This window comes from Marinilabilia sp. (assembly GCF_016278715.1).
Lineage (GTDB): Bacteria > Bacteroidota > Bacteroidia > Bacteroidales > Marinilabiliaceae > Marinilabilia.
In genome coordinates this window covers 1-45,274 of record NZ_JADQBH010000167.1, presented here as the reverse complement: position 1 = coordinate 45,274, position 45,274 = coordinate 1, and the positions used below count along the sequence as shown (strand labels likewise).

32 protein-coding genes are annotated in these 45,274 nt (G+C 44.1%); 19 read left to right on the top strand and 13 right to left on the bottom strand.

The genetic code is table 11. The features are described from left to right. The 6 genes from QZZ43_RS10835 to QZZ43_RS10810 form a co-directional block, all read right to left on the bottom strand. Positions 1-1,238: DUF58 domain-containing protein (locus QZZ43_RS10835; RefSeq protein WP_291858938.1), on the bottom strand; the 1,238-nt coding region annotated here is incomplete at its 3' end. Between the two features lie 12 nt (positions 1,239-1,250). Beyond that, the gene (locus tag QZZ43_RS10830; RefSeq protein WP_291858936.1) at positions 1,251-2,255 is read right to left on the bottom strand and encodes a MoxR family ATPase; all 1,005 of its coding nucleotides are present in this window, start codon (positions 2,253-2,255) and stop codon (positions 1,251-1,253) included. Between the two features lie 2 nt (positions 2,256-2,257). After that, positions 2,258-3,460 carry a DUF4350 domain-containing protein gene (locus QZZ43_RS10825; RefSeq protein WP_291858934.1) on the bottom strand — a complete coding sequence of 401 codons (1,203 nt, stop codon included), beginning with the start codon at positions 3,458-3,460 and terminating at the stop codon, positions 2,258-2,260. Continuing rightward, positions 3,457-4,188, bottom strand: a complete 732-nt coding sequence (locus QZZ43_RS10820; protein ID WP_291858932.1) for a hypothetical protein — start codon at positions 4,186-4,188, stop codon at positions 3,457-3,459. The genes QZZ43_RS10825 and QZZ43_RS10820 overlap by 4 nt, the downstream gene beginning before the upstream one ends. After that, entirely contained in the window at positions 4,188-5,048 is an 861-nt protein-coding gene (locus QZZ43_RS10815; protein ID WP_291858930.1) for a hypothetical protein, read from the bottom strand. Before QZZ43_RS10815 ends, QZZ43_RS10820 begins: the two co-directional genes overlap by 1 nt. Continuing rightward, positions 5,029-6,021: a stage II sporulation protein M gene (locus tag QZZ43_RS10810; RefSeq protein WP_291858928.1), complete on the bottom strand. Its 993-nt coding sequence runs from the start codon at positions 6,019-6,021 to the stop codon at positions 5,029-5,031. Before QZZ43_RS10810 ends, QZZ43_RS10815 begins: the two co-directional genes overlap by 20 nt. A 211-nt stretch (positions 6,022-6,232) precedes the next feature. Here QZZ43_RS10810 and QZZ43_RS10805 point away from each other — a divergent pair, with 211 nt between their 5' ends. The 5 genes from QZZ43_RS10805 to QZZ43_RS10785 all read left to right on the top strand — a co-directional run bounded on the left by QZZ43_RS10805 (position 6,233) and on the right by QZZ43_RS10785 (position 16,300). Further along, positions 6,233-6,952, top strand: a complete 720-nt coding sequence (locus QZZ43_RS10805) for an RDD family protein (protein WP_291858926.1) — start codon at positions 6,233-6,235, stop codon at positions 6,950-6,952. An 842-nt stretch (positions 6,953-7,794) separates the two neighbouring features. Continuing rightward, positions 7,795-9,501 (top strand): bacterial Ig-like domain-containing protein, encoded by a 1,707-nt coding sequence (locus QZZ43_RS10800; protein ID WP_291858924.1) that lies wholly within the window; start codon positions 7,795-7,797, stop codon positions 9,499-9,501. Positions 9,502-9,526: 25 nt separating this feature from the next. Beyond that, positions 9,527-12,763 (top strand): TonB-dependent receptor, encoded by a 3,237-nt coding sequence (locus tag QZZ43_RS10795; RefSeq protein ID WP_291858922.1) that lies wholly within the window; start codon positions 9,527-9,529, stop codon positions 12,761-12,763. 23 nt (positions 12,764-12,786) lie between these two features. After that, positions 12,787-14,562 (top strand): RagB/SusD family nutrient uptake outer membrane protein, encoded by a 1,776-nt coding sequence (locus QZZ43_RS10790; RefSeq protein ID WP_291858921.1) that lies wholly within the window; start codon positions 12,787-12,789, stop codon positions 14,560-14,562. 91 nt (positions 14,563-14,653) lie between these two features. Further along, a complete protein-coding gene (locus tag QZZ43_RS10785; protein WP_291858919.1) occupies positions 14,654-16,300 on the top strand; it encodes an arabinan endo-1,5-alpha-L-arabinosidase in 1,647 nt (548 codons plus the stop codon). 92 nt (positions 16,301-16,392) lie between these two features. On the opposite strand, the gene mgtE is transcribed toward QZZ43_RS10785, so the two are convergent. Both mgtE and rsmA read right to left on the bottom strand, forming a co-directional pair. Continuing rightward, a complete protein-coding gene (gene mgtE, locus QZZ43_RS10780) occupies positions 16,393-17,757 on the bottom strand; it encodes a magnesium transporter (RefSeq protein WP_291858917.1) in 1,365 nt (454 codons plus the stop codon). A gap of 32 nt (positions 17,758-17,789) precedes the next feature. Next, on the bottom strand, positions 17,790-18,566 hold the full coding sequence (gene rsmA, locus QZZ43_RS10775; protein WP_291858915.1) for a 16S rRNA (adenine(1518)-N(6)/adenine(1519)-N(6))-dimethyltransferase RsmA: 777 nt from the start codon (positions 18,564-18,566) through the stop codon (positions 17,790-17,792). A 225-nt stretch (positions 18,567-18,791) separates the two neighbouring features. Here rsmA and QZZ43_RS10770 point away from each other — a divergent pair, with 225 nt between their 5' ends. From QZZ43_RS10770 to QZZ43_RS10755, 4 genes are all read left to right on the top strand, one after another. Continuing rightward, on the top strand, positions 18,792-19,772 hold the full coding sequence (locus QZZ43_RS10770; RefSeq protein ID WP_291858913.1) for a lysylphosphatidylglycerol synthase transmembrane domain-containing protein: 981 nt from the start codon (positions 18,792-18,794) through the stop codon (positions 19,770-19,772). A 4-nt stretch (positions 19,773-19,776) separates the two neighbouring features. Then, positions 19,777-20,760 (top strand): hypothetical protein, encoded by a 984-nt coding sequence (locus QZZ43_RS10765; RefSeq protein WP_291858911.1) that lies wholly within the window; start codon positions 19,777-19,779, stop codon positions 20,758-20,760. Positions 20,761-20,915: 155 nt separating this feature from the next. After that, positions 20,916-21,518 carry a bifunctional nuclease family protein gene (locus tag QZZ43_RS10760; protein ID WP_291858909.1) on the top strand — a complete coding sequence of 201 codons (603 nt, stop codon included), beginning with the start codon at positions 20,916-20,918 and terminating at the stop codon, positions 21,516-21,518. Between the two features lie 159 nt (positions 21,519-21,677). Next, positions 21,678-23,081, top strand: coding sequence for a nucleoside transporter C-terminal domain-containing protein (locus QZZ43_RS10755; RefSeq protein ID WP_291858906.1), 1,404 nt, complete (start codon positions 21,678-21,680; stop codon positions 23,079-23,081). 359 nt (positions 23,082-23,440) lie between these two features. Here QZZ43_RS10755 and trxA read toward each other — a convergent pair whose 3' ends face one another. Both trxA and dnaE read right to left on the bottom strand, forming a co-directional pair. Continuing rightward, positions 23,441-23,758 carry a thioredoxin gene (gene trxA, locus QZZ43_RS10750; RefSeq protein ID WP_291858904.1) on the bottom strand — a complete coding sequence of 106 codons (318 nt, stop codon included), beginning with the start codon at positions 23,756-23,758 and terminating at the stop codon, positions 23,441-23,443. Between the two features lie 185 nt (positions 23,759-23,943). Further along, entirely contained in the window at positions 23,944-27,744 is a 3,801-nt protein-coding gene (gene dnaE / locus QZZ43_RS10745; RefSeq protein ID WP_291858902.1) for a DNA polymerase III subunit alpha, read from the bottom strand. A 646-nt stretch (positions 27,745-28,390) separates the two neighbouring features. Here dnaE and QZZ43_RS10740 point away from each other — a divergent pair. Both QZZ43_RS10740 and QZZ43_RS10735 read left to right on the top strand, forming a co-directional pair. Then, positions 28,391-29,086: a 30S ribosomal protein S16 gene (locus tag QZZ43_RS10740; protein WP_291858900.1), complete on the top strand. Its 696-nt coding sequence runs from the start codon at positions 28,391-28,393 to the stop codon at positions 29,084-29,086. Between the two features lie 716 nt (positions 29,087-29,802). Then, entirely contained in the window at positions 29,803-31,104 is a 1,302-nt protein-coding gene (locus QZZ43_RS10735; protein WP_291858899.1) for an acetyl-CoA hydrolase/transferase C-terminal domain-containing protein, read from the top strand. An 88-nt stretch (positions 31,105-31,192) separates the two neighbouring features. On the opposite strand, the gene QZZ43_RS10730 is transcribed toward QZZ43_RS10735, so the two are convergent. From QZZ43_RS10730 to QZZ43_RS10720, 3 genes are all read right to left on the bottom strand, one after another. Further along, positions 31,193-32,215 carry a DUF4097 family beta strand repeat-containing protein gene (locus QZZ43_RS10730; protein ID WP_291858896.1) on the bottom strand — a complete coding sequence of 341 codons (1,023 nt, stop codon included), beginning with the start codon at positions 32,213-32,215 and terminating at the stop codon, positions 31,193-31,195. Positions 32,216-32,303: 88 nt separating this feature from the next. Continuing rightward, positions 32,304-33,659, bottom strand: a complete 1,356-nt coding sequence (murC, locus tag QZZ43_RS10725) for a Mur ligase family protein (protein ID WP_291858893.1) — start codon at positions 33,657-33,659, stop codon at positions 32,304-32,306. 153 nt (positions 33,660-33,812) lie between these two features. After that, positions 33,813-34,472 carry a 2-aminoethylphosphonate--pyruvate aminotransferase gene (locus QZZ43_RS10720; RefSeq protein ID WP_291858890.1) on the bottom strand — a complete coding sequence of 220 codons (660 nt, stop codon included), beginning with the start codon at positions 34,470-34,472 and terminating at the stop codon, positions 33,813-33,815. 395 nt (positions 34,473-34,867) lie between these two features. Here QZZ43_RS10720 and priA point away from each other — a divergent pair, with 395 nt between their 5' ends. The 8 genes from priA to QZZ43_RS10680 all read left to right on the top strand — a co-directional run. Next, the gene (gene priA, locus QZZ43_RS10715; protein WP_291858887.1) at positions 34,868-37,339 is read left to right on the top strand and encodes a primosomal protein N'; all 2,472 of its coding nucleotides are present in this window, start codon (positions 34,868-34,870) and stop codon (positions 37,337-37,339) included. 189 nt (positions 37,340-37,528) lie between these two features. Then, positions 37,529-38,329: a ParA family protein gene (locus QZZ43_RS10710; RefSeq protein ID WP_291858884.1), complete on the top strand. Its 801-nt coding sequence runs from the start codon at positions 37,529-37,531 to the stop codon at positions 38,327-38,329. 182 nt (positions 38,330-38,511) lie between these two features. Next, complete coding sequence (locus QZZ43_RS10705; RefSeq protein ID WP_291858881.1) at positions 38,512-39,396, top strand: ParB/RepB/Spo0J family partition protein; 885 nt, start codon at positions 38,512-38,514, stop codon at positions 39,394-39,396. A 15-nt stretch (positions 39,397-39,411) separates the two neighbouring features. Then, positions 39,412-40,122, top strand: a complete 711-nt coding sequence (locus tag QZZ43_RS10700) for a DUF5683 domain-containing protein (RefSeq protein ID WP_291858878.1) — start codon at positions 39,412-39,414, stop codon at positions 40,120-40,122. 126 nt (positions 40,123-40,248) lie between these two features. Beyond that, positions 40,249-41,811, top strand: coding sequence for a lytic transglycosylase domain-containing protein (locus QZZ43_RS10695; protein WP_291858875.1), 1,563 nt, complete (start codon positions 40,249-40,251; stop codon positions 41,809-41,811). Between the two features lie 27 nt (positions 41,812-41,838). Continuing rightward, positions 41,839-43,248, top strand: a complete 1,410-nt coding sequence (locus QZZ43_RS10690) for a hypothetical protein (RefSeq protein WP_291858872.1) — start codon at positions 41,839-41,841, stop codon at positions 43,246-43,248. Next, positions 43,245-44,753, top strand: a complete 1,509-nt coding sequence (locus tag QZZ43_RS10685) for an MBOAT family protein (RefSeq protein WP_291858869.1) — start codon at positions 43,245-43,247, stop codon at positions 44,751-44,753. Before QZZ43_RS10690 ends, QZZ43_RS10685 begins: the two co-directional genes overlap by 4 nt. 212 nt (positions 44,754-44,965) lie before the next feature. Beyond that, positions 44,966-45,274 (top strand): zinc metallopeptidase (locus QZZ43_RS10680; protein ID WP_291858866.1); only part of this gene is annotated, 309 nt, incomplete at its 3' end.

The following is a 45,274-nucleotide window of genomic DNA, read 5'->3' as shown; positions in this document are numbered from 1 at the left end:
CGTTCGAGTTCTTTAACGATAATTTTCTTGTCGAACATAAACTTTTCGGCAATCGTCTGACGATAGATGTCTTCCAGGTCGTTGGCTTCATTTAAAATCAACTTGCCCACTTCGGAATTTTCAAAAAACACGACCAGCAACAAATGACTGGCCGCAAGGCGACGCAGAAAAGGCAACTCACGGCGGGCCGATTTGAGACTCTCGAAATTGGTGTAGAGTATCAGCAAACTACGTTGAGGAATTTTCTTCCTGACAATGGCATAGAGGGCCTCCAGATTATGCTCCAGAAATCCGGTCTGCTGATTGTACAGCATCTCCATAATCAGCTGAAGATGATTGGGTTCGCGCCGGGCCGGCACCATAGATTTTATCTTTTCGTTGAAGGTAACGAGTCCCGCCTTATCGTGCTTAAGCATGGCAATATTAGAAAGCACCAATGAGGTATTGATGGAATAATCGAGCAATGTGAGACCGTTGAAGGGCATCTGCATGGTTCGGCCCATGTCGATTAAAGAAAAAATCTGTTGTGATTTTTCATCCTGGTACTGGTTCACCATTAACTGATCCCGCCGGGCAGTGGCTTTCCAGTTGATGGTGCGGATGTCGTCTCCTTTGATGTATTCCCGAATCTGATCAAACTCCATTTGATGACCAAACTTGCGGACTTTTTTGATGCCCACCTCACTCAGGCGATCCGAGATGGCCATTAACTCAAATTGGCGCATCTGAATAAACGATGGATAAACCTTTACCTTGGCAGGCTGTGCCAGACGAATGCGGCGCCCCAGAAGTCCCTGACGGGTATGAATAAAAGCATTGAGAAAGCCAAAATGATATTCACCACGTTCAACAGGAGTTAAAGTGTACGAGAAAGACCAGGCTTCTCCGGGGTTCAGCCGGGCCTGCCGATAAAAGTTCCGAATCTGAAACTGAGCAGGTAACTCTTCAATTACCTCAATGCCCAGCCTGAAAGGATAGTAATTCTCAATATCCACAGAAACTTTGTTGGCATCACCATTGCTAAATCGATCCGGAATATTGCGATGTCCGGTTAAAATCCTTTTTTGACGGGGAAACAACATCATCAGATCGATGATTACCAGCGAAAAGAACGCAGTAAGTCCAACCAATCCCAGCACAAAGAAGAGGTGCCAGAAATGTCCCAGCAAAAACAGAACAATCAGTAATGCCAGACCGTAATAAACGCGGTTTCGCAGATATATAGCTTTAAAGGTCATCCACAGACTTATTTATCGGGGCACATCCACTGAGTCCACAATCCGTTTAATCACATTTTCGGGTTTCAGTCCTTCCATCTCTTTTTCGGGCGTAAGAATAACCCGGTGATTCAACACGGGAACCACCATCTCTTTCACATCTTCAGGAGTTACAAAATCGCGACCTTCCAGTGCCGCAAAAGCTTTAGCCGATTTCAGAATGGCGATGGAAGCCCGTGGACTAGCTCCCAGAAAAAGACTGCTGTTGTTCCGGGTCTTCTCAACGATGTTGGCAATATAACTCAGGATATCATGTTCCACTTTTACCTGGGTGACCAGTTTCTGGAAATCAACAATCTCCTCGGCAGAGATAACCGGTGAAACCTGATCCATTTCCATTGCGACACCCCTTTCCTGGGTGTTTTGGAGAATGGTTACCTCCTGATCCACCGACGGGTAATCAATCTTGATTTTGAAGAGGAACCTATCCAACTGGGCTTCAGGCAATCGATAGGTACCCTCATGCTCCACCGGGTTTTGGGTCGCCAACACAATAAAAGGACGATCCATGGGGTGCGTTTGGCCATCAATCGTCACCTGACGCTCCTCCATCACCTCAAACAATGCCGCCTGAGTTTTGGCAGGAGCCCGGTTGACCTCATCGATCAATACAAAATTTGAGAACACAGGGCCTTTATTGAATTCAAAATCGGAACGGGCCGAATGAAAAACCATGGTTCCCAGTACATCAGAGGGCATCAGGTCGGGGGTAAACTGAATCCGGGAAAAACCGGTATCCACGCATTTTGAAAGCAATTTGGCAATCATTGTTTTGGCAATACCGGGAACTCCTTTGAGCAAAACATGCCCGTTGGCCAGCAGAGCTGTGAGCAGATAGTCCAGCACCCGCTCCTGGCCCACAATTACTTTCCCGATTTCGTTGCGGATCTTAAACGCTGCATGGTTCAGTTCCTCTACGTTGAGACGGCTCTCGAACAAAGATTTTCCGTCGTCGTTGGTTTGATTGTTCAACTCCATAATTATCGGCAGTTATTGTAAAAAAATTCTATTTGTCTGTTAAACTGTTCCAGGTCTTCCTGGGATATTTGTCGCAAATGCTCCAGCCGGTTGCCCATCTTATACAAAGCAGCCACGGAACGTTCCGACACTCCTGACTTCCGCGAGACTTCAGCAATCACTTTGCTTTCATCCCCGGCGGTATCCATATAATAACGGTTTCGAAGGAATTCCTGAAAATAGGTATATCGTTTTCGGGCAATATCCAGATGATCGCGCCGGCTAAAATAGAGCCTTGCAACGGTAGCCACAAAACTAAGCGAGGTGTTTTCAGGCTTTTTCAAAACCGGAATAGCCCTTTGTTTTCGTCGGGCACCAAAAATAAACATCATCAGGATACTGAAAAACAAAACATACCAGGCAACACGCAATGACCTGTTTTTTAGCACAAAATCGAATAATCCCTCCTGATGAAAGGAGGCGGGCTTGTAATGCTCGTCCCAAACAGTTGCCTGTACCGGAAGATACGACAATGCCTTAAAAATGTATTCACTGTTATTGCGCGAAAGCAAATGATAATTGGTGAAGGCCAGCGGATTACTGTTAAAATAAAAGAATCCGTTACCCTGCTTAACTTTAATAAAATTGGTTTTCCCCTGGTGGTCGTGCCCCAGCACGGTAGTACGAGTTGAGTCATAATCCGTAATATAAAACCGGGTCATCCACCGTGGATACCAGTAACCAAATTGCTTTTTAAGTTTGGGGTTGGCAAAATGAAAGCCCACAGAATCGCGGTTAAAGAAATCGACATTGGGAACTATTTCCGGCTCAAAATCTAGCTGAAAAGTATCTGCCAGCAATCCGTAAACATGCTCGGCAGCAATAAACACATGATTTCCTTCCGAAGCAACTTTAATCAGTTCCCGGGCATCCTCATCCTCCATTTTTATCCGGCCGTTGATAAAAATAAAGTTGGAATTAACCGGTATTTTATTGTCGAAGAAAGATTTAGGATTCAACCAGGCAGTTACCATTTCCTGCTCAGGAAAAAGAGCCGGTAAAGTTTCATAAACCAGTTGGGTGCCAAAAGGAATTTTATCGTTTTTGGAAAAACTGTAACTCCAGTCAATCGGCCTTGGAGCAAAGATAGCAGCCACCACAAGCAGGAGCAATAAAAATCCAATAATCCATGTAAGGAAAGAATGATTCTTTGGGGGTTTACTCATGCCGGTACCTCCTTCCCTTTCTGACTGTTGAAAAGCCTTTCAACCTGCTTAAACTGATTGACGTCCAGGTCTACGTGACCATACCATACCACATCAAAAAGTCGTTTCCGTTTTCGGAAGTCTTCTTTAATCTTAGTGTCAGAAATTTCCCGGTAATATTCCTGATTGGTTTTAAATGGTTTGATGGCTATCTCACCTTTACCATCCAGTTCTCTCAGATATAGCAGAAACATCATCCTGACCGCCTCTCTCCATGCCTTATTGTTTCGAAACATCTGAAGCATTTCCAGTAGTTTTGGGGTAGTATAATCATGTGCATCATCAGTAAATCGGAGGCGTGATTCGGTTCTTTGATGCGAAATAACAAACAATCCGGCTACGGGAACATCCAATAACCGCAAAAGAAGATAAAGTACCAAGAGCCCTGCAAAGGCCAGAATCACGTAAAAAAACCAGGGACGGTTTCCCACAAACGAGCCCAACCAATAAAAAATCCGTGTCAGAAGATAATTCCAAAAACCGGGGCCATCAGCCCGGTCATAAAGATAATCAGGATCGGTTTTCCACTGCTCAATTTGCTCGTAAGGCGGAGTTCGGTAATTCACCGCCCCCTGGTCCCATACTTCAACTTCATCCACAGAAATAGAATCAGCCGACATCTGTGCCCCGGAGTAAAAATCCGAACCAACAAATAAACAAATGAATAAGAGCAGTAGAAATCTCGGCATTATTCCTCTCCTGTTATAGATGAAATCCGATCCATCAAACCTGACCGGTCTTTTTGTTCCCGGAGTGTATAATATTGGAATGCAATAATGACATAAAGAACAGGGTACAAAAGATATTGTCCCAGTCCGGCAAAAATGGTACTAAGAACAATGGCCAACGAACCGCCCTCCATGGCTTCTTTTGCTCCTGAGGCCACCATATACCCTTCAATTCCACCAACTATCATCGAAGGAAGAGAAAATAACCAGCCTACAATTCCCATAATCAGGTAAGCTAGAATAATGATCCCGAAAGTAGCCCACCACCGGTTTTTAACCAATTGAAAACAACGACTGAGGGTATCACCCAAATCCTTATTCTCAATCACTTTTACATAAAGAATAAAAGAAAAAGGAACAGAAAGATAAATACCCGGAATAATCAGGAACACAAAGCCCAACATAAGCAAAAGCGCTGCCAGAAGACTATATCCGACAATAGCCCAAAAATGACGGGCAAAACGGTTCCATACATCGGCTGCTGTAAAACCATTACGGCCTTTATCCTCGTACTCGCCCAGATATGCAGGCACCAAACCACCAATAAACACCTGAGCAACAAAACTCACCAAGAAGGTCAAAAATATCAACACCGGATCCGGCCCGGCAGTATTTCCGCCATTCATTATTTCCATAACTGTGGCCATCGTATCCTGCGCATAAAGGGCGCTTAAAATCACGGAAACAATAACCGGCACACCGGCATATATGCCAATAACGCGAAATAACTGTTTCATCTCCTGCGAAATAAAAGCAAAGGAGCCATTAAAAACATCACTAAAATCGCGGTATTTCACCAATTCAATTTCGGAATTGTTCATCGTTCAAATTTTTTTGGGTTAATTGTTTATGAATATAAAAGGGATAATAGACAAAGTAGCCTAAAATAATAGCCAATGACAAGCTGATAATCAACAAATTAACAAACATCGACATTTCATTGTAATAACGGGTCACGAAACTCTCAATAAAGCCCGCTATAATAAAAAACGGCACCAGACCCAGCATGATTTTCGTGCCTTTCTTCACCCCGTTAACAAAAGCAGTCTTTCGGGGAAGTGTGCCCGGAAAAAGCATACTTCTGCCCAGCACTATTCCTGCACCCCCCGCAAGAACTATCGCTGAAAGTTCTAGTGTACCATGCAAATAAATGCCCAGAGAAGATACGGAAAGAAGGGAATGCTGAAAAAAGAATGTTTGAAATACCCCCACCATGAGACCATTGCGAAATAAATGAAAGGCTGTTCCCAGCGGAGTGAGCAATCCAAAAAGAAAGACCACAAAAGAGACAAAAATATTGTTGCCTGTAATCATCAAAAACATCGGCACCTCCTCCATCGACCCATAAATAGCCAAAGGATCTCCCCGCTCAATATTATCCAGGGTTCTGTTTATGTACTCATCGCCCATCACCAGGCGTGCAAAATCATCGTTTTCAAGTGCGGATGCCATACCAATCAGCATGGACACCACAAAAATTACAAGAGATAACAGAAAACTATATCGTGCGTCGTACAAATCGATTGGTAATTCGCGGGTCCAAAAGGTGCTGAGACGGGAAGATTTCTCTCTTTTGTTCTGATATATCAGATGGTAGGCTTTACTGCTAAGGGAATTGAGATACTGAACCACCGACGACCGGGGGTAGAAGGTACGCGCATAGGAAAGATCATCCGTGAGCTGAATGTAGTGATCAGCCAGTTCATCGGGTTGCATATGCCGCGGATCAGTGATTCTATTCTCAAAGTCCTGCCAGCGTTTTCGGTTTCGGTTTATAAAGGTTACTTCTCTCACACAGGGTTTTTATTAAAATCGTGCCCAAAATAATTAAAAATTTACAAGTAAGCGCTCATTCGTTATGGCTTTTTGACGGGAAACTGAAATAATACAAAAAGAACCTAATGATAAAAAACAATAAAACAACTGATTCCGAAAAGAAAAACTGTTGAGCCGCGAAAATTATTATATTTGCTTACTCGTTGAACTAACTTTGCCCAATTTCCTTATGGAAACACTTCATTTAAACACCACCCAAAATGTATCGCTGGAATTTCCCGTTGCCAGTATAGCCGACCGAATTCTTGCCTGGTTACTGGATATATTAATAATGGGGGTTTACGCATTAGCCATTATGCTGATCTTCGTTGCCTGGCTTCAAATGGATGCTGAAATAATGCTCTTCCTGCTTTTTCTCCCTCTGCCTTTTTACCATTTCCTGTTTGAACTTCTATTTCAGGGCCAGAGTCCTGGTAAAAAAATGATGAACATTAAAGTTTTTAAAGCCGACGGTTCCCAACTAACACCCGGAAGTTGTTTTGTCCGCTGGATTTTCCGGTTATTCGATGTAGGCCTCACCTCCGGAGCGCTTGCCACCATCTTTATCATTGTCAATGGAAAAGGGCAGCGCCTTGGGGATTTTGCAGCTGGAACCACCATCCTGAAAACTTCCCGCAAACATACATTTCAGCAAACGTTGTGGACCGAAGTGGAGGAAAATTATGAACCGCGATATCCTGAAGCTGAAATACTCACCGATCAGGATGTTCAGCTTATCCAGGAAGTCATCCAGACCACCACCGGAAACAACCGCCCCGACACCTACATTCAATTACTTTCCAACACACGCGAAGCTATCGAAAAAAAGACCAATACGACTGCAAAACAATCGGACATTGAGTATCTGAGAAGTATGGTGAAGGATTACAATGCATGTCACAGGGGTTAGGAGTTAACTGTTAGCTGCGAGCTCGTGGCAGGCAGCTGTTAGCTCCTGACTGTTTCCCTCATTTTATTTTCCTTCTATTATCGGCGACAAAAAAAGATCCCAATATGCTATTGATTGCAGACAGCGGCTCCACAAAACCACCTGGTCGATACTCAACAACACCCTTGGAGATACCATTTTTATTGAAACCTCAGGCATCAATCCGTTCTATCAATATGCTATTTATTAAGGTTTTGTTAATTTTTTGGATATATCAGTGACAGGAATCCCTACAGCATACTACCGACAAAATAATTTTTATCTCTCCAATCAACACACGCCCCGCTTAGGCCGCCTGGTTTAACCATTTGAATCTAAATAAAAAGCCCGCAGGAATTATTCCCACCATAACAAAACTCCGTCAATTGACGTTTTTTAAGAGACATTGAAGCTTTATTAAGAGGATATTTGATTCCTGTGGGGGGGATAAATGTTTCAAGGCTACAACAATCACCACTATCTATCTGGTTTACAATTGCTTTCAATAATTAGTGATTTTTTAAACTTATTTCACATTTTACACCAAACTCCACCACACAAAACCATTAATCCACCTCAACCAAAAGACATCACCTTAATTTAGCAGTATTAATTTCAGACAAAATCTGCAGCCCGTCATAAACTCAAAAACTATGAAAATAACGAATATAATGTTGTTGAAACTCATTATAAGAGGTTTCGCCAGAATCCGGCTAAAAACCCTTGATTAACAACTGATTTTCCGGTACAGTGCCTGAATTAAGCCCGGGAAACAAGACTAACAACTGAGAAGGATGAAATCAATAAAAATTAAATCTAAATTTATGAAAACAACAAAACTGATGAAGCGCGCTTTATTCGCCTCCATTTTGGCAATATTTGCCTTAGTCGGATGCGAAGAGCTGGATACTTACACAATTGATGCGCCCGCAGATTTACAGAGCGAGATCGACTCAATTGCTGCGGCTAAAGCAAGTGTGGACACAGGTGATACCACCTACATTGACATTGCAACAGCCGCTGTCGGTGCAGAGGATTATAGTTCTGCCTGGTTCACTGCATTCTCTGATTACTTCACCATCCCTGCAAACAAGAAATTGGTATTGGAGTTTGTTAACCACAACGGAGGAAGTGCAAACAACTGGAATAACTGGAATCTTGCCGTGGCCAATGTCGCGGATCGCGATGCAGACAATTATGCAGAATATTTTGTCCTTCGCTCAGATGCGTATGGTTGGGGCAATGATGACTTTGATCTCGGTCTGGTATCCCATAACTATCCCGATACCGACGGTGATGAAGATATTTGGAATGACTTTAGGGCTACCATGGACGGAGCTCAAGTAACTATTGAAATCGACCACTCTGTTACCGGAAATGCATTTGTAACAGCTACGGCCGTTGGAACAAATGGTACAGAATTGGTTCTGACATATCAACAACCTGTTTCTGCAACTGAAGATATTGTGGCTTTCTTAATTTCAGACGCCAGCTATATGGAGATGGAACGGGCATACCTTTTACCATCCGAGATAACTGTTGTAGAAGATGTGCAACCTACCTCAATCGCAATTGACGGGACTCCTGATTTTGTGGAAATAGGAAATGAAGATTTCTGGGGTAACGGAATAGCCACCGTCACTTTCGCTGACGGCTCTTCTGAACAGGTTGATACGGCAGATATTTCATTCAGCGTGATTCCTGATATGACAACCCTTGGTGAAAAGACCGTCATTTTGGCGTATAACAAAACCAAACAAGGCGAATACACTAAAGCAGTATCAACCTATTACACTCTGGAAGTAACCAACTCCGTTTCAAGCCTGGAGATTACTTCCCAGCCAGATATTACCACCTATTATTACTACGGTAGTAACCCAATTATTTTTGATCCTCAGGGAATGGTTGTTACAGCGACCTATTCTGATGGAACCACAAGTACACTGGAACACTCCGCTCTCCAGTTCAGTGAAATTCAGCCTGCTGCCGGAGCTCAGAATGCCGTTGTTTCTTATGAAGGGGCAATGAGTACAGTAACGGCAGATGTTCCTCTAACCCTGATTGAGGGTGTAGGTCAGGTGGGTGCCAACGACTTTTCGACTGCCTGGTGGACAGAATTTTCAGCTGACTACGCAGTACCAGCCGGTGAAAGCAAAACATTCACAATGTATTGCTACTCCAACGAGGCAAACAACTATAACAGTCCTTCAACAATTCTGCGAAAAGCCGATCTGACTGAATATGCTGTAGTTCGAATGGATCACTTCGGATGGGGCACAGGCTATGACAATAATCCAAATCTTGCTGTTTCAAGCGACTGGAATTTTGAAACGTTTGCTTCAAACCTCAATGGCTCTGAAGTTGTCATCACAATTACTAATAATGGTGACGACACGGCAGATATTCGTTACGATGTTACTTATGCCACCGGTGAAACACATTTCCAAAGTTATGAAGGAATAATCGTAGATAGTTCCGACCTGAACACTGCGTTTGTATTAGAAGGAGCATATATCGTATTTACTGAATAATCAACAACACAAAAGACATTAAACTATGAAATATATATTTTTAATCCTTTTAGGATTGCTGGCCTTCTCAACAGCCACTTTCGCAGAAAGGAACGGCAACCCCGAGCAGGCTGCAATACTGCAGGCAGATAATATAACAGTAACGGGTAAAATCATTGATGAGCAAGGGGAACCTCTTATCGGTGCCACTGTACAACAAACAGGTACCACCTATGGTACAATTACCGATATTGATGGTAATTTCTCACTTTCAGTTCCTGCTGATGCGACACTAAAAATCTCTTTTATCGGATTTGAAAGTACTGAGGTCAGCGTTGACGGAACCACCAACCTGGGTACCATTACATTAGCTTCTGACGTTAGACAACTCGATCAGGTGGTGGTAGTCGGTTATGGTACACAGCGCAAGGCCGACCTTACCGGTTCAGTCGCTGTTGTCGACACCGAAGAGATGAAAAAAGTATCAAAGTCAAACATCTCAACCATGCTGCAGGGAAAAGTTGCCGGTGTTCGGATTACTTCTGACGGACAACCCGGAGCAGACCCCTCCGTACGTGTTCGTGGTATCGGTACATTTGGCAACTCCAATCCGCTCTATGTGGTTGATGGGGTACCAATGGGAACTACCATTCGCGACTTCTCGCCTAATGATATCGAAAGCCTTCAGGTATTGAAAGATGCTTCGGCAGCCGCCATATATGGTTCACGTGCTGCCAACGGTGTAATTATCATCACCACCAAGCAAGGTAAAAAGGATCAACCTCTGAGAATAGACTACAGCGGTTACTATGGCATCGACCAGGTAGAAGACGGAGTCTATGAAGTTATGGACTCCAAACAATATGGAGAATACGTTACCATGGCTTATGGGAACAGCGGAATGGACGTTCCGGCAGGATATGACCCTAATAGCTCCAAGTACATTGACCCCAATGTAGTTAACACGGATTGGCAGGATGAGGCTTTTAAAACAGGGATTCGCCAGAACCACAACGTTAATTTCTCGGGAGGTGGCGCAAACAATACTTACAACGTAGCACTTGATTATTACACTCAGGAAGGAACCATCGAAGGTGCCGGACCTAACTTCGAGCGATACACTGCCCGCGCCAACAATACCATGAGCGTAAAATTCCTTGAAGTGAAAACCAGTTTAGTGTATAGCCATAGCAACCAGGACAATATGGCCCTGAGTAACGCCAACGAGTACGTAGAGGGCCTCTATGGTCAACAGTTCCCGGTGATGGCCTCAGCGCTGATTACACCGCCAACCATTAAAGCTTATGACAAGTCAACCTGGGTGCTGGACGACAAATTATCGGCAGCTTCACAATACCGTTACGACTCATTTGGTTATGGTACCTACTACGACGACGTACATGGAGACCTGCGGGTAACCAACGTTCTGCTTACCAATGGTCTTTTGGAGAGAAACTCAGTGGTTGACCGTTTCGTAGCTTCCGGATCAGCAAAAGTTGACCTGATAGACATGGTGGGACGTCAAAGCGACAACCACAAATTCAACTACAACCTCAATGTGTCTTACAGCAAAACCACTGCAAAGGATTTTACTTTTGTACCTGCATTTATCCAGAGTACAACAAACTACCTCTCAAAAAGCAATGAAGTTCTGACACAAGGTTATCGCAGCTATAGTGCATCACTTATCGAAAACTATATCAATTACGATGCCTCCTTTGGACGGCACGAAATAAATACAGTTCTTGGTCAGACCTTTGAGCGCAACACCGAACATACCCTCACAGGGATAGGAAATAACATGCCTGAACCATACTTCCTGCAAGTTGGAAACGCAGCAGACACGCAGGCGTCAACTTACGAAAGAGAAGACTTACTGGCCTCCTATATCGGCCGTGTGAATTACAATTTCGACGGCAAATACCTTATTTCATTAACCGGTCGTCGCGATGGATCAAGCCGCCTGTCGGTAGATCGTTCGGAATTTTTCAAGTCGGCATCTGCCGGATGGCGTATCGAGCGTGAAAATTTCTTCCCTGTGGATGAGTCAATCATTAACATGTTTAAGGTTCGCGGTAGTTATGGTGAACTCGGTAACGATACAAACCTGGGCCCCTACGAATATGCAACTACAATGCAAAGAGGGGACTATACCTATAGTTTTGCCAACAACAAGGTTACCGGTTCTGCAGTATCCTACTATGTGAACCCCACGCTGCGATGGGAAAAGAAGAAAACCATTGACGTTGGTCTTGACCTCGCGATGTTCAACAATAAAATGCAATTTACTTTCGACTGGTATAAGTCAACTTCAGAAGACCTCCATTATGATGTTAGAGTTCCTTTCAGCGCCGGTGTAACCAATGAATTTGTAAAGATGAATGCAGCGACAATGGAAAACTCAGGGCTTGAATTCCTGGTTTCGTATCGGAATCGTCAACATGCTGTAAAGTATGAGATTACTGCAAACGCATCAACTCTTAAAAACAAAGTCACAAACCTGGGTGTTTCAGGTGAATCACGAATTGACGGCTACACACGCACAGAGGTTGGTCGTGAAGTCGGTGAGTTCTTTGGTTACGCTTACGACGGAATCTATCAATCGCAAGCGGAGATCGACAACTACACTAATTCAGAAGGGCAACTCGTAAACCGCCCGGACGCAAAACCGGGTGATGTAATCTACGCCGATATTGCATCAGAGGATGGCACCATTGATGAGAACGGCAACCCCGTTCCCGATGGCAAAATCACCGATGCCGACCGAAAAATTCTTGGCAGTGGTTTACCCGACGTCAATTTCGGTCTGGATGCACGCGTTGAGTGGAAAGGTTTCGATTTGAGCATCTCCACATTTGGGGCAGCTGGATTTAAAGCTGTGGACTTTGTTGACATGACATTACGCGGCTCTTACCGCACACTCAATAAAAGTGTTGATCTGCTGAATGCCTGGACTCCGGATAACACCAACACCGATGTACCGCGAGTTGCATACACTCCCGAAGGTTCCGTTACCAATGACATGTTCAGCGAGCGGTTTATTCAGGATGCAACCTATTTGAAAATTTCCAACGTCACTTTAGGATATAATTTCCCCGATAGATGGTTTAACGGATACATCAGCAATGTTCGTGTATATGCCACCGGACAAAATCTGGCCACCATTACTAAGTACAAAGGGTATAACGTAGATTTCGCCGGAGGTACATTTACTCCAGGTTACAACTATGCTTCGTATCCGACACCACGAACCGTTATGTTTGGTGTTAACTTGTCCTTCTAAAAACAATCTAAAAAAAGATCAACATGAAAAAGTTAAATATATTCATTCTAATATTGGCACTTATCGGAGGCCTGACAGCCTGCGATGACCAGCTCGATGTTACGAACCCCAACGAACAAACAACTGTCGATTTTGGCGATTCTGAAGCAGAACTTCAGGAAGTGGTTATTGCTGCCTACAACCGTATTCGTCTTGAAGGGTCATTTGCCCGTGTCGGTTACACGCTGGATGCAGTACGTGGTGACGAGGTCTGGAACTCATCTCAGCAATGGTATATCGACTACGACCGGCTGAACTCTCCCGGCACCAACGAAATTGGAGACATGTGGCCCTATCGTGACTGGTATCATGTAGTGAATCGTACCAACTATATTTTATCAAAAGTTGATGAGGTTGAAATGTCTGAAGATTCGTATAATGAAATAGCCGGACAGGCGCTATTCCTCAGAGCCTTGGCATATTACCATTTGTCCACCTACTACCAGACTGTGCCTCTTATTACGGACTATGAATCTTATTCAGACATGAATACCATGTTTGCATCCAACAGCACTCAGGATGAAATCTTTGACCAAATTGAAACTGACCTCGGGCAGGCTATGGAAATGCTCCCGTCAAGAGATGCAGGTGGCGAATGGGCACAAGGACGTGCCACCTCCGGTGCTGCTGCAGGATACATGGCTCGTGCCCTGATGTTCCGCCACAAATTCACCGAGGCTTACCTCATTCTCCAGGACATCATTGCCGGAGAGTATGGACATTACGAGTTGATGAACGACTACGGTGACAACTTCAAAGAAAACACAGAAAACAATGCTGAAAGCCTCTTCGAAGTTCAATTTATGGATTATGGCACAGGAGGTACCGACGAAGAGTGGACACCCGTAAATATCAGTTCAGAAGCAACTCAGGGGCATGCAGTGGAAAGCAACTACGCTTCACAGGAGTTGGGTAGTTGGGGTGACCTTGCAGGTTCTCCCTGGTTGTATAATCTCTTTAAAGAAGAGACCTCCACCGATGGACGCCTGGATCCTCGTTTATATTGGACTTTGGTTACCTACGAAGATGAATACAGCAATTATACCGACCAGGCAACAGCTTCCTATCCCAACGGAGATCCTCGCAGCAACATTGTATATCAGGAAGAAATAACCAGGACACCTTTGTCCAACAGTGCGCAGGGAGGCATCTCCATCGCAAAATGGACAAACGCAAGGAACAACATTTATTCAACCATTACCAACGGATTGCAGTGCGGAGTAAACCTGCGCCTGATGCGTTATAGTGATGTTCTTTTGCGGGCAGCAGAATGCGAAAACGAAATCAACGGCCCTACCCAAACGGCAATTGATTACATTAACCAGGTACGTCGTCGCGTAGCTTTACCGGACCTTGAGCTGGCAGATTTCCCCTCTGCCGACCATCTTTTCGAACAAATAGCAAATGTTGAACGTCCAAAAGAATTCGGTTGCGAAAACGGCAGAGGAATCGATTTGATTCGCTGGGGTTTCTTCTACAACCAATCACGTCTGAATCAACTGGTTGAGCATGGATATTACATACTGGCTCCGAAGAATGAGGCAGGCGACATCATTGCCAGTACAGATGTAGTTACTGCTGAGACGGCCAGTGGTTCATCGTTCCAGTATTACAATCCGGGACATGAATATTTCCCACTTTTCCAAAACATACTCAATGCCAACCCAAATCTTGATGGAAACTCGGCAAACAAAAGCATAGATAATGCTCCGGCATTCCAAGAGAAATACAACATCCGACCGGTTGTTGAGTTAGAGTAGATAAAATCTGCTTATTTATTGAAACTTCCTTATCAACCTGTCAGTAAATGTTTGTTGGTAAGGAAGTTTTTTTCCAAAAATCATATTAGCCATGAGACTGAAGTATTTTCTGATTTTATCATTTAGCATAATTGCTCTGCTATTTACGAGGTGTAAGGACGATGTTGTTGAACCGGAGGAAGATGAACCGAAGACTGAGACCGAGTGGTCCATCCCGACCTATGCCGACGACTATTCATCCATAGCATCGTGGGCCAACCGTAGCGAGTGGAATCTTGCCAACGTTCACGACCCGTCAGTTGCCTATTACGATGGTTACTACTATATGTATGGCACTGACGCTTCGTATGGAAATGAACACGAAGGACACGGCCATTTTCAGGGCAAGCGTTCCAAAGATTTGGTAAACTGGGATTGGGTAGGTGCCCCGTTTTATGACCCACCCTCATGGGTAGCGGATTCACTCAACTCAGTCCGGTCAAGAATGGGATTGGAAGCCATTCCCGAAGAAGAAATCCAATACGGGTATTGGGCACCGGTAGTCCGACGCGTAAACGTTGGAGGACAAGAAATCCTGCGTATGTACTACAGCATAGTAATTAATAACTACATAAAAACAGGTAATCCAACTTCAACAGCTTTTGATGGAAGCTGGACAGAACGTGCCTTCATCGGTATGTGCGAATCGACAGATCCTTCCGGAGCAGTATGGGAAGACAAAGGGTTTGTTACAACGTCCTCTTCAGATCTTGGACTGGACTATAGTCGCGCCAGCACGAATGACTGGAGTGGATATTTCTATTACAATGCCATTGACCCAACGTACATTGTATCCCCCGGAGGGAAACATTATCTGATACACGGCTCCTGGCACAGTGGATTTGCGCTATTGGAAGTAGATGCAACCACCGGTAAGCCGGTCAACACACTCGGTGAACCTTATGCCGACAGTGCCAGCGAACTGACAGCCCGATATGGGCAAAGAATTGGCACACGCAATGCAAACTCTCGTTGGCAGGCCAGCGAAGCACCGGAAATTATTTACAAGGATGGTTACTACTATCTGTTCATGGCCTACGATGGTCTTGGCGTTCCCTACAACACACGGGTGGTCAGAAGCGAAAATATCGAAGGGCCTTATGTTGACATCAGAGGTCATAATTTCACAGAAGGAGAAGGAGATTCCTACCCCATTGTAACCCACCCCTACAAGTTCAATCTCAGCCCCGGATGGGTAGGCATCTCACATTGCGCCGTTTTCCAGAAGGAAGATACCAACGAATGGTTCTACATGTCGCAGGGAAGATTGCCGGAAAGCGTTAATAACTATATTATGATGGGCCACGTACGCAAAATTGTGTGGTGTCCGGCTTCTGCAAGTGAGCCCGATAATCTGTGGCCAATCGCATTGCCCGAACGTTTTGCGGATGTTCCGGATTATGGAACAATAACCAAAGATTCACTTGTTGGAACATGGGAACACATAAAACTTGAATACAAATACGCGCAACAAAACACCGCTTCATCCCTCACGCTTAATGCCGACGGCACAATGTCGGGAGCCCTCACAGGCGACTGGAGCTATGATGAAGAAAAAAAACAACTCACTCTGGGCAATGTCATTGTTTGCGTTGAACGCGAAGTTGACTGGGAAGCCACCCCACGACGGGTAACCATCGTTTACGCAGGAACGGAAAAAAATCTGAACGCTACCTATTGGGGTAAAAAGTCCAGATAATTATGAATACCGGGTAAAGATTACCTTACAAAACAGCGGGGGTTGATTTTCGGTAAAACAAAAATCAACCCCCGCTTTCTATGTTAAAAATCTTACACCAGCAATTGATAAAAGTAAGTTCCGATAGTCAGATAAATTCCCATTCCGATAATGTCGTTCAAGGTAGTCACAAACGGACCGGTAGCCACCGCGGGGTCAATCTTAATTCTATTCAGCAACAAAGGAACCAGTGCGCCAAAAACCGAAGCAAAAATCACCACCGAAAACATAGCGCCTGAAACTGTAAGAGTGAGTGCATCAGGCGAGCCAATAAGGTAATTATAGGCAAATGCAAGCACAGAAAGCACTGTCGCATTCAAAAACGCAACGCTGAATTCTTTAAAAAGTCGTTTCAGGGGTGAGTCGAATCCCATGGTTCCTGCAGCGATGGATTGTACCACGATGGCGGACGACTGAATACCCACGTTCCCGCCCATGGCAGCAATCAGGGGCATAAAAAAGGCCAGTTGCGGATAAATATCCAGAACCCCTTCAAAACTCCCGACCACTCTGGAGCCGAATAATCCTCCAAGCAAGCCGATAAGCAGCCACGGAACACGTGCACGCGTCAAAACCCATACACTATCCGACGATTCCACATCACCGGTAATACCCGATGCCAGAGCGTAATCTTTCTCAGCCTCTTCGCGCATCACATCCATTACGTCGTCAACGGTAATTCGTCCCGCAAGCCGTCCCACCGCATCAACAACAGGAAGAGCCACCAGGTCGTATTTGGTCATGATGTTACTGACCTCCTCAGAAGTAGCATCCACCCCAACCGAAATAACATCAGAATAATAAATATCTTTAACATGCTTATCCACAGGACTGAGAAGCATTTTTTTCAGCGAAAGTGTTCCTTTCAGAACACCATTATTATCCACCACATAAACATAGTATACCTCATCCACATTAACTGCCTGTTGTCTCATGCTTCGAAGACAAGTGGGAATTGACCAGTTTTCCTTGACCTTAATGAGCTCTTTGGCCATCAGACCCCCGGCCGAATCCTCGTCGTAGTTCAGAAGGTCAACAATATCACCCGCCACATTGACATCCTCAATATAAGAGAGTACCTCCTGCTGTCTGTCAGTGTTAAATTCAGAGATTACGTCCGCAGCATCATCCGAATCCATTTTATCGATAAACCTACGGGCAATAACTTCACTGGGCAAAGCACTGAGGAACTTGAGACGATCATTCTCATCCAACTCAATAATCATATCCGCTGCCTTGTCATCATCCAGCAGAAAATAGATATACTTTGCCTCTTCAATATTGAGCTCTTCGTAGATTTCCGCAATATCGGCGGGGTGCATTTCCTCCAGAATCCGGGATACTGATTCATTGTCCTGATTGTCAATCAGCAACTTCAGGTCATCCACAAATTCTCTGGTCAGTTCAAAATTGGCCATACCCCTTAGTTTTTTGAAGTTCAACAATACATCTATAACGATGCAGCGACTATATTTGTAAGTTCAACAAACTCTTCCACACTTAATTGCTCAGGTCTCTTCTGTAGTATTGCCTGTGTATGGGCCTCCCCGGCAACAATTCCAAACGTTTTAAGACTGTTTCGAAGTGTTTTGCGGCGCTGATTAAAGCCGGTCTTTACAACTCTCAAAAAAAGTTTTTCATCACATCCAAGGTCAATAACATCGTTACGGGTAAACCTGATGACTGCGGATTTCACTTTAGGTGGGGGAGTAAAAACATGCTCATCAACCGTGAAAAGATACTCGGGATGATACCAGGCCTGCATCAACACACTAAGAATTCCGTATTCTCTACTGCCGGGGCCCGAAGTAAGTCTTTTTCCCACTTCACGTTGCACCATACCGGTAACATGCTTAACCAGGTCGCGATGCTCCAGAACTTTAAAGAAAATCTGACTGGAAATGTTGTAAGGAAAATTTCCGATGATAGAAAACTCATCGGAAAAATATTGCGACAAGTCCATTTTCAGGAAATCGGCAGCAATTATCTTTGATGAAAGATTTGGGTAATGAACATTGAGATAATCCACCGATTCGGTGTCGAGCTCCACCAGAGAGAGGTCAATATCGGGGATTTTAGAGAGATGTTCGGTGAGCACACCCATACCAGGCCCGATTTCCAACACCTTAAAAGGCGGGATGGGCAACGACTCCACAATCTGCATAGCAATATGCTGATCGTTGAGAAAATGCTGGCCTAAGTATTTTTTGGGTTTGACTCTCCTCATCTTCCATAGTAACAAACAACTTTGATAAAAAACAAAACTTTTGGCAAAAAGGCTCGTATTTTGTAAAATTGTAAATTATTTTCGGGGCAAAGGTAAAGTTTTTATGTGGGGAGACGATTATTGACCACCATTTATTTTATGTAATTTGTATTATTTCCCGAACATGAACCCGGTTAACCAAACAAAATAATCTGCCTTAGATCAGCAAGTGACAACCTAGTAAGAATGAATAAATCAATACAAAAAGGTCTGCGCATCTTCCTCTTTTTGTCGATGGGAATCATAATTCTTTGGTGGCTTTACAAGGATCAAAATCCCTATGAGCTGCTGGAAATCATGAAAAACGATGTGGGATACGGGTGGATTGTTCTCTCCCTCATTATGGGGCTATTGAGTCACATTAGTCGCACAATCCGCTGGCAAATGCTTATTGAGCCTGTTGAAAAGCGCCCGGGAGCTGTCAATACCTTTCTGGCCGTAATGATCGGCTATCTGGCCAACCTTGCCATCCCACGAATGGGCGAAATATCCAGGTGCGGTGTTCTCAGCAAATATGAAAAACTTTCATTCACCCGCCTGGTGGGAACCGTCGTTACGGAACGAGTTTTAGATCTGATCATGCTTTTGCTTGCTTTGGGATTGATGATTGTTCTTCAATACAACGTTTTTGCTGATTTCGTCAATAACAAAATGGATTTATCAGGATTAGCTAAATTCTTTTCCTCGTGGTGGTTTGCCCTGATTATTCTATTTGCCGGGGGAGCCATTCTGGTTTTCAGGCAAAATATTCTTAACAGCCAGATGTACTTCAGGTTGAAAGACCTGTGGCTGAAATTCAAGGAAGGCCTTTTCTCTTACAGAAACGTTAGGAACAAACCGCTCTTTTTCCTTCACACCCTTTTGATTTTTGTCCTTTACTTCCTGATGATTTACGTGTGTTTCTTTGGATTCCCTTTCACCAGAGAGCTGGGGCCCGGAGCTGGGCTGGCAGTCTTTGTTTTAGGAAGTTTCGGAATGGTGGCACCGGTGCAAGGGGGAATTGGGCCCTATCATTTCATGGTAATTTCCACCCTGCTCTTTTTTGGCGTGCAAGCACCTCAGGCAGCTGCTTTTGCTTTGCTGGTTCACGGTTCTCTAAATGGAATGATTATGATTACCGGATTGCTTTCGCTCGTAGCAATACCTTTGATCAATAAAAAGGAGTAAGACGATGCGCAGAGCACAGATAAACATCAATCGAATACTAATGCTGATATCAGCAGTGGCGCTGGTATGGGTAGGTTACAAATTATGGTCTTTTGCAGAGTGGGGAGCTTTCCTTGACTATTTAAAAACCAATCAACAACAACTTCCTGCCCTTTTAATGCTTCAGTTTTCGCTGATGGGCCTGAACTTAGCTCTGGAAACCCGTAAATGGCAAATTCTGGCACGCCCCGTCAGGTTCATCTCATTCAGGGAGGCATTTGTTCAGGTACTCAAAGGTATTCAACTGGGAATGGTTACCCCTGCCCGCACAGGAGATCCGATCGGAAAATCTGTTTTCTATCCTTCGGGGGAAAAAAGCAAAATCATCGTTTTGTCCCTTATCGGAAGTATCATCCAGAATTTTGTCATCCTTTTTGCTGCCATTTGGGCACTGCTCTGGACAACACACTCTGCAGGCGACTATCTGACTTTACTTGTAAATTCCACTGCCTCATCGTCCTTATTATTGCCATTAACAGTCATCTCCGGATTAATATTAGCACTATGGCTGATTCTTAAACGAATGAGGTATTTCACGGTTTTTCTATCCCTGGTAAAAACCAGGCTCGACATGATTAAGCAAACCAAAAAGAGCGCTATTCTTCATGTATTGCTGCTGACCACGATCCGATATTCTGTTTTCTCGTTTCAATTTCTCATTTTGTTACATTTTTTCGGACTAAATGATATTCGCAACGGACTTTATGCAATTTTTATTTTTTACGGTGCCTTATCGTTTATCCCATCAGCAGGTGCCGGCGATTTGAGCATACGGGCTACCCTGGCCATAATGATATTTGGCAGCACGGCTGTTGCAGAACCGGGAATTGTGATGTCTTCTCTGGTTTTATGGTTTTTTAATCTTGCTTTGCCAGCACTGATGCCATCTGTAATTCTGGCAGCCACTTCGTTCCATCCCAAACTGCAAAAATTCTTCCTGCGAATTTGAGTTTCCAGCGTGTCAGAAACCCGATTTTAGTGAGTACCCTCTATTGTCAAAACAATTTTCTATATTTGTTTACTATTCAAATTGCGCGATATTAATTTAACATATCTCACACGAAATTCAGTACAAGCGAATCGGAATGCAGAAATTAAAATTCAATGGACAAAACAAAAATTAAACTTAACATACTGGGTCTATCGTACTCTCAAACACAATCGGGAGCTTACGCTTTGGTTTTGGCGGAAGAGGAGGGTGAACGCAGAATTCCTATAATTATCGGAGCTGTTGAAGCGCAATCTATCGCCATAAAACTTGAAGGGCTTGAACCTCCCCGACCGCTTACACACGATTTATTTTTAAATTTTGCCCGTGCCTTCAAAGTGGATATACTGGAAATTATTATCTATAAGCTCGAAGAAGGCATTTTCTATTCCGAACTGGTGTGTCTTTACAATGATGAAGTAGTGCGGATAGATTCCAGAACTTCGGATGCAGTGTCGCTGGCACTAAGATTCAACTGTCCCATTTTTACTTATGAAGAAATCATGCAAAAGGCGGGAATTGTATTAGATTTTGGGGACCAGGATGAAATGAATCCGACACAGGAAAAAGAGAAAAAACCTTCCTCTCCTAAAACAGCCAATCCCCTTAGAGAGAAGTCGATTGAAGAACTAAACCACCTTTTGGATGAGGCCATCGATCATGAGAATTATGAAAAAGCCTCCGAAATACGCGACGAAATACAACGTCGGGAAAAATAGATTTAATTCTTTTAAACAAAATCCGCAGGCCTTACCCGGCCTGTTTAAGTAAACCAAAAACACTGTTCCACCTGTCTCAATCAACTCACTTTTATTTCCGGGCCATTCGTTGACAATACAGGTCATACCAAACCATTCAACAAAAATACCCCAAACAAAATGAAGCGAACTATTCTGAGGATTCTGCCGGTCGTCTTTTTACTCTTTGCCTCTCCCGTTATGCTACACGCCACCAACAACCCGGTGGTTGCTCAGGGAGGAGGATTTAGCCTTGAGAGCCTTTTAAGAGGTATGTTGGGAATGGCCCTTATTATGTTTCTGGCCTGGCTATTCAGCACCAATCGCAAAGCCATTTCGTGGCGTGTTGTCGGCACAGGACTCATCATTCAGCTGATATTGGCTCTTGCCATTTTGTATATTCCTTTTGTGCAGTCGATTTTTGATGTTTTAGGAAAAATATTTGTGAAGATTCTCGGTTTCTCGGATGCCGGTGCAAAATTCCTTTTCAAAAGTCTGGTCAGCGGAGAAATAGAACAACCATTACTCAATTTTGCCATTACCATTCTGCCCACCATCATATTTTTCTCGGGCCTTACAAGCATATTGTTCTATTTTGGCATCATACAAAAGGTCGTTTACTGGCTTGCCAAAGGCATGACCAAATTGCTTAAAATCTCCGGGGCAGAGAGTCTCTCGGTGGCAGGGAATATTTTTCTGGGCCAGACCGAGTCTCCACTCATGATAAAAGCATACCTGGAAAAGATGAACCGTTCCGAAATCATGCTGGTCATGTCGGGAGGTATGGCAACCCTGGCAGGTGGAGTGCTGGCCGTTTACATTAAAGTACTGGGAGGCGGCGATCCCCTACAGGAACTAATTTATGCCAAACACTTGCTGGCTGCATCTATCATGGCTGCTCCAGGGGTCATTATCATCTCAAAAATGCTGGTACCCCAGACCGAAAAAATCAGCAAAGAGGTAGAAGTTCCCAAAGAGAAAATAGGAAAAAACGTATTGGATGCAATTTCCAATGGCACGACAGAAGGCATCAAACTGGCTGTAAATGTAGCCGGTATGTTACTGGTCTTTATTGCCCTTATCGCCATGATGAATTTTATTCTTCTGAAAGTAGGCGACTGGACTACTCTCAATACAATGATTGCCTCTGCCACCGACGGGCAGTACAACGGATTGTCGCTTGAGTTCCTACTGGGATACATTTTTGCCCCGCTGATGTGGGTTTTAGGAGTGGGCAGTCAGGACATCGACCTGGTAGGCCGGGTGCTTGGCGAAAAGCTCATCATGACTGAATTTATTGGTTATGTGAGTCTGGGCGAATTGAAAGATGCAGGAGCCTTTATGCATGAAAAATCAGTAATCATGGCTACATACGTACTGTGCGGGTTTGCCAATTTTGCATCTATCGGCATTCAGATTGGAGGCATCGGGGCACTGGCTCCGGGTAAGCGAGTCATGCTCTCCCAACTGGGCATACGTGCTTTGCTGGCCGGAACACTGGCGTCTCTGCTCTCGGCCACAGTTGTTGGAATGATTCTGGGATAAGTTCGTTCCCGGATTTTGAACCACATAAGAAACATTAGGCAACGAGAAGGAATTAAACCAGATATAGTCCACAAGAACAGACTGTTATCTAACAATAGTCCATTAGAAATGCCTAAACGCAAAGGCGCAAGGTTTTTATTATCAAAGTGTTGAATAACAATTCCGCCTGCCTATAAATAACTTGTAATCTGATACTTGCATGAACACAACAGAATATCGTAATAAAATATTGTGATATTAAAAAAAGCCGGCCGGTCTCATTTTGATGAAACCGGCAGACTCTATTTGGAAAAAATCCTAATGCCTCAAACAGTGTGTTCAGCAAGACTGTGAAATTATAAGTCTTTGACTTTGCACGACTAAATAATAGCATCCAGTTTAGATGCAAGCGCAGCCTTCGGCACAGCACCCACCTGTTTGTCAACCACTTCCCCACCTTTAAAGAACAAAATGGTAGGAATATTTCTGATTCCAAATTTCACGGAAGTATCCGGATTTGAATCCACATCCATTTTGGCCAGCACGGCCTTGTCCTTGTATTCTTCGGCCAAATCAGCCACAATAGGAGCCACCATACGGCAGGGTCCACACCACTCTGCCCAAAAATCAACCAAAACCGGCTTGTCAGATTTCAATACCATTTCCTCAAAATTGGCATCTGTTACTTCAACAGTCATAACTTATTTTTTTAATTATATCAATAAAATAAACTCACTCAAAAAGGGAAATCCCCTGTCAGAAAGCAATAATTAAATAACACACTTTTATTGCTCTTGTTCAAAGATAAAACTTTTTTAGAAATGGCGCTGCAGGGAAGTCCCAGCCAGACAATCTTCTTCAGACCTCCCAGCTCCGGGACAAACTATCCCAGCTTAATTTGCAGTTCGGGATGCTCATCAAAGAATTGCAACACATCTTTCTGTGACAGATCTATTCGTGCCGAACGCGACAACATCTGAATGCGGTAGTTCTCATTAGCAGGATCAAACACATTAAAACGAAGAGAAACGTGCCCCTTGTTCTCGAGCATGACATTGGCCAACTCATTTACCAGATCGTCAGTAATCTTATCCAATGCAATATTCAGGGACAAACTCTGCACATGAGTATCCAACACTTCGTTGAGAAATGAAATGGAATTAATTTTCGCTTCCAACTCTTCGGGCCGGTATTTTTTGGGCTGCACCTTCCCCTTTATCAACAAAAAGATACTGCCATCCTCGGGAACATTGTGATATTTGCTAAAATCGGTATAATCCCTGCCAAACAGCGGGAATTCGTGTGAGCCGGAATAATCCTCAATGGTAATAATGGCAAAAGGGTTCTCTTTCATCCGGGTAACTCCGCGCCGAACTCCCGTAACCATACCCCCTACAATAAAATTCTTCCCATTAACAAAGGAAAGATCATCCAGTTCGCCGAGCGACATATTACAATAATGCTTCAACTCGAGTTTGAATCGATCCAGAGGATGAGCCGACAAATAAATGCCAATTAGCTCTTTTTCGCGGCTCAGTTTTTCAATACTTGTGAATTCAGGGACGTTAGGCGGCGTGGGTTTCTTCACGGCACCCGTCATGTCTGCAGCGCCAAATAATGACACCTGACTGCTTGCCTTATCTATCTGATAACGGTTTCCATAGCGAAGAAGCCGCTCAATAAACGTACCGTCTTCCCCATCGGAAATAGCAAAATACTGGGCACGGTTAAAGTCATCCAGATTATCAAATGCCCCGGAGGATGCCAGTCCCTCAAGGTTCTTTTTACTGACTGTCTGCAGATTAACCCTTTCCACGAAATCAAAAATACCTTTAAAAGGTCCTCCCTCTTCACGTTTTCGAATGACCTCTTCCACGGCTCCTGCACCTACCCCTTTGATACCGGCCATTCCAAAACGGATAGCTCCCTGCAGATTTACCGTGAACTTGCGGAAACTTTCATTCACATCAGGTCCAAGTACCTCCAGGCCCATTCGCCGGCACTCATCCATAAAGGTGGTGATCTTGGTAATGTCGCTGAGGTTCCGGCTCAATACTCCCGACATAAACTCAGCAGGATAATGGGCTTTCAGGTATCCGGTTTGATAGGCTACATAGGCGTAGCATACGGAGTGTGACTTATTAAATGCATAACTGGCAAAAGCCTCCCAGTCCTTCCAAATTTTTTCAATCAGTTCTTCAGGCTTTTTATTTACCTGTTTACACCCTTCCACAAATTCTTCGTTCTTCAGGCAGCCATCGCGGAACTTATCCTTAAGCTTGGCCATCATGTCGGCCAGTTTCTTACCCATCGCTTTCCGCAGAGAATCCGATTCTCCACGGGTAAAACCACCCAATGCACGCGACAAAAGCATCACCTGCTCCTGAAACACGGTAATGCCGTAAGTATCTTTCAAAAAAGACTCCATCATCGGATGATCGTAATTGATTTCCTTACGACCATGTTTCCGATCAATATAATCGGGGATGTATTCCATGGGGCCCGGTCGATACAAGGCGTTCATTGCCACCAAATCCTCAAACCGGTTGGGTTCCAATGCCCGCAGGTGTTTTTTCATCCCGGGCGATTCAAACTGAAAGATAGCTGTAGTATCTCCCCGTGCAAACAACTCAAAAGTCTCTTTATCGTCAGGAGGCAATGTTTCAACATCTACCTCAATCCCTTTCGAGAGTCTTATATTGTCGAGCGTTTCCTTAATAATCGAAAGCGTTTTAAGCCCCAGGAAGTCCATCTTCAACAAACCGATGGCCTCCACATAACGCCCATCGTACTGGGTCGTCATCAGGTTCTCTTCCTTGGTGGGAATCAACGGTATATGCTGCTCCAGAGGATCCCTGCCAATAAGCACCCCGCAGGCATGTACCCCGGTTTGACGCACAGAACCCTCCAACCTACAGGCCAGCTCCAGAGTTTTCAGGACTTTTTCCTCCCCATGGGTGCGAGCTTCCTTAATGCGATCGGCAAATATTTTATAAACCTCAAGTTTCCCCTCTAGTTTGCCATTTCCGCTATTCCGGGCGGCTCTCAAATCAATATCAATTTTAGCAATAGCTCCATCGATACTTCCGGTCTCTCTCTCACGATCCAGTACTTGCTGATAAGCATTTGCAAGCTTGGTTCCGGGTCGTTCGGGAATCAATTTTGCCAGTTTATCGGTATCAGGAAGTGGTAGTTTTAACACACGCCCCACATCGCGGATGGCCAACCGGGCTGCCATTGTCCCAAAAGTACAAATATGTGCGACCTTGTCCCGGCCATATTTTTCGGTCACCCAGTCAAGCACCAGCTGACGTCCGTCGTCGTCAAAGTCGATATCCACATCGGGCATGGAAATACGATCCGGATTGAGAAATCGTTCAAACAGAAGGTCGTGTTTAATTGGGTCAATATTGGTAATTCCCACGCAGTAAGAAACAGCAGCACCAGCTGCCGAACCCCGGCCGGGCCCAACAAGCACTTTCATCTCACGGGCAGCATTAATAAAATCCTGAACAATAAGGAAGTAACCCGGAAACCCCATCGTTTTGATGGTATTCAGTTCAAAATCAAGACGCTCTTTTACATTATCAGGAATTGGGTCTCCATAACGCATAGGATCTTTTGCCCCTTCAAAGGCAAGATAAGTCAAATAATCAGATTCCAGTTTTACACGGACCAGGTGTTCATAATCACCCCCTAGCGCATCGTAACGGTCTCCAAATTCTTCTCTAAGTTTCTCCTCCGGAAATTGTTCTTTGTAACCTTCGAAAGTTCCAAAATCGGACGGAATGGCAAAAAATGGCATAATGGGAGCAGAATTCAACTCGTACATCTCCACTTTATCAGCAATTTCCATAGTATTTTGCAAGGCTTCCGGAACATCTTTAAACAGTTCGTTCATTTCGGCAGTCGTCTTAAACCACTCTTGCCGGGTATAGCGCATCCGGTTTTCGTCGTCAAAATCTTTACCTGTATTCAGACAAATCAACAAATCATGAGCCTCTGCATCTATGGCATTGGTGAAATGGACATCGTTGGCAGCAATCACTTTAACATTCATCTCTTTGGAAAACTCCAACAGTTTCTCATTCACCAACACCTGATTGTCATAAACGTCATGTCGTGCTTTCAGATCTTCTGCGGGATGACGCTGCAACTCCAGATAATAATCGTCGCCAAAGACCCGCTTAAACCAGAGAATACTTTCCTTAGCTCCCTCAAAATCTCCGGCCATGATTTTCTGAGGTACTTCTCCCCCTATGCAGGCGGAAGTGACAATTAACCCTTCACTGTATTGTTCTAAAAGGTTTTTGTCAACCCGGGGTTTATAATAAAAGCCTTCTATATTAGCTACAGAGATTATTTTTAATAAATTACGGTACCCGGCCCGGTTCTTCGCAAGCAGAATCAGGTGATCCCCACGCCCATCGAGCTTACTATCGCTCTTATCATAAATGGTACGTGCGGCAACATATGTTTCACACCCCAAAATTGGCTTGACATTATTCTTTTTGCAGGTGTCAAAAAACTCCTTTATGCCAAACATGGTTCCATGGTCGGTTAACGCCAGGGCTTTCATTCCGTCACTTTTTGCCTTGGTGACCAGATCGTTTACGCTGGCCGCTCCATCAAGGATAGAGTATTGAGAGTGAACGTGTAAGTGTGTGAAAGGTATCAAATCCATAATGCTTTTCAGAACTGTTTCAATGAACCTACAAAATTATTTAAATTCATCAGTAAAAAAATAAATCGACTCATTGGTTGATGAAATTCATAAAACAATGGATGAGCCAGGTCATATAATAATTCTCACTTTTAATAATAGTCCCTAAAATTTTTCCAAAACCTCTGAATCAGCTTTTTATGCCTAAAATCTGTTATGTATTAAAACGCAAATTATCAGCACAATACGAATTATCTTAATTCTTATATCTAAAAATGTAACGGGCTATTGTTCTAAATTATTCGTTTTAAAAATTACTCGACCACTTTCCCCCTATAGTCCTATAGCAAATGGGGGGGTCACTGCGAGTGAACTTAAGCAATCTAAATCATAACTTCTCAGTTTCCCAGAACAATAGTGAAAATACATACCCTCTTGAACCAAACTCATGGATTAATTGTAACAAAAAAGAAAGTAAACGGTTCTGGTAAACGAATGAGGAAGACAACCACTACGGACAAATCAATGCCCTTGAGAAAACTCATTTAAGCCAAAGAAAGTAAGCTTCTTAAAATAAACTTGAAGGAGGTTTCGTAAATAGATAAAAAGCCCTTATATTTGCAGTCGCAAAAAAAAGTAGGTTGTTTAATTGTAATTTAAAAGAAACATGCCCGTAAAAATCAGATTAGCGAGACACGGACGCAAAAGGTATGCTTACTACCACATAGTGGTAGCAGATAGCAGGGCGCCACGAGATGGTAAATACATCGAGCGGATTGGATCATACAATCCCAACACAAATCCTGCTACGATCGAACTCGATTTCGATAAAGCCTTAACATGGCTTGGCAAAGGCGCCCAACCTACTGACACAACCCGTGCAATCCTGAGTTACCAAGGAGTGCTCATGAAAAAACACTTGCTCGAAGGTGTTAAAAAAGGTGCTTTTGATGAAGCCGAAGCTGAACGTCGATTCCAGAAATGGATGGAAGACAAGGAAGCAAAAATTCAGGCTAAGAAAGACCTGCTTTCTTCTGAATCAGAAAAAGAACGGAAAGCCCGTCTCGAGCAGGAAGCCAAAGTCAATGCCGAAAGAGCAGAGAAATTGGCTAAGAAAAACGCCGAATTGGCTGCCGAAGCTGAAGCTGAAACAAAAGAAGAAGCTGCTGACACTGAAGAGGCTGCTGAAGAAGCCCAGGAAGAAGCTCCTGCTGAAGAAACTAAAGTGGAAGAACCAAAGGCCGAAGAAGCTGAGAAAACTAAAGCTGAAGAGACTAAGGTGGAAGAAACTAAAGTTGAAGAGCCGAAATCTGAGGAAACTAAAACTGAAGCCTCTGACGAAGAGACTAAAAAAGAAGAGTAGTTCTTCGGGAATTTCTCAACACACAAATAAAAGCTGCCCCAACGGGGTGGCTTTTTTTGTTTGCCCCCCCAGACAGTAAAAAGGATTAAACCATATCAGAACCTTAAGGTTAGAAGAAGGAATTGAAAAAAACAAGGCATAAAAAGAACCACATCCAGAATATGGGTTAAGCCTGCATTATTCACAAATAATCTATTCCGATGTCCAACTATCTGCAAAAAACAACCGTCCTCAATAAAATTTAATATCTCACACATCAGGCATAAATCTCACACATTCTGTAAAAGAAAAAAAAGCTATTTAAAATTTCTGCAATCCATTACCGCCTGTATTCGGAAATCCACACACGCAAGGCTCTAATTTCGACTCACCTTCTTGGAAAGGTTTGAGGGGGTCCCTATTTAAAAAATTCGACACTGCAAATGTCTTACATTGAATGAACCCAGATATCGGTTTTTAAGATGCCTCTGAGCAACAAAATCTTTAGAAACCCCATTTTATATTTTTTTAAACAAAAATAACAGCTGTCCACTAACCTCACTCAACCCCCCTGAAATCAATAAAGAAATAAATCTCTATTTCTCCGGAATGGTTTTAAATATGCTATAAAACAGGTTCCAAAGCGGTGGTATAAAAGGAAAAGTGAACTAAAAAGACTACTTTTGCACCGATTTTCAGGAATGAATCAAAACATCATTATATAAAATTATTTCGACATGCAGTATAAAACAGTAACCGCCGAAGAGGCAGTTAAAGTAATTAAATCAGGAGACCGCATTCACATGAGTAGTGTGGCAGTAACTCCCCACGCCCTTATAAAGGCAATGGTTGAGCGCGGCAAAAAAGGTGAATTTAAAGATGTTAAAATCCAGCACATACACACAGAGGGCCCTGCTCCCTATGCAGACCCGGCGCTGGAAGGAATTTTCCAACTGGAATCATTCTTTGTTGGCGGAAATGTCAGAAAAGTGACTCAGTCCGGCTATGCCGATTACATTCCTGTATTTCTAAGCGAAACCCAGAAGCTCATCCGCGAAGGCTACCTCAAAGTAAATATAGCAATGGTTCAGGTCTCAACCCCTGACCGTCACGGATATGTTTCTCTTGGTACTTCTGTGGATGCAACTTTGGCTGCGATTGAGTGTGCCGACATCGTAATTGCCCAAATCAACAAGTACGTACCACGTACCTGGGGCGATGCCCAGATCAACATGCGCGACATTGACTATTTTGTTGAGTATGACGAGCCTCTTTTCATCCACAACAACGCACCCCTTTCTGAAATTGAGCGTGCAATTGGTCACAATGTTGCCGAACTGGTAGAAGATGGTGCCTGCTTGCAAATGGGTATTGGTGGTATTCCAAATGCGGTATTGGCAGAATTGGGTAACCATAAGGATTTAGGTGTTCATACCGAGATGTTCTCCGACGGAATTCTTCCCCTGGTGGAAAAAGGAGTGGTAAACGGAAAGAAAAAGCAACTGGACAAGGGGCTGATGGTAGCCTCCTTCCTCATGGGATCTCAGGATCTTTACGACTTCGTGAATGACAACCCTCAGGTAGCCATGATGGACGTGCAACACACCAATAGTGTGAATGTAATTCGTAAGCAGAAAAAAGTTACAGCCATCAACTCTGCTTTGTCAGTTGACATCACCGGTCAGGTATGCGCCGATTCAATCGGAACCACCCACTATTCAGGTGTTGGCGGTCAGATCGACTTCATCCGTGGTGCCGGCTATTCAGAAGGGGGAAAGCCTATCATTGCCATGCCCTCTGTTACCGGAAAAGGAGTTTCCAAAATTGCTCCTGTCCTCTTGGAAGGTTCTGGCGTGGTCACCACCCGTGCCAACATGCACTGGCTGGTAACTGAGCATGGAGCGGTAAACCTTTATGGCAAGACGCTTCAGGAACGTGCCCGTCTCATCATTTCAGTGGCACACCCCGATCATCGTGAAATGCTAGAAAGAGCAGCCTTTGATCGCTTTGGACCGCACTTCCATTTCGTTTCAAAGTAAACAACGAATTGATAATACAAAAAAAGCCGGCTGCACAATGTGCAACCGGCTTTTTTTGTTAGTAACTATATAAGATTGGTCAATCCTCCTATTCAAAAATTTGATTCCCTGATGTGCTGGAACCGGTTACAGTAATATTACCACCTGATATCTCCAGCCTTTCATCAGCTGTTGAATTACCGGCTTTCAAACGCCCGGAACCTGATTTCAACCGGAAACTCAATGTTTCAATTTCATTCAGCACATCGATCTCCACATCTCCTGAGACAGAACGAAACCGGCTGTCTCCGGTAAACATCACACCAGTTCCCCGCAGGCCTCCACTGACAGTGGAAGCATTCAACACGCCGGTTATATCAGATAAAATCACATCTCCCGAAACCGTTTCACAATTCAGCTCTCCCTTCATGATCTTGACCTGAATTTTTCCGGAAGTTGTTTTCACAAAGGCCCCTTGCATCAAGTTCTCTGCTATTAAATCGCCTGATGTGGAACGAACAGAGGTTGCTCCCTCCACCATTTTAGCTGAAACATTTCCGGAGGTACTCTTGCCCGAAAAATCACCCTTCACATTGGCTACACGAATATCCCCACTCACAGAATGAGCTTCCAGATTGCCTCCCATCACCAAGGCATCAATATCGCCGGAAACTGAGCGTAAAACACAGTTTTCCCCGGCACCGGAAACACTGATATCTCCTGAAACGCCCGAAAGCTTCATATTGTCACTTCCTATCTTTTCCACATCCACATTACCCGACACATTCTCAACGGTCAAAAGCACATCATCGGGAACCTCAAAAGACAAGAAGCCTTTAGCCATACCCCTCATAATTTTGGGATACTCCACCCATACTTTCAATAAATCCCCGTCTTGTGTGGTTTCGATGGAATAGTCCTCAACACCACGGGTTACTCTGATTTCACCAAGAAGGTGTACTTCAGCAGAGTTGCCCGGCTTAACGGAAACATCACAAAAAACACCTTTTACCTGAATACTGCGCACACCCTCAAAGCGAAGGTCTGCCTGATCTGCCAACTCCTGTGAACCGGCAACCTGACAACCGGTAAGAAGAACGAACATCAATGATAGAGAAAGAAAAAGCTTCATAACTTAATTTTTAGATTAGATTAGTGCAAAGGGTTTAGTATTCTCTACACAAATATATGACGCCTCTTATCTGCGGATAGTTACAACATTATTCAATTATTTCTTTGGCCATAGCAGAAACATCTATTCCGCAAAGATTGCCGGAGGTCATCAGCAACAGATTGGCATGGCTCAACTTTTGCCCGGCCAAGAACTGTTTAAATTTAATCCCATCTGTAAAAACTTTCAACCCTTTTTTTGCAAAGGCTGCTTCCACATCATTTTCGGTGATTTCGGACAGTTGCTTATGAGCTACAACCTCCGGATTAAAAAAAACTACCGCTTCATCGGCAGCATCCATGGCGCCTTTGTATTGGGGTAAAAAATCACCGTTAAGGCTGCTAAATGTGTGAAGTTCAACAACTGCAAGCAAATGCCTGTCAGGGAACTGGTCTTTCACGGCAGCTACGGTCGCCTTCACTTTCGATGGAGCATGGGCAAAGTCATAGAAAACAGCAGCATCCTTATTCTCTCCCAGCATTTGCAGCCTCCGGGCAGCCCCTTCAAAACTTTGCATCGATTCCCAGAAATCATTTTCAGGAACCCCTATATCCTTCGCCACCAATAAAGCACCGGCCAGATTTTGAAAGTTGTGATGCCCAAAAACCTTCAATTCATATTCCTCGCCGTCATATTCTACAAATGTTTCTCCATCCCTGGAAACAGTTTTCACCTCATCGTAAGGTAACTTTCTCAAAGACAGGTTTTCTGAAGCAATCTTTTGAAGTACCGCATCTCTTTGATAATAAATAAAACTACCACCCGGCTCAAGGGTCCGGGCAAACAGGTCAAACTGATAATTGTAATCCTCTTCCGTGGGAAAAACGTTTATGTGGTCCCAGGCCACCCCGGTAACCAAAGCAACATGCGGCTTGTACCACAAAAATTTAGGACGACGGTCGATTGGAGAAGAAAGATATTCATCCCCTTCAAATATGGCAATATCCGAATCATCCGACAGCTCTACCATCGTATCAAAACCTTTTATCTGGGCCCCAACCATAAAATCAAATTTCCGGCCAAGGGTTTTCAGTACATGCAGAAGCATGGAGGTAATCGTGGTTTTTCCATGACTTCCGGCAATTACCACCCGCTTTTTGCCTTTGGTTTGTTGATAGAGATACTCCGGATAAGAATAAACTTTCAGGTTCAATTTCTGGGCTTTCAATAATTCCGGATTATCAGGGCGGGCATGCATCCCGAGGATTATGGCATCCAATTCTTCAGAAATATTTTCAGGAAACCATCCTTCCTTGGAGGGAAGCAATCCATGATTACTCAAACGGGACTTACTGGGTTCAAAAACTTCATCATCCGAACCAGTCACGTGAAAACCTTTTTTATGCAGTGCAATGGCAAGATTATGCATGGCACTTCCGCCGATAGCTATAAAGTGAACTCTCATTCTAAACAAACTTTTTTGATATTTTTGAAATGGCAAATTAACCATTTTTTACTTTACGCAATTAAAACTTCATTCAAAAGGGGTTAAAAAAGAAGGGCAGCTTACGGTCTTACCCGAAACTACCCTTCACTAATAATAATTTCCAATCGTTTTTTACATCTCCATCGGAAGGATATTGGTTCCACGTTCCTTAAGCCTCCATTGCCAGGACGTATATAAATCAAAATCCTGTGAACGCGAATTCCCTTCGGTCTGCACCAACCGGTTGCGTCGGGCAACAACAAAAGAGTTTTCGGGAAACTCCTCCCACCCTCCAATAAAAAAGTCAACACCGCCTTTGGTGCGGTCGCTGATGCTCTGAACAAATGAAGTACAAAACAATATCAAATCAATTCCCCTGACTTCAAGAAACGGCCTCAGATGCTGAATATACCGTTCCATACCAGTGTCATTCTTTTCAAGAACCAATACAATATGGGAAATATTTGTGCGCGAAGAAAGAAAAGTCTCCATTAGCGGTAATTCCCCCGGCGATGCATTAAAAATAATATGCGGAATATCAAGTTTAGTAGCTGCTTCAACAACCTTGCTGAGATGGTGTTGACCGGCTATCACTATTTCTTTCTCGGCGGGCACAACAGAGGACAAAACACAATTCAGTGCAAAATCTCTGTTATAGTTGAAAAAGATACTTTCAAATCCGGTACGGTAAAATTGTTCAGGATGAATAGGTGCATGCGTCCACATATCGATCACACTCAGATTGAGGTGCTCCGGTACAGTCCCCACTTTCGAAAAATCGGCAAAACTCATAGAAACAGGTTTTAGCAAAAAAAATACTACAGCAAAGAAAAGCTGCCGGTGTTAACTAAAAATTAAAAGCACATTACCAAACCCTTAAACCCTTTATACTTCTTTGACAATCAAAACAACTGCAACACGTACACCGGGAGAAAATAAATCACTATTGTCCGGAGAAACTTACTTTTTGAAAAAACATTGCGTTAAACTTTAACAAACACCCGATAACAGATTCCTTGCTAAACAAAGAAGGCAAAATCCAACCTCATGAAAATAAATGCGTTGTGCCTTTGTGCCTTTCAAAATCCATAGCTTTTGCGAAGGATTTCTCTGCGTTTAGGCTTTTATTCGGGGACTATTGGCATCAAAAACTCTTTTAATAACTTTACACCATCAAAAAAACAAAGATGACAGATCCCGAAATATTTGTTGATGTAATATTGCCTATTCCACTTCCACGGTTGTTCACCTACTGTGTTCCTCCGGATATGGTTGAGAACCTGGAACCCGGAATAAGGGTTGTAGTGCCCTTTGGCAAAAAAAAGCAATATTCAGGGATTGTTTTTTCCGTACATCAGAACAAACCAACCGATTACGAAACCAAACCAATATTGTCGGTTCTGGAATCTTCCCCCATAGTCAATACCTCTCAGCTCGATTTCTGGCAATGGATGGCAGAATACTATCAATGCACACTGGGCGAAGTTTACAAGGCTGCATTGCCTTCCGGACTAAAACTCGAGAGTGAAACACGAGTTTATTACAACCCTGATTACATTCAACTGGATGACCTTCCCGAGAAAGCAATAAAAGTACTTTCGTTACTTTCCGAAAAAAAAGTTTGCTCCATCCAGGAGATCAACACTTTTCTGAATCAGAAAAGCAGCGTGGCATTGCTGCACAAACTGATGGAAGAGAATGCTGTTTTTGTCAGTGAAAGACTCAAAGAAAGTTACAAAGCAAAAACAGAGAACTACCTCCGAATAGCAGAGAATTACCGCTCCGAACAAAAGCTTCATGAGGCATTCGACCTGTTAGAGAAAGCCCCAAGGCAGCTTAATTTACTCATGACGCTCATCCAAAAAACAGGTGGTGCCGGAAATGTCCTTAAAGGAACCGGAATTGCCCGCAAAGACCTGCTGGACGAAAACAATAGTGCAACTTCAGCATTGAACGAACTTATCAAAAAAGAAATTTTTGAACAATATGCACTTGAGGTAGGACGACTGGAACAAACCACAGAAGCAGTGCAACAAAAAAGCACCTTCTCACCAGCCCAGCAAACAGCCTATGATGCGATAGAAAAAGCTTTCGAAGACCAGATAGTTGTACTTTTTCACGGCGTCACCTCCAGTGGCAAAACAGAGATCTACATCCACCTCATTGAAAAACACCTGAACCGTGGCGAACAGGTACTCTATTTGTTGCCCGAAATTGCCCTCACCACCCAGATAACCACCCGGCTGAAGCGACATTTCGGCAACAAACTGGGCATTTATCACTCAAAATTCAGCAGTGAGGAACGCGTGGAAGTCTATCGTGACCTACTGGAAAATCAAAACTACCAGGTAATTTTGGGCGTGCGTTCTTCCATTTTTTTGCCTTTTCACAATCTGGGACTGGTAATTGTGGACGAAGAGCATGAACACTCTTTTAAACAATTTGACCCTGCCCCCCGTTATCATGCACGTGATGCCGGAATCATGCTGGCTCACAAGCACGGGGCAAAAGTGCTGCTGGGAACGGCCACACCCTCCATCGAAAGTTACTACAACGCCCGGAAGGGAAAGTACGCTCTGGTAGAACTCAATACCCGTCATGAAGACATTCAACTGCCGAGAATTTTGATTACCGATACACGGGAAGCCAGAAGAAAAAAACAAATGAAGTCGCATTTCACGCCACTTATGTTGGAGCATGTGCAGGAAAGCTTACAAAACAAACAACAGGTCATTTTATTTCAAAACCGGCGTGGATTCTCACCCTTTCTGGAATGTAATGTATGCTCCTGGGTTCCAAAATGCAATTTTTGCGATGTGAGTATGACCTATCACAAAAAGATGAACCAGTTGGTTTGCCATTATTGCGGCCATACCGTCACCACCCCTTCCACCTGCAACGCATGTGGAAGTCCTGCCCTTTCGACCCATGGATTTGGCACCGAAAAAATTGAAGAGGAAATTCAACTGATGTTTCCCGATGCAAGGGTTTCCCGGATGGATTTAGACACCACCAGATCCAAAAAATCTTATCAGAAAATAATCTCTGATTTTGAAGATGGCAGGGTGGATATTCTTATCGGCACCCAAATGATCACCAAAGGTCTTGATTTCGACAATGTAAGTGTTGTGGGCATCCTGAATGCCGACAACATGCTTAACATACCGGATTTCAGAGCGTTTGAACGCGGATTTCAGATGATGGCACAGGTGAGCGGACGGGCCGGAAGAAAACACAAGCAAGGTACTGTTGTGCTGCAAACCTCATCTCCCGAACATCCTATTATCGGATATGTGGTAGAAAATGATTACCAGACCATGTACCGAACCCAGATTGAAGAACGCCAACTTTACAAATATCCGCCTTTCTACCGGCTCATCAACCTCACCCTCAAACACAAAAGCAAGGGAGTGGTGGAGAAAGCCGCAGATGAACTGGCCGGCAGATTACGTGCTATTTTCGGAGAGCGAGTGCTGGGGCCTCAGGAACCACCAGTTGCCCGTGTTCAGAATCAATATCTGACACGCATTATTTTAAAATTTGAAAAAGGGCACTCTCCATCCTATGTCAAACAACTAATGAACGACGCCACCAATGCGATACTGAGCCGTCCGCAATGGAAATACGTCACCATCCTGACAGATGTAGATCCCCTTTAGCACAGAAAATATCAGGATTTTTATAACTTTGTGCAAGCCCTGCAATCCCCTTGCAATAAGCTTAATACCTGTTTATTAATTAAATATATAGCCTTTTGGGCGGTATTTTTTCAATAAAAGTATAACTTTGGCTGTTGCCAAAAAATGGGTATATTCCCGCTTTCTGTACACAGATAAATTTTGTTTTTTATGGCTAAAATTATTGCTTTAGCAAACCAAAAAGGCGGTGTTGGAAAAACCACAACAGCCATTAATCTGGCTGCAAGTCTTGCGGTGCTCGAATATAACGTGCTGGTCGTTGATGCAGACCCCCAGGCCAATGCTACTTCGGGCCTGGGTTACGATCTGCGAGAGGTAGAGACAAGCATTTATGAATGCATCGTTGACGGAGCAGATCCTAAAACAGCAATTCAGGAGGGAGAAATTGAGCACTTGTTTCTTTTACCTTCACACATCGATTTGGTGGGTGCCGAGATTGAAATGCTCAACATGCCCGACCGTGAAAAAGTACTCAAAGGAGTTATCAATAAGATCAAAGATCAGTTTGACTTTGTTCTAATTGACTGTTCACCGTCGCTCGGACTCATTACCGTAAATGCACTCACTGCAGCCGATTCGATAATCATTCCGGTGCAGTGTGAATATTTCGCGCTGGAAGGTCTGGGTAAACTGTTGAATACCATCAAAATTATTCAGAATCGCCTGAATCCCGATTTGGAGATTGAAGGATTTCTGCTGACCATGTACGACTCTCGTCTGCGCCTCTCTAATCAAGTTGTGGAAGAAGTCCAGAAACATTTTCAGGACATGGTTTTTGAAACCCTCATAACCCGTAACATCAAGCTGAGTGAAGCCCCCAGTTACGGAAAGGCAGTGGTGATGTATGATGCATCCTCCAAAGGAGCCATGAACTATTTGAATCTGGCCCGGGAATTGTTGCAGAAAAACAACATGACCAAGATTGACAGTAAGAAAAAAGCAGCCAAATAACCTTTAATAGACCGTTTGATTTTCAGAGGCTTGACAATAGATTCTTTTTTTAAGGTTAGAAGTTGGAAGAAGCGCATGATACCGTAATTCTGAACTTTAACAAAACACCTTTTTAATAATAGAAACTGATTGACAACCTCTTAAAATTTTAACGCACTATTGATTAACATAGAATATACAAGATGGCAAGAAAAAACGCATTGGGACGAGGACTTGGAGCATTGATTGACAACTCGGAAGATTATGGGCAAGGCGCCCCAAAACCCGAAGCTGCAATCAATGAAATTCCTGTTGAAAAAATTGAAGGAAACCCCTGGCAACCCCGTTCCCACTTCGATGAGGAAAAACTCAACGAACTTGCAGCTTCAATTAAGGAAATTGGCATTATTCAGCCACTTACCCTTCGCAAAGCCGGTAACAAATATCAATTAATTGCCGGAGAGCGTCGTTTCAGAGCTGCTAAAATTGCCGGGTTAAAGACAGTTCCGGCCTATGTTCGTTTGGCTGAGGACAACACCATGCTGGAAATGGCCCTCGTTGAAAACATTCAGCGCGAGGATCTCGATCCCATCGAAGTTGCCATCAGTTATCAACGACTTATGGATGAGTGTGACCTTACCCAGGAAAGCATGTCGGAGAGAGTCGGCAAAAAACGCTCAACCATCTCAAACTATCTTCGACTGCTGAAACTTCCTGCCGAAATTCAGTTGGGCTTGCGTGAAAAACAGATTACCATGGGCCATGCAAGGGCGCTCATTAATCTGGACGACCAAAAAGCCCGCATAAAAATCTTCCATCAGACTGTCAAAAACGATCTGAGTGTTCGCAAAGTGGAGGAAATGGTGCGGGAATTTGCCCGTGGAGAAGAATCTAAAAAGAAAGACAAGAAGAAAGAAGAATTGCCCGCAGAATATGAACAGTTGCGTCAGCAGTTGTCCAACTTCTTCAAAACCAACATTCAATTTTCACGTAGCAACAACGGCACCGGGAAAATAGTTATTCCATTCAGAACAGACGAAGAGTTGGAGAAAATTATTAATGAGCTGGATAAAGCAAAAACCAAATAACGCAAGAAGGTGAGGATGGATTTTAAATCGTTGCGTGAGGCCGTAGCTCCTTTACTATTTGTTTTTGCAGGGCTATTCCTGTCGGGAGTTACTGACACCCAGGCACAATTCAGCCAGAACGCTGACACAACAGCCACTTCCACAAACCGAATGGATACTGTTTCTTTTCAACAAGGAGAAACCATGAAGGATATCTTTCCGGAAGGAGAGGAAGAAGAGAAAATCCATTCCCCCCATAAAGCCACTTTTTACTCAGCCATTTTTCCGGGGCTGGGGCAGATTTACAACAAAAAATACTGGAAACTGCCTCTTGTTTATGGTGCTATCGGGGGCCTGGGGTATGCAATTCACTTCAATTCGACCAATTACGTCAAATACAAAAATGCCTATCGTGATTTTCTGATACGTGACCCGGGGAACAGATCTTACCTCGAAGTCCTCCCAGTTACTTTAACCGCAGAAGATGTGGAGACTCCGGGCGTTTTAGCCGACTGGTTTGAGCAGGCTCTGGAAAACAAGCGGGAGTATTACCGGCGTTACCGCGACCTCAGCTATATAGGAATGGCAGCCATTTATGTTCTTAATATGATAGATGCCACAGTAGATGCCCATTTTTATAATTTTGATGTGAGTGATGACCTGTCCATGAAGGTGCAGCCCGTGATTATGGATTACAATCCGGTGACAGGAAACACCATCGGGATCCAGATGGCTTTTAGCTTCTGAAAACCAAATGATTTGAAACCTAATTGACAAAATACCGTAATACCAGCACATCGCGGACTGAACAGGCCATTTCTGATTCCGCATCAAGCTACGCTTCTTAACCCGGAATCATCAAAAAAACAAAGTATGAGTATTAAACTGCTAAACTGCTTCAGAATACTATCTGTGGCTTTTGGACTTTTTATTTTGTCCAACGTTGAATCGGCTAATCCGCAGGTTGTCGACAACGACACTACAAAAACCATAACTACGGAGGAGACTCTCGATCAGTTTGCTGAATCGCTCGACAGTCTGGTGAGCATCTGGTACATGAATTCCAACCCCGGACTGGTGATGGACACCATCTACGATAGTGAACTGACACAACAAAGTGTTCTTTCCGACTCAATCTACATTCAACGGTTGGAAAACATTATTTCACCGTTCAAACTCTCGTACAACAGTCACGTAAAGGCTTACATCAATCTATATACCAACAAACGAAGAGAACAGGTGGAGAGCATGCTGGGACTATCGGATTACTACTTCCCAATTTTTGAGGCAGCCCTGGATGCAAAAGGACTTCCCCTGGAACTAAAATACCTGCCGGTTATTGAGTCTGCGCTCAATCCCAGAGCATTTTCACGTGCCGGGGCTTCCGGTCTGTGGCAGTTTATGTACTACACAGGCAAACAGTATGGACTGGAAGTAAACTCGTATGTGGATGAACGAAGAGACCCACACAAGTCCACAGAGGCGGCAGTAAATTTTCTCAGCGACCTGTATGACATTTACGGAGACTGGCAACTGGTTATTGCGGCCTACAATTGCGGTCCTGGGAATGTTAATAAAGCCATCCGCCGAAGTGGGGGAAAAAGAAATTTTTGGGAAATTTTTTATTTGCTTCCCAGAGAAACCAGAGGCTATGTCCCCGCGTTTATTGCCGCCACTTATGTTTTTACATATCACAGAGAACATAATTTCAACCCCTTGGCCCCCAATTTACCGGTAGCTTCCGACACGGTAATGATATCGAAACCATTGCATTTTTCTCAGATATCTGAAATCATGCAGGTTCCCATGGATGTAATCCGGCATCTGAATCCGCAGTACAGAAAAGATATTATTCCGGCACAAAAAGAAAGCTATCCGCTGCGACTGGCCTTTAACCTTTCCACTCAATTTGTATCACTCGAAGACTCAGTGCTCAATTACAACAGAGACAAATATTTCCCCGAAAACCAACTGGTAATCAAACCGGGGAACACCTCTACAAGCTCTTTTTCACCCCCTCCGGGCAAAGAAAAGGTTTACTACACCGTGAAATCGGGCGATGTAGTAGGACTCATTGCCGACTGGTTTGATGTTTATACCTCCAGCCTCCGTTACTGGAACAACATCCGAAGAAACGTCATCAGAGTGGGGCAAAAACTGGTAATATACGTGGACAAAGACCAGGTAGAACACTATCAGAATGTTGCCCGTCAGAAAAGCGGCTATGCCTCTACCTCTTCAGCGGGTCAACAACTTGCCAACACGGGCGATGATAGCGATTACATCTACCACACGGTAGGCAGAGGAGACAGTGTATGGTCCATCGCCAGGGAGTATCCCGGTGTAACAGATTCGGACATTCTCCGTTTAAATAACATTACCAATGCCCAAAAGATAAAGCCCGGGCAGCGACTTAAAATTAAGCCTAAGTCGTAAAGCGTTGTACGACAAATGGAACCCCGGATGATACGTCCGTTTAAGATATTTTTATATTTCCTCCTTATCTCGCTACTGGTCGTTCTTTTCGATCAGTGGCTTGAGCGTGTCAACTTTTCAATTCCCGGGTATATCAGCGAAATACAGGAATCACAATTGCCCGACTCAACCGCAGGGCTCCTGATTGCTGATTCAGAAAAAATATTCGCCGACACCACCATAGTCCCTGCACAGGATTCTTTATTGGCAAAAGACTCCATCCCAGATAAAAGAAAAAAACTAATCGTTTCCGACTCGGTACTAACGGCCCCTCCACTATTTCAGGAACTTTTTTTGTCGTTTTGCCGCAAAGCTCAAAGTGCCGACAGCCTCTACCGGGTTATCAGGGTACTCCACATGGGAGACAGCCAAATTGAAGCCGACAGAATCACGTCCGTATTACGCAGACATTTTCAAAAATTGTATGGCGGCTCAGGTCCAGGATTTGTAATGCCCATCGATCCTCTTCGAATCAATGCCAATGTCTCTATCTCCAATTCCGGAAACTGGACCTTATCTTACAGCTACAAAAAGGAAGATTACCCATATCCTGTCCGCTATGGTTTTCCCGGGAAAGCAGCCTGGTTTTCCGATACTACAGGGGCATTTACCATATCTCCCATTGCCTGGAAGTCTCAGAAACTTAGAAGATATCCAAATGTACGGTTAATGCTTTCCTCCGGCACTGGGCCAATGTACATCGAAGCAGAGACGGATGGTCAGTTTCGCTCTGATACCCTTACCTCTTCCGTAGAAAATCTTCATTTACTGAGTTATCAGGCAACATCCTACCCCAAAAAAGTTACATTTCGTTTTTTGGCCCCTGTGAGTCCGGTTATCCATGGCGTTACTCTCGACCATACCGGAGGTGTAGCCGTTGACAACCTCCCGATGCGCGGACGCCCCTGGCCAGGCATAAGAATTGCCGACAACAGTATGCTTCAGGAAATGTCGGAACAACTCAACATCGGTTTCATCATCCTTCAGTTTGGTACCAACGTTTTACCCACCAAAACTGACAATTACAACTTTTACCGAATTCATTTTCTCAAAGAGCTCCAGCTTCTGAGAAAACTTTTGCCCGACGTACCTGTTTTGGTTATCGGAGTCCAGGCGGCTGCTGAATCGCAAGCAGGAGAAATGGTGGCTATGGAACATGCAGAACTCATCTCCGAAGCCCAAAAATCTGCCACCCTGGCGTGTGAAATGGCCTTTTTCGATCTGCACAGAGCCATGGGAGGAACACAGGGAGCAATTAAATGGGCCAACGAATCACCTTCCCTGATGTTGACTGACCACATGCACTTCAGTGGGCGGGGCGCAAGGATTGTCGGCGACCAGATTTGGGCGGCCCTCGATTCATTGCAAACACACCTGAAAAACCCCTTAGTACCATGAGTGCCCTGCAGGAAATATGGAAATACCAGGCCGGAGACCCATTTATGTTCACCTCAGCGCTGTTCTGGGTATTCTTCGGGGCTGTATTACTGGGCAATGCACTGTTTTACAAGCAGCGGGCTGCCCGTACAGGCTTTTTATTTCTGGCGAGCTTGTTTTTTTACTACAAAGCCGGCGGTTATTTCTTTTTCCTGCTGGTAATCTCCACCTTAACTGACTTCTTCATCGGACTGGCCCTTGAGCATTTCACACGTCACTGGAAACGCAAGTTACTGCTGATAATAAGCCTGGTGGTCAACCTGGGCATGTTGGGATATTTCAAATATGCCTGGTTTCTGGCCGATATCCTGAGCGATATTACCAGTCAGAGTGTGGAAGCCAAAGACTGGCTGGCGATATTTTCCAATGCAGTGTTCGGCAGTTCTTTCGAGATCGATGACATCGTGCTACCGGTTGGAATCTCCTTTTTCACGTTCCAGACCATCAGCTACACCATGGATGTTTATCGCCGTCAGTTAGCTCCGGTTCACAACATCCTCGACTTCGGATTTTATGTATCTTTTTTTCCTCAATTAGTAGCAGGGCCCATTGTCAGGGCCCGGGAATTCGTGCCCCAGCTGTATCGCAAATTCTCACTGACCGAGAAGCAGGCATGGCATGCCACTTTTCTCATTATTTCTGGGCTTTTGAAAAAGATGGTTTTCTCAGATTACATTGCTGTCAACCTTGTGGATCGGGTTTTTGAAAGCCCTTTTCTGTATTCGGGCTTCGAAATCATGAGTGCCATTTATGGTTATACCCTTCAGATTTATTGCGACTTCAGCGGATATACCGACGTAGCCATCGGCCTTGCCCTGCTTCTGGGCTTCAGACTTCCGCTTAATTTCAACAGCCCCTATAAGGCACTGTCAGTTACGGAATTCTGGCATAGGTGGCACATTTCTTTGTCCAGTTGGCTGCGCGATTACCTTTACATCCCTCTGGGCGGAAACCGCAAAGGAAATTTCCGAACCCACCTCAATCAAATGATTACCATGACCCTGGGCGGCCTGTGGCATGGAGCCTCCTGGCGTTTCGTTCTGTGGGGTATGTGGCACGGTCTGGGACTCATTACAGATAAATTATTCAAACCTCTGACCCGGCTGATGCCAGGATGGCTGGCAAAGCCAACAGGATTTTTCATCACTTTTCATTTTGTTGTGGCCGGATGGATTCTGTTCCGCGCCAACGACCTGGACAGAGCTTTACAAATGACCAAACGGGTTTTCTCGGCTTTCCATGCCGACATGGTAATCCCTGCCATCCAATCCAATTTCCTATCTTATTTGCTTATTGGTCTCGGCTTTATTCTTCATTGGCTGCCTGCCTCATTAAAAGAAAACCTGCGGGGCCGGTTCATCACCATTCACTGGACTGCCAAAGTGGCACTAGTGGCCGTTGCCATCGTTCTTTTACTACAATTCAGAACAACAGAAGTGGTGCCGTTTATTTATTTCAGATTTTAAGGGGAGTCGTTGAGGCTGAAGTTGTTTGGGTTCTGCCACCTCTCCACAGGATATTCTCCTCCAAAGCCGGAACACAGAACCTGCACCCCAACGCTTACCCCTAAAAAGGAAATATCCTGCCCTCACCCCGCAACTCAAAACTCAAAAGCCGTTTCCCCCTGGCACCCTTTTTGATGAAAATCTTATATATTTACGCTTTAAAAAACTGAACTATGACACTGTTATTTATATTCCTTTTCTTCCTTATAGCCAGCTGGGTGGTCAGCTCTCAACTGAAACGTCGCTTCAAAAAATATTCGAAAACCCCGCTTGACAGTAATCTGTCGGGTCGCGAAGTGGCAGAGAAGATGTTGCACGATAATGGCATCTACGATGTCAAGGTTTTGCCATCGCGCGGACACTTGTCCGACCATTATAATCCGGCCAACAAAACGGTCAATCTAAGTGAGAATGTTTATCAGGGACGCAACGTAGCAGCAGCTTCAGTGGCAGCCCATGAATGTGGACACGCCGTTCAACAT

What these genes read in the sequence shown, in the direction of transcription:
- QZZ43_RS10790 (WP_291858921.1), top strand. Translation starts at nt 12,787, where the DNA reads ATGAAAAAGTTAAATATATTCATTCTAATATTGGCACTTATCGGAGGC.
- QZZ43_RS10795 (WP_291858922.1), top strand. Translation starts at nt 9,527, where the DNA reads ATGAAATATATATTTTTAATCCTTTTAGGATTGCTGGCCTTCTCAACA.
- murC (WP_291858893.1), bottom strand. Translation starts at nt 33,659, where the DNA reads ATGAGAGTTCACTTTATAGCTATCGGCGGAAGTGCCATGCATAATCTT.
- QZZ43_RS10800 (WP_291858924.1), top strand. Translation starts at nt 7,795, where the DNA reads ATGAAAACAACAAAACTGATGAAGCGCGCTTTATTCGCCTCCATTTTG.
- mgtE (WP_291858917.1), bottom strand. Translation starts at nt 17,757, where the DNA reads ATGGCCAATTTTGAACTGACCAGAGAATTTGTGGATGACCTGAAGTTG.
- QZZ43_RS10690 (WP_291858872.1), top strand. Translation starts at nt 41,839, where the DNA reads ATGATACGTCCGTTTAAGATATTTTTATATTTCCTCCTTATCTCGCTA.
- QZZ43_RS10805 (WP_291858926.1), top strand. Translation starts at nt 6,233, where the DNA reads ATGGAAACACTTCATTTAAACACCACCCAAAATGTATCGCTGGAATTT.
- QZZ43_RS10760 (WP_291858909.1), top strand. Translation starts at nt 20,916, where the DNA reads ATGGACAAAACAAAAATTAAACTTAACATACTGGGTCTATCGTACTCT.
- dnaE (WP_291858902.1), bottom strand. Translation starts at nt 27,744, where the DNA reads ATGGATTTGATACCTTTCACACACTTACACGTTCACTCTCAATACTCT.
- QZZ43_RS10820 (WP_291858932.1), bottom strand. Translation starts at nt 4,188, where the DNA reads ATGCCGAGATTTCTACTGCTCTTATTCATTTGTTTATTTGTTGGTTCG.
- QZZ43_RS10825 (WP_291858934.1), bottom strand. Translation starts at nt 3,460, where the DNA reads ATGAGTAAACCCCCAAAGAATCATTCTTTCCTTACATGGATTATTGGA.
- QZZ43_RS10830 (WP_291858936.1), bottom strand. Translation starts at nt 2,255, where the DNA reads ATGGAGTTGAACAATCAAACCAACGACGACGGAAAATCTTTGTTCGAG.
- QZZ43_RS10700 (WP_291858878.1), top strand. Translation starts at nt 39,412, where the DNA reads ATGGATTTTAAATCGTTGCGTGAGGCCGTAGCTCCTTTACTATTTGTT.
- QZZ43_RS10755 (WP_291858906.1), top strand. Translation starts at nt 21,678, where the DNA reads ATGAAGCGAACTATTCTGAGGATTCTGCCGGTCGTCTTTTTACTCTTT.
- priA (WP_291858887.1), top strand. Translation starts at nt 34,868, where the DNA reads ATGACAGATCCCGAAATATTTGTTGATGTAATATTGCCTATTCCACTT.
- QZZ43_RS10740 (WP_291858900.1), top strand. Translation starts at nt 28,391, where the DNA reads ATGCCCGTAAAAATCAGATTAGCGAGACACGGACGCAAAAGGTATGCT.
- QZZ43_RS10770 (WP_291858913.1), top strand. Translation starts at nt 18,792, where the DNA reads ATGAATAAATCAATACAAAAAGGTCTGCGCATCTTCCTCTTTTTGTCG.
- QZZ43_RS10735 (WP_291858899.1), top strand. Translation starts at nt 29,803, where the DNA reads ATGCAGTATAAAACAGTAACCGCCGAAGAGGCAGTTAAAGTAATTAAA.
- QZZ43_RS10685 (WP_291858869.1), top strand. Translation starts at nt 43,245, where the DNA reads ATGAGTGCCCTGCAGGAAATATGGAAATACCAGGCCGGAGACCCATTT.
- rsmA (WP_291858915.1), bottom strand. Translation starts at nt 18,566, where the DNA reads ATGAGGAGAGTCAAACCCAAAAAATACTTAGGCCAGCATTTTCTCAAC.
- trxA (WP_291858904.1), bottom strand. Translation starts at nt 23,758, where the DNA reads ATGACTGTTGAAGTAACAGATGCCAATTTTGAGGAAATGGTATTGAAA.
- QZZ43_RS10720 (WP_291858890.1), bottom strand. Translation starts at nt 34,472, where the DNA reads ATGAGTTTTGCCGATTTTTCGAAAGTGGGGACTGTACCGGAGCACCTC.
- QZZ43_RS10730 (WP_291858896.1), bottom strand. Translation starts at nt 32,215, where the DNA reads ATGAAGCTTTTTCTTTCTCTATCATTGATGTTCGTTCTTCTTACCGGT.
- QZZ43_RS10765 (WP_291858911.1), top strand. Translation starts at nt 19,777, where the DNA reads ATGCGCAGAGCACAGATAAACATCAATCGAATACTAATGCTGATATCA.
- QZZ43_RS10705 (WP_291858881.1), top strand. Translation starts at nt 38,512, where the DNA reads ATGGCAAGAAAAAACGCATTGGGACGAGGACTTGGAGCATTGATTGAC.
- QZZ43_RS10785 (WP_291858919.1), top strand. Translation starts at nt 14,654, where the DNA reads ATGAGACTGAAGTATTTTCTGATTTTATCATTTAGCATAATTGCTCTG.
- QZZ43_RS10815 (WP_291858930.1), bottom strand. Translation starts at nt 5,048, where the DNA reads ATGAACAATTCCGAAATTGAATTGGTGAAATACCGCGATTTTAGTGAT.
- QZZ43_RS10710 (WP_291858884.1), top strand. Translation starts at nt 37,529, where the DNA reads ATGGCTAAAATTATTGCTTTAGCAAACCAAAAAGGCGGTGTTGGAAAA.
- QZZ43_RS10695 (WP_291858875.1), top strand. Translation starts at nt 40,249, where the DNA reads ATGAGTATTAAACTGCTAAACTGCTTCAGAATACTATCTGTGGCTTTT.